The sequence below is a fragment of the Helicobacter sp. 23-1044 genome (assembly GCF_053654695.1).
The window spans coordinates 1-54,236 of the sequence record NZ_JBSIUQ010000004.1 but is presented as its reverse complement, the minus strand read 5'-3'; the positions used below and the strand labels follow the sequence as shown (position 1 = coordinate 54,236).

Here is a 54,236-nt window from a genome sequence, read left to right as displayed (position 1 = left end):
TGCGACTTTGCAAAAATTAAGCGTTGAGACTTCTTTGCAATATAATCTCACCGCAAATCCCGATAGATTCGTGCCAAGCAATACATTTAGCAACGGCACAACTTCAAAAAACGGCGTTAGCAAGGGCGACTCCCGCGCACTCATTGGCAATGATATCATTTTAGACTCCAAAACCCAAATGCTATTTTATTTCAACCCCATCGTAAGTTTGAATCTAACCGCAGGTGCGCGATATTGGTATAATAACTTCAAAGATAATCTCTTTGCCGTAGCGGGTAAAAGTGCCCTCCAAGAGCAACATATCGGCGCGATTTTCAGCGAAGGCGAAGTGATGCTAGTTGATAGTGTGTTTATCACCGCTGGTGTGCGCGGTAACTTCAACTCAAGCTTTGGCGCAAATGCTTCACCCCGCGCATATATCGCCTATAATGCACTAGATAAATGGCTAACGATTAAGGGCGGAATCTCCACAGGATACAAAACTCCAGCACTCTCAAATCTCATAAACGGCGTGGCAAATTTAAGCGGACAGGGCACTACTCACACTTACGGCAATCCTAATTTAAAGCCTGAATCTAGCGTAAATTACGAACTCTCAATCATAAGCGATAATGACTATTTTAACGCCGCAATTACGGGATTTTACACGGATTTTAGCGATAAAATCACAACTATTTCTGGCGCACCCGCTGGATTTTCGTGCTCGGCAACAGGTGGGAGCAGTGGCGGTGGCAGTAACGGGAAAGGTGGCAATGGTGGTTGCTCGCACTACATAAATGCCGACAGAGCGATAACCTACGGCGCAGAAGTCGCACTTGGCATAAAACCCATTTTTGTAGGATATGGCGATGTGAGCTTTGATTCAGCCTATACTTTCACGCACTCCAAAGTCACAAAGGGCAAAAATAAGGGCGAGAGACTTACAAATGTGCCTTTGCATAACTTCAACGCGTCCCTAAACTACGATAGCGAATATTTTGGCGCGTATATGAAAGGCGAAATCAAAGCGGGAATTTATCGTGGCAATCCAAACACACCAAACACCGCAGCCGCCGCACTTGGCGAGTTTTATAAGCCGATTTATTTAATGCACCTTGGATTTTACGGCGTGCCGATGAAAAATCTTCGCATAAACTTTGCCATCTACAACTTGCTAGGGCAGAATTTTATCGATTATGTGGCGTATAATGGCGGTAATGGTAACACGACAACTTATGCGAATAATTATAATTATATACGAGAGGGGAGAAGATACTTCTTATCATTGCAATATGAGTTTTAAGTGTGGCGGGGGCAATTTGTTCTTGGGTGCATTTTTCGTAGATTTGGCAAATTTCGGGCGTTCGCAGACCGCTAGTCTAGTCTCACGCCCAAAATTTGCCAAAAACTACAAAACCTCCACCGCCATTACTTCGATTGTAATTTGCTAACGCAAATTATTTTGTCATTCTGAGCGAACAAAGTGAGCGAAGAATCTCTTTTGTTTTGAGATATTTCGCTACGCTCAATCCGTAGGATTTGCGAGTGAAGCGAAGCAACCATATGACAAAATAACGCAAATTTTGCCCTAGATTTTGCTATTATAAGAATCTACCCCACCCAAACCCCTCCCGCAAGGGGAGGGGCTTATCTATTTCTCCTCCACCCTTGCGGTGTGATTTGCATTTTTTCTCCCCCTCCCTTGCGGAGGGGGATTAAGGGGGTGGGTAAAAATCCCAAAAAACCTGTCATTGCGAGATTCGGCAACGCCAAATCAAAGCAATCCATTTTCACAAAATCCCGTGCAAACTTAAATCATTTTTCATTATAATTTCGCAATTTTAAAAAGGGAGCGATGATGAGTGATTTGACAAATGCGCTAGATTCTACGATACGCCTTGATTTTTTGCAAAATCCGCCACTAAATTCGGCACTTGCCAAGCTTATGACGCCAAATTACGCATTTAGCTCGATTGCCGACAAAGAGGCTACTTCGCGCATAAAATCCGCACGAAACGCCATCTCAAAGCTCTTTGGCAAACAATCTGCCTTGCCTTTTAACTTCACTTCAAGCGGGTTTGTGGAGCTATTTTTGCAGTTTAAAAAAATCTATTTTTTGCCTAGTTTGCATTATGAGATTCGCCACGCGTTAGAGATTGTGCGCCCATTTGTGGCGTTGCAAGAGATAAAAGATTTAGCGCAAAATTTAGATTCTACGCAAAAAGATTCTACGCTTTTTATCGCTCCACTCATAAATGAGGACATTTTTAGCCTTAATCAAATCCCGCAGACTTGTAACGCAACCCTTGCGCTTGACATTAGCTACGCCCTTGCTTTGGGGCTAGAAGTGCCACAAAATGCAGACATTTTACTTGCAAACGCGCTCCCACTTGGGCTGCCACGCGATTTTGGACTAATAATTAGCGATAAGATTTACACTTCTATAATTCACAAAAACGGCGTTAGCGAGGCGTTTTTAGGCGCAATAAATGAGCGCAAGGCAAAGAAATTTAGCGTGGATTTAAGCTACACGCTTTTTGAAAAATTAAAGTCGCTTTTTGGCAAGGATATTGATTTATTTACGCGCGATTTTGCCCCGCACACGCTACCTTTGCGCCTCCGACATATCAATACGCGCTATTTGATTGAACATTTGTATTTGGATAATGTTTTCATTCAGCCTTCACAGGACTGCGCTTTGGGCTTTGTGAAGCCATCGCATACGCTTTTATCGCTTGGGTTTAGCCAAAAACAAGCGCGTGAGCTGTGCGCTGTGAGCTTTGAGAAGCTTACAAATGCGGATTTGGTGGCACAAAAAATCTTTGAATCTTACAAAATGATTCGACTAATGGAGTTTTAAAATGATGGATTTAGATAAATATTTGGAGCTTTTAAGTGGGCTAAAAGTCGCACACAAGGGCGAAAAACGCATTAGCATTTTAAAGGCAAAAGGGCGGATTTTGAGCGAAAATATCACTTGCAAAATCCCCATTCCGCGCTTTGATAACTCTGCGATGGACGGCTATGCAGTGCGTTTTGAGCGAGGCGCGAAACCTTACAAAAGCTATTGTATTAAAGGTAGCATTTTTGCAGGGGATTCGCGTGAATATATTTTGCAAAAAAATGATACTTTTTGCATTATGACGGGCGCAAAAGTGCCAAAAAATTGCGATTGCATAGTGCAAAAAGAAAAGGTTGAGATTCGTGGCAGTGAAGCGATTTTGCAAGTTACGCCACAAAAAAATCAGTGCATAAAATTTTGCGGTGAGGATTTCAAAAAAGGCGAAATTTTGCTAAAAAAAGGCGCGATTTTGGATTCAAATGCAATCGGCATTCTCGCAACACAGGGCATTAGCAAGGTGTGCGTAAAAAAGCGCGTGAAAATTATCATTTTTGGCAGCGGCAATGAAATCGCGCCATTAGATTCGCCACTCAAAAACAATCAAATTTATGATATAAATTCGCATTTTATCCGCGCGAATTTTGGCAATTTGAATTGCAAAATCAAATACGGCGGGATTTTGGGCGATAGCGCGAAAACGCTTAAATCCGCGCTAAAAAAAGCAGCGCAAAAATATGACATTATCATCACAAGCGGGGGCGTTAGCGTGGGCGAAAAAGACTATATTCACGCAGTTTTGGCGAAAATGGGCGCAAAAATTTTGAGCGACGGCATAAACATAAAGCCCGGACGCCCTGTGGTGCTATCAAAATTTAGCATAAATCGCAAAGGGCGCGAATCTAGCGCGAATCTTAATGCAAATCTTGCGAATCTCAATGCAAATCGTGGCGCGAATTTTAAGGCGAATCTTAGCACAAATCGCAAAGATTGCTTTATCCTATCATTGCCCGGAAATCCCATAGGTGCGTTTTTGCAGAGCTATTTTTGTCTGCCGATTTTGGTGGCGAAATTTAGCGGTGTGCCTTTTAAGGGTTTTGATTCGCTTATAGATTCGCGTGAAATGCCAAACGGCGCGGATTTTAGGGCGACAAAAGGCACAGCGCATATTATGCTTGGGAGCGTGAAGGATTGGCAATTTTTTGCCTTCAATGGTGGCAAATATCAAGGCGCACAAGTCGCTCCGTTGCTTCAAAGTAGCGCGTTTGCGATTATTCAAAGCAAAGATTTTGTCAAAAAAGGCGAGATAATTCGCATTTTGCCTTATAAAGTGAAATTTATGCAGAATCTAGCGTAGATTCTGCGATTTTCGTGCTTTTTTGATAAAGCGCAGAAACTAGCGCAAAATTTATGCTATAATTTGCACTATGAGTAAAAAAGATTCGACAAAGTCTAAAATCAACGCACTAATATCTGCGATGGTGGTGTTTCTCACGGCGTTATTAGCTGTGATTGGCTATGCTTTTGTTAATTATGAAACGCTTGGCTTTTTCAAAGGTTGCTGTGTTGTTGTTGCTTTGATTATATTGACGATTTTGTTTTGCTTGTGCGTGTTTTCTATAAAAAAGGACTTAAAGCGATTGGAGAAAATGAAATGACTGGGATTTTTGTTGTAATTTTTGGGCTTTGCTGTCTTATTTTTTGTGCGGTTTTTGCGGGTAAAGTTTTGGTTTTGGATGATTAGTGTATTTTTGCAAAACGCCGATATTTTTAGGTTAATGCGAGGCGAGATAAAAAAAGAGGTGCAAAAATGAAAAAGATTTTGTTTGGCGTGAGCGACACGGAGGAATGCAGAAAGGCAGTGGGTTGCCTTGTGAAGCTATTTAGTGGCGTGGCAGAGTTTGAGATTTCTTTGCTTCGCGTGGTTAGCGAAGTGTTGGTTTATGCCGAATCTGGCGTTTATGATTATGACAATATCCAAGCAGCGCAAAATGTCGATTCTTGCGAACTTTTGAGCGAATTTGAAGCGAAATTTTTAGAGCACAAGATTCGCACTCATAGGATTGTAAAGCGCGGAAATGCGGCGGATATTTTGCTAGAACTAGCCGAAACGCACGATTTGCTAGTCATCGGTGAGAGTGAAAGCTCGATTTTGCACCGCATTTTTAATTCGCATCAAGATTTGTTTATCTCCGCATCGCCTATCCCTGTGCTGATAGCGAAATAGATGAGATTTAGAAAGGGGGACAATATGAAAAAAATAACAACGATTTTAGTAAGCGTTGGGGCGTTTGCGATTAGTGCGAATGCCTTTGAGTTTGGCTATATGGGCAATCGTAGCTTTGGAATGGGCGGAGCTGGTGTAGGCATAGCAAATTCTGCGTGGGGATTATATTACAATCCCGCATTGCAGGGCGTGGATAACAAATATAAAATCGGCTACTCGCTAGGTGCGCGAATCAAAGAGCACGGATTATCAAAACTAAAAGATTTCAATCTATCTAATATTCAAAACGGCTCTACGGCGCAAATAAACTCCATTTTAAAAGATAACGAAGTGGCAATCACTAGCGAAAATGGCGTAGTTGTGCAAATCCCGCTGCATTTAAGCGCGAGAATTAGCCAAAGTATCGGTGCTGGATTTTTCTACACAAAAAGGGGCGCGATAAATTTCACGGGATATTTGAACGGCAATAACACAACTAGCCTAGATAAGGCAAATAACGCCTTTATGGTTACAAACACGCTAGATACACTCGAAGTGCCTGTGAGCTATACGATACAAGTTTATACGGGCGGATTTGGCACATTTCACGCTGGAATCGCGCTAAAATATATCTACGCAGGGCATAGCGCAAGTAAAAGCAAACTTACAAATGATATAAATATCACAAATGCGACTAATGAGATTTTCAAATCGCCATCAGGTGCGCGGACGCACACAGCGGGGATTGACATAGGATTCGCCTACGCTGCGCCAAATGAATGGATGGTCATCGGCGTTGTGGCAAAAAATATCAATTCGCCCGTTTTGAAAGCGCAACGATTGGTGGATACAAACGGCACACCCGCGAATAATGACAAACTAAAAATGGACGCACAATATCGACTAGGCATTTCTACAAGGGCGATTCCTATGACGACTTTGGCGGTGGATTTTGATTTGAAGCCAAATTATGAATTTAGCGGATTTAACACAAAAGTCGATAGCACGGCAAATTCTATCGGTGTGATTCGCAAAGAGGTGCAGTATATCAGCTTTGGCACAATGCTAAATGCAGGGCTTTTGGACTTGCGACTTGGCGCAGCAAAGGACATAAAAGAGAAAAACGCAAAGGACGGGTGGCTAGTTAGCGCAGGAATCGGCTTTGGCTACTTTGACTTTTCGTTTTTTAGTAGCACAAAAATGTCAAAAGTTGTCAAAAATCTCCCCACAGAGTTTGGATTCAAACTTGGCGGAAGTTTTAGCTTTTAGGGTGTAGATTTTATGGTAAGATTCATATTATGAAAGACGCAGTAAAAGCAAACATAAATATGCTAACAGCCCTAATGGTGGTATTTCTCACGGCATTATTTGCTGTGATTGGATATACATTTGATAAACGCAAAGTAATCGACTTTACTGATTGGTGCATTATATTTATAACTATGCTTGCACTAGCAACGGCATTTTATGTGTGTATGATATTGCTTAAAAAAGATATTAAACGATTGGAGAAAAGAAAATGATGGGTTTGTCTCTTGTAATTTTTGGAATGCTGTGTTTTATATTTTGCATATTTTTTGCTCTCAAAACATTGAGTTCAATATGATTTGGAGAAAATGAAATGATTGGATTATTTGTTTTGATATTTGCATTTTTAAGTCTTGTTTTTTGTGTGTTTTTTATGGGTAAGGTTTTGACTACGCACGATTAGCGATTGGAGAAAAGAAAATGATGGGATTGTTTGTTGTGATATTTGGAATGTGTGGCGTTGCGTTTTGTATATTTTTTATGAGTAAGGTTTTGACTACGCACGATTAGCGATTAGAGAAAAGAAAATGATTGGAATTTGCGTGGCATTATTTGCAATAATTGGACTTTTTGGCTCTTTGCTATATATCGCTAGGATTATAAGCGAGTGAATCATAAAAAAGGGGGAAACTATGAAAAAACTAGTATTTATCGCGCTAATAGTTAGCAATATTTTCGCATTAGAGTTTGGGCAGCTTGGCAATACTCCCGCTTCTGTGGGCGGTGCAGGTGTCGCGTATAAGAAAAATGCGTGGGCGGTTTATTACAATCCCGCGATTTTAGGCGCGAATCGCAATGCAAATATCGCATATAGCTTTGGCGTGGGCTATGCCGATAGCAATGTGCTAGAACTCGCCTCCATTGATGTAAATTCGCTTATGAAACTCCCAGATGAAATTGAGAAACTAACCAAAAATACCAAAACACAACAAACACAAACGCAAGGCAAACGCGCGAAGCGAAGCGCAGAATCTCGCAATACACAACAAGCAGATACCACAACGACCACCACAACAAGCACTTGGAATTTTTCGCAATTAGGACTTTTAGGCGATGTGCTGAAAAACTTAACAAGCAACGGCACAACAGGCGGAGGCGGAGGCAATGGAAACACAGAAACAACCAGCGATAAATTAAAAGACTATCTTTGTGGCAAAGTAGGCACGACCACACAAGGCAGAGCAGCTCAAAATGGGACAAATGATTGCAGTTTAGAAAATGTCAAGGATAAGTTAAGTGGCAATCAATCCGCCACAGAGGCGATTAAAAAAGAACTTGGCGAGGCGATTAAAAAGACCGCAGAATCTAATCCCGATAACGAAATGCCCCTTGCCGTTTTGGAAAGTATCGTAACGAATTTAGACCCTAGCAAAATCCCTGAGTTGGTTGATAGCGTGAAAGGTGGCAAAGTCGAGCTAAAAGATATTTTGACAAAAGTAGGCGGTGTGAGTATCGCAAGGGGCGCAAGTCCTGCGCTAGATAGTCTCTTTACGATTTCTAATGTGATAGATAAAAACTCGCTTTATTTCACCTCAAATAATGGATTTGTGTGGCATATTCGCGGGGGTAAAAGTCGCGGGGCGATTGGTATGGGACTTTTGGCAAATGTGTATGCTTTCGCTGGGGTAGAGATGGATTCTGCGCGAAAGAAAATTATTGTCAAAGCAAATAGCGATTACTTTGAAGTTGGCATTAGCGGGGATAAAATCACGCTAAAAACTTCTAGTTCAGATTCTTATACAAGTAGCTCGATAATGTCCCCAAATGCCAATCACAAACTCCACGCAAACGGCATTGTAATCACTGAAATCCCCATAGCCTACGGGCATACAATCTCGCTCCCTGTGGGCGATTTACACTTGGGGGCAACGCTAAAATATATCTTTGCGATTAGCTCTGATAATACGCAAAAATTTAATTTTGAAAAGATGAGCTTTGATACAAATATCAGTAAAAATCTCCGCTATACGCACAACTTCGGCGTAGATTTAGGCGCACTTTACACGATGAAGTGGCTTGGCGCGGGGCTTGTGGTGAAAAATCTAAACGCCCCTACGATAAATACCGCAAATGGCAAATATCGCATTCTCCCGCAGGTGCGCGCGGGATTTAGCGCGGAGGCGTGGAAACTGACATTTTTGCTAGATATGGATTTGACGCCAAATAAGACACTTGAACCAAACAAACTCAATCAAATGGTGGGCGGTGGCGTGATTTTGGATTTGAAATGGGTGGATTTTCGCTTCGGTATGATGGGCGATATGCACAAAAATCCCTATGGACCGATATTTACGGCGGGTATGAATATCGTGCATTTTTTGGATTTTAGCATTCAATCTAGCGCAAAACTCGTAGATTTAGGCGAATATACAAATGGATTAAAAATGCCAAATTATTTCAAAGTCAATTTCGGCGGCAGATTTCAGTGGTAGGGGCAAAAATAAGTCGTGCAAAATTTTGTCAAATTATTTTCGCAAGCGCGACTAGATGACTATGCCAATTTGGCGCAGCACGAAGCAAATCTAGCCCTTATTGGCAGAATCTCGCATAAAATAGGCATTTTAGAAATAATTTTGCGAAATAAAATTGATAATATTATGCGCTCACAAAATCCGCAGTGGCTTGAATCGCTGCCAAATGATTTGGAGTTAAAAAATCCAAAAGAGCTAGATTCTGCGCGTGATAAGGTTGTATCATCGCAAAGTTTGGGCTTTTGGGTGCGTGTGGTGGAGCATTATAAGATTCACAATCGAGTGTTTGATGCTTTATTTTTAGATAATTTGAATTTTAAAAAATACTATATAAAAAACAAAAATCGCTTTAAACCCAATGTATGCTTAAAAAAGTATCATAAAGTAAGTGCGATTCTGCAACTCTTTCGTCTTATTCGCAATAGGGCATTTCACTTTGAAAATCTTTATAAGATGAATAAAAAAGGTCCTAGATTAAGCGTTAAGATTTACAATAAATATAATGAATCGTTAATAGTATCCATTCAACCAAATAAGATTATGGATTTTCTTAATGATTTAATCGCGAGTTTTGATAAGGATTTGATTTACTATGCGGAAAAATAAAGGTGGCGGACAAAGAAGCCGCCTTGAAAACGGGCGAATTATATCGCATAAAACTTAAATAAAAATTAAGGCAAGCAAAATGAGATTCAAAACCAAAAAAATTTTTGTAGGCAATGTCGCTATCGGCGGGGATTCGCCTATCAGCGTCCAAAGTATGGCATTTAGCAAAACAAAGGACATTAAGGCGACAAAGGCGCAGATTGATAGACTACAACTCGCTGGGTGCGACATTGTGCGCGTGGCTGTGAGCGATGAAGAGGACGCAAACGCGCTAAAAACGCTAAAAAGCCAAATTAGCCTCCCGCTTGTGGCTGACATACATTTCCGCTACAAACTTGCGCTGATTGCGCTTGAATCTGTTGATTGCATCCGCATAAATCCGGGCAACATAGGCGACAAAGAGCGCGTGAAAATGATAGCAAATGGTTGCAATGAGCGCGAAATCCCTATACGAATCGGCGTAAATGCGGGGAGTTTGGAGAAGCAGTTTGAGCAAAAATACGGCGCAACTCCGCAAGGTATGGTTGAATCCGCGCTGTATAATATCAAATTGCTAGAAGACTGCGGATTTACAAATATCAAAATCTCACTCAAAGCAAGCGATGTAGAGCGCACGATTGCGGCTTATAGATTGCTTCGCCCAAAAGTCCCATATCCATTTCATATCGGCGTAACGGAGGCTGGGACGCTTTATCATTCTATCATCAAAAGCTCTATGGCACTTGGCAACCTACTAATGGATGGCATAGGCGATACGATGCGTGTCTCAATCACGGGCGAATTAGAGAGAGAAATCGAAGTGGCAAAGTCGATTTTGAAATATTCTGGGCGACAAAAAGAGGGCATTACGCTTATATCCTGCCCTACTTGTGGGCGAATCGAAGTGGATTTAGTCCGCGCAATCAAAGTCATAGAGGACAAATTAAAGCATATTAAAAAGCCCCTACAAGTCTCCGTAATGGGTTGCGCGGTAAATGCACTAGGCGAAGCAAAACACGCTGATATTGCAATCGCCTTTGGCAACAAAAGCGGACTAATCATCAAAAAAGGCGAGATTTTGCGCAAAGTAGGCGAAAATGAAATAGTCGCAGAATTTATCAAAGAAGTAGAAAAAATGGCAGATGAAGCGTGAAACGCAGAATCTAGGGGCGATTTTGGGTGTAGATTCTGCGAAATTGTGCCAAAAACGCAGAATCTAGCGAAAATTAAGCAAAAACGCAGAATCTACAAATTTCACGCCAAAATCGCAGAATCTGGCGAAAATTAGGGAAAAACGCAGAATCTGCCACCATTTTGTCGTTGCAAGATTCTGCGATTCGCGCAAATAGTAGCAATCTAATTTAGTTTAGATTTATAGATTGCCGCGTTCGCTTCGCTCACTCGCAATGACGGATTTATGGGGAGATTCTGCGAAATTGCGTCAAAATCGCAGAATCTGCTTTGATTAAAGATAATTTTAAGTTTAAAAGCGTTAAAATCCACACTTTGAAGCGAAAGTTTCAAAAAATCAAAAACGGGAGAGTGTAATGAAAAAGCTTCTTTTTATCGCGCTTTTTAGCGCAGTTGGTTTGTTTGCGGCGGACGGAGCGACATTGTATAAAACTTGTATCGCTTGCCACGGAGCAGGTGGGGACAAAGTGCCACCGGGTTCAAAGGCGACTTTTACAATCAATTCTTTGGCAAAAAACAAACTTGTCGAGGACATCAAAGGCTACAAAGCTGGGACGCTGAATCAATACGGACTTGGTGCGCAAATGAAGCCTTTTATGGCGAAATTGACAGACGCTGATATTGACGCTTTGGCGACTTATATCACTACGCTTAAAAAATAAGCCGTTAGATTCTGCGCTTTTTTGGCTTTAAAAAGGCTTTGAGTGCGCGGAATCTGCGATTTTTATTTTTAAAAATATTATTTTCATAAAATAGCATTTTTAAGGATAAAATATTTTGAAAAAAATCATAATTTTATGCTTTCTTTTGTGTTTTTCGGCTTTGATAAATGCCCTAAATGCCGAGCTAATCGAGGAATTTATCCTAAAAAAAGATGAAAGCAAAATCATAAATCTTTTTGTAGAAAACACGCACAAAACGCTAACATTTCGCTGGACGCTTTATAAGGACAGAGGGCTTGTGATGCACCTAAACTACGATAGAAACCCGCATCAATTTCAGCTCTACAAAGAGAGCCTTGCGCTAAATTCATTTAAGATTGTGCTAAATCACACAAACTCCACACGGGCGCAAAATCCGCACATTATCATTTATTTTGTGGATTTTGACGATGACAAAAAAGAAGCAAAATTTCGCTATTATTTGAATCGATATAACGCGCAAATTGAAATAATGTAGGGGTTTTTATGCAAGAAAAATTAGCGCAGGTGCGGAATCTAATAGAGCGACATTTTGAAAGCATAGATAGTGAGGCGTTTGCGCGATTTCGTGGGGATTTTAGCTTTGGGAAAATGCTTCGCTCCAAACTTTTGCTAACAATCGCGCCCGATTCGCCTTGTGGCGTGCAAATGTGCGCGATTATTGAGCTAATACATTTTGCGTCTTTGCTCCACGATGATGTGATAGATTCGGCGTCTTTACGGCGTGGCAAACAAAGCATAAACGCCAAATACGGCGATAAAAATGCCATAATGCTTGGCGATATTTTGTATTCAAAGGCGTTTTATGAAGTGGCGACTATGGGCGCAAATTTGGCGCAAGTCATCTCAAATGCCGTGTATGAGTTAAGTTTGGGCGAGTTGGACGATGTAAGTTTGAGTGAATCGATGAATTTGGATTCGCGCAAATATATTGCAATGGTTGGGCGAAAAACGGGAGCGTTGATTGAAGCAAGTGCGGTGTGTGGCGGGATTTTAAAAAGCAATTTGTCTTGTGGCAATTCGTCTTTGGGTAATCATTGCGTAGATTTGCAAAATTTTGGGGCTTCGCAGACCGCTAGTCTAGTCTCAGCCCCAAAATTTTGCAAAAACTCCACAAGCACTACCGCAAATACTAGAATTGATTTAAATGCAAAAAACGCAGAATCTGTTTTAAATTGTCATTTTGAGCGAAGCGAAAAATCTCAAAAAAACAAAAAAGATTCTTCGCTTTGTGCTTCGCACTCCGCTCAGAATGACAAAATAATAGATTGCCACGATTCTGCTACGCAGAATCTCGCAATGACGGAGAATAATACAGATTCTGCAAATCAAACAAAAATCGCAGAATCTAATTTACAAAATACCCACCCCCTAGCCCCCTCCGCAAGGGAGGGGGAACACATTACAGAATCTCACACAGCGCACGATTCACAAGCAAACAATCGAAGTAATGGCGGTGTTGCTTTGCGTTGTTTTGATGCGGAACGAGCGAAAATAGGACAAATCGACCATTCGCGCGAAGTTTCGTATCAAAACAACGCAAATGAATACCCCAGAACAAATTGCCCACAAAATGACGCAAATATTGAAAAATATCGCACTTACGGGCAAAATCTCGGCATCGCCTTTCAAATCATCGATGACTTGCTAGACATTACGCAGGACAATTCTACGCTTGGCAAAGAGGCATTTAGCGACTTCAAAGAGGGCAAAACCACGCTACCTTATATCTATCTTTACAATGCTTTGGGCGAATCTGACAAAGCGATTTTAAAATCCTACTTCAAAAAGCCCCTAGATTCGGCGCAAAAAGGCTGGATTCACACCAAAATGGCGGAGCATAACATTATCGCAACCATTCAGCAAATCGCAAAAGATTACGGCGCAAAGGCACTATCTGTGCTAGATTCAAGCGATAAAAGTTTGCAAAAAATCATAAACGATATGATTGATAGGGAGTTTTGATGAAGTATTTGGTGATTAGCTTTTCGCACAAAAACGCGCCCATTGAGATTCGCGAGAAGGTGTCATTTGAAGATGCCACGCCTTTGCTTGATTATTTGCATAGTTGCGAGTGCATAAAAGAGAGCATTGCGCTATCTACTTGCAATCGCACGGAGATTTTTATGCTATGCAGTGATAATTATTGCGCACTGCAAGAGTGTTTTAAGAAATTATCAGCGATGTCTAGCGTAAATATCGAAGTTTTAAAGGGTTGCGCAAGTTCTTATGAGGGATACAGCGCGATTCATCATATCTTTTTGGTGGCAAGTAGCTTGGATAGCCTTGTGGTGGGGGAGACGCAGATTAGCGGACAGCTAAAAAAGGCATATCGCTACGCGCTTAAAAATGGCTACTGCACGACAAAAGGGCTTGGGCTTGTGATTGACTTTGCCTTTAAATGCGCAGGGAGCGTGAGAAACGAAACGGGTATTTCTAAAAATCCCGTCTCTGTCGCTTCTATCGCGGTTTTGAGTGCGAATGATTTGCCACTAAATCAAAAACGCGCCGTTGTAGTGAGCGCAGGGACAATGGGGAAAATTGCCATAAAGCACCTGCTAGGCGCAAAATATCGCGTGTTGCTTTTGAATCGTAGCTACCAAAAGGCAGTGGATTTTAAAAACGAGCTAAATGATGAAAACCTGCAAATCGCGGAGTTTAGCGAGCTAAATCGCGTTATAAATGACTGCGAGTTGCTTTTCTCTGCATCAAGCGCGCAAAATCCCATAATCACAAAGGCGATGATTAAGCAAACGCCACACAAGCGGTATTTTTATGATTTGGCGATTCCGCGTGATATTGAAGAGGATTTGGGCGAAAATGTGGAGATTTTTAGCATTGATTCGCTTCAAAAAGTCGCAGAGGCAAACAAAGAAAAGCGCAAGGATAGCATAAATATCGCCTATCAAATCGTAGGCGAACAAGTCAATGAATTTTTCAAATATCTAAATATTTTGGGCGTTGAGCCTATCATAAAGCACCTGCGAAATCTAGCCAAAAGCGCGTCAATGCAAGAGATTGACAAGGCGATTGCAAAGGGATTTTTGCCACAATCTCATAGGGCGAATCTGCAAAAGACAATTCATAATGTTTTCAATATCTTTTTGCATACGCCCACAAAAAACCTTAAAAATGTCGCTTCTAGTGCGCAGTTAAAGGAAATAAAGCGAAGTTTAAAAATACTTTTTGAATTAGATGATGAGAATTTAGCAGAAGCGCAAATCGCCCACGACAAAGGGCTTGAAACCAAACCACAAAAATTTTAAAAAAGGACAATGCAATGAAATTTTCTACACTTTTTGCCCCCACCACAAAAGAAGAGCCAAAGGATTGCGTTTTAAAAAGTCATAGCATTTTGATTCGCGGAGGCTTTATAAAGCAAATCGGCAGCGGGATTTATAGCTTTTTGCCACTTGGCAAAATCGTGCTTGACAAAGTGCAAAAAATTGTAAAAGATGAGATGGACAAAGCGGGTGCAAATGAAGTGCGCTTGGGATTTGTAACCCCTGCGGAGCTGTGGGAAAAATCAAAGCGATTTGACAAATACGGCAAGGAATTGCTTGTGTTTAGGGATAGAAAGGACAATAGATTCGTGCTAGGTCCCACGCACGAGGAAGCTGTGGTGGATTGCGCCAAAGGTTTGGTAAAAAGTTACAAGCAATTACCGCTAAATCTCTATCAGATTCACACAAAATTTCGCGATGAGATTCGTCCGCGCTTTGGGCTAATGCGGGCGCGTGAATTTGTGATGAAAGATGGGTATAGTTTTCACGCGGATAGCGCGGATTTGGATAGGGAATTTGCGCTAATGGAGCAAACCTATCGGCGAATCTTTGATAGACTTGGCGTAAAATATCGCGTGGTAGAGGCGGATAGCGGGGCGATTGGCGGGAGTGGAAGCAAGGAATTTATGCTTTTGGCAGATTCGGGTGAAGATGACATTGTGATATGCAAAAAATGCGACTATGCGAGTAATATCGAAGCAGCCACGCGAAAACCGCGCCCTGCACCTAAATCTAGTGCGCCACAAGCGGACTTTGCGAAGTTTCACACGCCAAATGTAACGACTATAAAGGCATTGAGTGAGTTTTTTAAGATTGATGAGTATTGGACGATGAAATGTGTAGCGAAAAAGGCGGTATTTGGGCGCAATTCGGACAATTTGTCTTTGGGTATGCGATTTCGCACTTGTGAAAATTTTGGGGATTTCGCAGACACAAAGTCTAGTCTCAATCCCCAAAATTTTCACAAATACAAAAGCCACACCGCAAATACTTCGATTGTAGATTCTGCAAATGAATCCAAAAACGCAGAATCTAGCACACAAAATAGCGTTCGCGCGGAAGTATCTTTGGATAATTTCGTGGGTTTTCAAGCACGAAACTGCGAGATAGAACTAGAGGTTCATCGAGCAGTTGAGTGCGCAGAATCTAGCGATTATGCCAAAGAGATAAACGCGCAAGAAGCCCCTTGTTTCTTTTTTATTCGCGGTTGCGATGAGCTAAATCTCACAAAAGCCCTAAACGCTATCCCAAACGCCATTGATTTGGTGGATTTACCCAAAGATGAGTTAGAATCACTTGGGCTAAAAAGCGGATTTATCGGGGCTTACGGCTTGCAACATATCACAAAATCGCCCTACATTTATTTTGACAATGAGTTGACGGACGGCGCGAATCTCATCTGTGGCGCGAATGAGGCGGACTATCACTTCGTGGGCGTGGATTTGGCGACATTTAGCGATTTGCAATACGCGGATTTGGTGGAGGTAAAAAAGGGCGATTTTTGCCCTAAATGTGGCGCAAAAGGCATTGATTCAACGCTAGATATTACAAAGGGCATTGAGTTAGGGCATATTTTTAAGCTTGGGACGCGGTATAGCGAACCAATGGATGCGACATTTTTGGATAGCAATGGACGCGCAAAGCCCTTTGTTATGGGCTGTTATGGCATTGGTGTGTCGCGAATCCTCCCTGCGATTTTGGAGCAAAAAGCCGATAGCAAGGGCGCGATTTGGGGTGCGCTTGCGCCATTTAGCCTTACTATCATCATTTCAAACACCAAAAACGCTGGCGAAGTGGATTTTGCGACAAAAATCTATGACGCGCTTTGCGATAGATTTGGCACTGCGGAGATTTTGCTTGATGATAGAGATGAGCGATTTGGCGTGAAAATGGCGGATTTTGAGCTACTTGGTGTGCGATTTGCGCTAATTGTCGGCAAAGAGTTGCAAAATGGCAAGGTTGAGCTAGTAAATCGCGCGGATTTATCGCGCAAAGCGTTAGATTCACGCGATTTTAGCGCACTTGTGGAGCAAATCAACGCGGCTTTAAGTGCAGATTAAATGCAATTTAAAAAGGATAGCAAATGGATTTTTGGGGATTTATTTTAGGTGCGATTTTTGCCACTATCTTGCCTTTGTTGTTCGTCTTTAGCGACAAATTACTAAAAGGCAATTCAGCTCAACGCCTAAAAGGCTGGACAATCATCGTATTTGTGGGTATTGCTATTGCATTGCCCATCGTGTGGGTGATTATTTCTAGTTCAGGCGATGGCAATGTCGCTTCTTTTGGACTAATTTTTAGTTTAATAGCTATGCCGATAATCTCGTGGGTTGGGGTAATCATCGCAAATATTTTATATTTCATCGCAAGGCGGATTTAAGCGCGGATTCAAATGTGAATCTTGCGAATCTTTAGGGCGTGAATCTAGCAAATTTTAAACAAAAAAGGGGGCGCGAAATGCGATTTTTAATCTTTTTGGCATACATCGCAATCGAAATTTATTTAGTGGCAGAAGTCATCGATGAATGGGGCTTTTTGGCGTTTATTTTGGAGATTATTTTAAGTGCGGTGCTTGGCGTTGGCATTTTGGGAGCGCAGTTTGGGAGAGTTGGGGAGAATTTACGAAAGATTGCGGAGTTTAGATTGAGCGTTGGCGGATTTTTAGGGAGAAGCATTTTTTGCGCGCTTGGGGCGATTTTGCTGATTATTCCTGCGATTTTGAGTGATATTTTTGGCGTTTTATTTTTGATAATTTCGATATTTTTTAAAAACGCAGAATCTAGCAACAACTTTAACGCAGAATCTAATAATTTCAGCGATTTTCGCAACTTTAACGCAGAATCTAGGCATTTTAGCGCAGAATCTGCAAATTTTAGGGCAGAGCAGAGCGATGAGATAATCGAAGCAGAGATTATCGAACATAAAGAGAAATTAAAATAGTGAGAAATTAAAATAGCAAAAAAATAAAGTAGCGAGAAAACAAAGCAGATTCTGCGAATCGCCCCGTTTTTGGCGAGAAGTTGCAAGAAAATAAAGCAGATTCTGCGAATCGCCCCGTTTTTTGGCGAGAAGTCGCGAGAAGTCGCGAAAAGTGGCGAGAATTGCGCGTTTAAGTGCGACTTCGTGGCAATCCATACCTTCCGTCATTGCGAGACTTTCCAAAGGCAAGTCGTGGCAATCTCTTAAATTTTGTTTATTTTTGGAATATTTGCGGTGTCAAATCGCAGAATCATAGACTTAGATTCTGCGAATGTTTGCTATAATTTCACACATTTTTTTACAAAGGACACACAATGAAAATCACATACACACTAACTGACGAATCCCCTGCCCTAGCGACTTATTCGTTTCTACCCATCGCAAAAGCATTTTGCAACCACGCGGATATTGAGGTGGCTACGAGCGATATTTCACTCTCTGCGCGCGTTTTGGCGCAATTCCCAGAATTGCTTAAAGATTCCCAAAAAGTGCCAGACACCCTAGATGAGCTAGGCAAACTTGTGCAACAAAGCGATTGCAATCTTATAAAAACCCCAAATATTTCAGCGAGCATTCCACAGCTAAAAGCCACGATTAAAGAGCTTCAAAGCAAAGGCTATGCGCTCCCAGATTTCCCCGATGAGCCCAAAGATGACGCCCAAAAAGCAATCAAAGAAAAATATCAAAAAGTGCTAGGAAGCGCGGTAAATCCCGTGCTTCGTGCGGGTAACTCCGATAGGCGAAGCACAAAGGCAGTCAAAGACTACGCGCGCAAAAACCCTTATCGCGTGATTCCCTTTGATAAAAGCTCCAAAACCATCGTGAGCTATATGAAAGATGGCGATTTTTTCGACAACGAAAAAGCAGCTCTTATCGACAAACCCACAAACGCAAAAATCGTATTTAAAGATTCAAATGGCACAATCACGACTTTAAAAGAAAATCTCAAATTAGAAAAAGATGAGATTTTGGACGCCACATTTATGGATAGCGCGAAGCTCTATGATTTTTACAAAGCACAAATTGAAGTCTGCAAAAAGCAAGATATTTTATTCTCCCTCCACCTCAAAGCCACGATGATGAAAGTAAGCGACCCTGTGCTCTTTGGCTACGCGGTGAAAGCGTATTTTGCCGAGATTTTTGAGCGATTTGGCGATGAGCTAAACGCGCTTGGTGTGAATGCAAATAACGGCGTGGCAGAGATTTTAAGCAAGATAGAATCTAGCCCTAAAAAAGCCCAAATCCTTGCGCTTTATAACGAAATCCTTGCCAAATCCGCCAAAATCTCAATGGTAAATTCTGACAAAGGCATTACGAACTTGCACATTCCAAGCGATGTGATAGTCGATGCCTCAATGCCTGCAATGCTAAAAAATGGCGCGAAGCTATGGGACAAAGATGGCAAAGAATGCGATACCAACGCGGTAATCCCTGATAAAACTTACGCTACGATTTATGAAGCCGTGATAGAGGATTTGCGGCGTAACGGCACACTAGAGCCCGCAACGCTAGGCAGTGTCAGCAATGTCGGGCTAATGGCAAAAAAGGCACAAGAATACGGCAGCCACGACAAAACTTTTATCGCGCAAAGCGATGGCGAGTTTAGCATAGTCGATGAAGTAGGCAGTGCGCTTTTAAGCCACAAAGTGCGCAAGGGCGACATTTATCGCGCAAATCAAGCCAAAATTGACGCGGTGCTAAATTGGATAGATTTGGGAATCGAGCGAGCCGAGCTCACGGGCGATAGGGCGATTTTTTGGCTTGATGAGAAGCGAGCTAGCAACAAAATAATGGCTGATATTGTGCGCAATCGCTTAAAAGAAAAGGGCAAATCTATGGAGATTCTCGCACCAAAAGAGGCGTGCTTAGAATCGCTAAAGCTAATCCGCGCAGGCAAAAACGCCATAAGCATTACGGGCAATGTGTTGCGCGATTATCTTACTGATTTATTCCCGATTCTCGAATTAGGCACGAGTGCCAAAATGCTCTCTGTCGTGCCTATGCTAAATGGCGGGGCGATGTTTGAGACAGGTGCGGGAGGCAGTGCGCCAAAGCAAGTCGAACAGCTAGTGGAGGAAAATCACTTGCGCTGGGATAGTTTGGGCGAGTTTTTGGCATTGCAAGCAAGCCTAGAATTTTACGCACAGCGCAATAATAACGCCAAAGCAAAAGTCCTCTCACGCGCCCTAGATAGCGCGATAGGGCAATGGCTAGATAACAACAAAGCCCCCTCACGCAAAGTAGGCGAGGACGACAACCGCACAAGCCATTTTTATTTAGCGATGTATTTTGCGCGCGCGTTGGCAAATCAAAGCGAAGATTCTGCGATTTCTAGCTTTTTTAGCGCGGTGGCAAACGAACTAGAATCAAACGCAGTGTCTATCCGCGTAGAATTTAACTCCGCGCAAGGAGCGAAAGTGGATTTAGGCGGATATTACAAATTTGATGATGACAAATGCAACGCCATAATGCGACCTAGCAAGGCATTTAATGCGATTATAGAGAAAATTGCAAAAAGATAAATGCGACTTTTTTAATGTGATTTTTGCAAAACGCAGAATCTGCCTTTGGTTTTTGTGTAGATTCTGCGATTTTCGTGTTATTTGTAGGCACAATCGAAATATTTGCGGTGTGGCTTTGCACGAAGTTTGCCCTGTTGCTAGGAAATAGAACTGATGGTTCATTGACGACGCAATGAGGCAAACTTTGTGTGAATTGCATACCCCAAAGATAAATTGCAAAAGATAAATTGCACAGGTAGATTTTAAAAAATATTAGCATATAAAAGGGTTGATGATTGAACATAGCATTTTTTGATTTCGACGGGACGATTAGTCGGGGCGATAGTTTTGCGCTGTTTTTGCGCTTTATTTTGGGGCGAAAGTTTTATGTGAAGTTAGCGCAGAATCTGCCTATTTTGTGCGCGTATAAAATGGGTTTGATTGGCAATGGCGTGGCAAAAGAGCGCATTTTAAAGTCGTGCTTGGGCGGGATGAAGGTTAGCGATTTGCATAAAAAATGCGCGGATTTTCTGCCGATTTTGGAGGGGATTTGCAAAGATTCTGCGATTGCAAAAGTCAAATGGCACAAGGCAAATGGCGATAAAGTGGTGCTTGTGAGCGCGAGTTTCGAGGAATATTTGGCGCATTTGGCGCAGAATCTTGGCATTGAGGTGATTGCTACAAAAATGCAAGTGGTGGGCGATAAAATCACAGGTGCTTTTGCCACGCCAAACTGCTATGGCGCGCAAAAAGTGGCGCGGATTAAAGAGCGATTTGATTTAGGCGAGTTTGAAAAAATCTATGCGTATGGCGACACGCGTGGCGATAATGAAATGCTAGATTTGGCGCACCACGCGTTTTATAGAGTTTTTAAGTGAAATTTAAGGAAGCGAAAATGTGGCAAAATATTTGGAGCAAAAAGGGATTAGATTCTGCGGATTTCGACATTGCGAGTTTAATGAAAGCAGATGGATTTGACACGAGCGGAGCGGCACTAAACGCAGAATCTTGGGTAGAATTTTTCAAATATGTCGCAAAAATGGCGCGATGTGGCAAGGGCAAAAAGCGAGTTTTGGAGGTAGGATGCGGAAGCGGAGCGGCACTAAAATCGCTAGTTTGCATAAATCCGCATTTGGAAATTTATGGCATAGATTACTCGCAAAATTTAGTTAATATCGCCAAATGCGCGATAAAAGAAGGCAGATTTATCTGCGATGAGGCGAAAAATATCGATTTGGCGTTTGGGGCAGTGGCGGATTCTGCGAATTTGAGGGATTTGGCGTGTGAAGATTTTGCGAATGGTGCGGATTCTACGAATATGGCGGATTCTGCGAATAAAGATTCTGCGTTTGCGGATTCTGTGAATATGGCGGATTCTGCGATTTGTAACGGGGGGGGGGATTTGACTTTATCTTTTCAAACTCCGCATTTCAATACTTCCCAAGCAAAAATTACGCATTTAGCGTCATAAGCAAATCCTATAATTTACTCGCGCGGGGCGGAAATCTCGCCTTTTTAGACTTAAATGACGCAATGGCAAAACCCGCCTACACCGCAATCCGCAAGGGCGATTTGAGTGAGGTGGAATACTCCGCAAAATACGCTGGTTTGGAGCATTTATTTTTCGATAGGGGCGAAATCTTTGAGATTATAAACGCACTTGGATTTGAGAAAATTATCATCGAAAATCAGCACATTGCGGGGTATATCAATAATGAATGTCGCTTCAATGCCTTTGCGCTAGGGAAAAAATAGGATTTTTGCGGAAGATTCTGCGGAGTTTGGGGCGGAATTGCGAATTTAAAAAACGCAGAATCTGTAATGAAAAAATAATGTGGATTGCTTCGCCTTGCTATCGTAAGGACTCGCAATGACGAAATAATCTCGTTAGATTCTGCAAAATCGCAGAATCTCGCACGCAAATTTGTCATTTTGAGCGAGTAACGAAGCGAAAAATCTTTTTTGTTTTTTTGGGTTGCCACGATTTGCATTCGCAAATCTCGCAATGACAAAATAAAGGCAGATTTTGCAAAATCGCAGAATCTACCACGAACTTCGTCATTGCGAGAGAATGAGCGAATGCGAATTCTCGTGGCAATCCAATTCGCAAAATCTCGCATAGCAATTTTTCTTTAAGTTTATTTTTTATAAAATTTCGCATTTTTTTTAAAAAGGGCAGAGTTTGAGCGCATTTAGCAAGGCATTTAGCAAAATATTTGATAAACTTCACAAAGCACTTATCGCAAATCGCAAAGCATTTGGCGAAATATTTAGCGAATATCTAGCAAAAGATTCAATCAAAGATTCAGCATATTTTAGGCATTTTAGGCAAATCCCCCCCCCCGTTTTTAACTACACGCTTAATTAGATTCTACGAATCTTCGCGCAATTTTATCTTTTCGCTTCTACGATTTTCACCACCACGATTTTTATTATTGCGATTTTCTCCGCAAATTACGCAATTTCTTTGCATTTTTCTAAAAGGCGTGAAAATAAATATTTAGATTTTCACGCAAAGATTCTGCGCTTTTAAAGGCGCAAAATTTAGGATTTTAGCAAGCAACAAAATTTAACACAAAAGGAGAAAAAATGGATACATACACAATATTAGGCGGGATTCAGGATAGATTACCAAGAGGAGAAATGAGAGACTCTGCTCTTAATGAGATAAAAAGCAGGTTAGATTCGTTAAGCGATAGTCAGCGAAGTGATGTAAATTTTAAGATTCAAGCACTTAATCTTAAAAATCCTGCGCTTGTGTTTTGGGTAGGTAGTTTCTTATTTGGCAATTTTGGCGTAGGGCGGTTTATGATAGGCGACATTGGGCTAGGAATTGCAAGGTTAATTTTGCCAATAATAGGGCTGTTGATGATGGCATCAGGCTTTGATGCTGTAATGGTAATTGGCACTATTTGCTACTCTGGCTCTATTGTTTGGTGGTTTGTGGATTTATTTATTGTAGGTAAAAAGTTGCGTATGCAAAATTTACGCAAAGTCATACTTGCGATAGAGAGTGTGAAAGGGAGGTAAAATGGAACAATCATCAATATTTTTAATGAATCTAATGAGTCAGTGGCGCGATAAAATCCCCGAGCATCAAGCATTCATTATACAACAGCAGTTAGAGGGCATAGATGAGCAGTCATTATATGCGCTCACAACTTTATCGCTCAAAGACCCTATCATTGGCTTGGTGCTAGGTATATTTTTTGGGCTTTTTGGTGTGGATAGATTCTACAAAGGCGATGTAGGGTTAGGTGTGGTAAAGTTGCTATTATGTTGGCTAACGCTTGGAATATGGTGGGCTATTGACTTATACCTAGTGTGGCACGGAATCAAAAATGACAATGTCCAAAAAATCGCACAATCATTGGCATTTGCTAATAGAATAAGTTCAAAATAAAAGGAGAAAAAGATGAATAAAATAAATAAAATCGCAGTGATGTTTATGGTTTTTGTGGCGGTAGGAATAGGATTTGGCGGATGTGGTAAAAAAGGCGAAAGCATTGAATTGCAAATTGCGACAGCTAGAAGCGATTCGGCAGCTACGCTAAAAGCGATTGTATCAAAGGTTTTCGCGGATAATATCGACACTACGAAAGCCACAGCACCAAATGGCGAATCGTGGGGCGAGTGGATTATGACAATAGCGCAGTTGGATAAAGCTAGATGGGCAATATCTAGCAACGGCGTCTATCCCATTGACAGAAAATCAAAAACCCCTTGCCACAATTCAAGCAAAACGCCACTAATATGGATAAATTCACAAACAGGGTCTATGCACTTTAATCCTAGCAAATTGACAGATAGCGAAAATGGCTTTTGTGTAGAATTGAAAAATAGTTATGTTACAGATACAGGCAATGGCGATAGGGTTATACCGCTTAACTAATTAGCAAAAGAAATTAAATATAAGGTGGAGCGAAAAAACTTTTTTGTTTTTTTATATTGCCACGATTTTGCGAATCGCAGAATCTTTTAAAAACAAATGAAAGTCCCCCTCCATTGCGGATGATTCGCGCAAATTGCCCACTCCCTTGCGGAGGGGGGGGGTAGGGGTGGGGTGGGTTGAGATTTTTGCAAAATCGCAGAATCTACGCAAAATTCGTATTTTTAATAAAATACACAATCCCATATTGCGCGAAAAAATTGGCTGAATCTTTTGTGCTGCCATCTAAAAACACAATAATTTCAATGCCTTTTTGCCTTAATCGCTCCAAATTTTGGCAAATCGTAGAATCTGCGCTAGTAGAAATTTTGTTTTTTGTGGATTGCCACGACTTGCTTTGCAAGTCTCGCAATGGCGAGATAGGGGTAGATTCTGCGAATTTTGTGCGAGATTCTGCGTTGTCATTGCGAGATTTTTTAAATTTTGGTGCGATTAAAATTATGCGATTTATGCGAGTTTTGGCATTTAGCGCAAATGCTATCGCTTCCATCGCTCCGCCTCCAAGCGCGCAGATTTCATATTGCGTCATTTTAAAATTAAATGCCCGCAAAATCGGCGCAACTTTTTTTAACACATCTTTTTTAAATGCACCTTTTTTTATCGCACTTTCGCCCAAATCCCCGCCAAAAAATTTCATCACAAAATTTCGCCCAAATCCCCGCCAAAAATTTTCATCACAAAATTTCGCCCATCGCTTACACCACGCCAAGCACCCGCTACTCAAGCGAATCTAGCGATTTTTTAAAAATCGCGCTGATTTCATCTTTTGTGATTTTTTCATTTTCTAATAGTAGTTTTTGCGCTTCAACTAGCGCATTTTTGGAGCTTGTGAAAAATATTTTTAGCTCATCTTGGACGGCGTTTAAAATCTCCAAAATGTCCTCCCCGCTAATTAGCATTCGCTCTCCCATCCCGTAATCCTCGCACATTTCAGTGGCGATGATTTTGGCGATTTGTATGTCATCTTTGCAATTTGTATAAACTTCGCCGACATTCATATTTAGCACGACATTGCCACTTAGAGCGACTTTTATTTGGTTTAGTAAGTCCGTTTTGGAGCGTAGATTTTTATCGGCATTTTTGATACCATCGCCCAAAAGCGACACTTTGTCAAACTCCATTTCGCACCAATACGCACACAACGCCTTTGCAGCTTGATAAAGTGAGAGAATATTTTTTTCCTCCGCGCTTAAAGTGAGCTGTTTTTTAATGCCACCTTCGATTTTGCTCTGCGATGCGAAAAAATCATCATTTGTGATTGTCTCAGCACCGCGCCGAAGCGCATTTAAACTCGCTTCATTTACCAAAGATGCCAACGCCGCACCGCTAAATCCCACGCTCATTTTCGCCACTTCGCTGATATTGACACTATGATTTTTCCCACGCAAATATAGCTCGATGATTTTTACGCGCTCTTCAAAGTCTGGCAAATCAATGTAGATTCGCCTATCAAACCGCCCTGAACGAAGCAACGCGCTATCCAAAATCTCCACGCGATTCGTAGCACCCACGACAATCACGCCACTGCTATCCACAAAGCCGTCCATTTCGGTAAGTAGCTGATTTAGCGTGGTTTCGCGCTCATCATTTCTATGCTCCCCGCGCGCTTTGCCCACAGCGTCAATCTCATCGATAAAAATAATGCTAGGACTTTGTCGTTTTGCTTGGTAAAATAGCTCACGGACGCGCTTTGCGCCCACGCCTACATAGATTTGCGCAAACGAACTGCCACTTTGATAAAAAAACGGCACTTTTGCTTCATTTGCAATAGCCTTTGCAATCATCGTTTTTCCCACGCCGGGCGGTCCTATTAGCAAAATTCCTTTGGGTAAAGCTATGCCTTTGTCTTGGTATTTTTTGGGCGATTTCAAATAATCGATGATTTCTAACAAATCATCTTTGACTTCCTTAATCCCTGCAATATCATCAAATGTGATATTTGGCGAATTATCCGCGATAATTGCGGGGTTTGCAATGGGATTTGCAAATGGATTCGCGCTTACTTCGCGATTCAAATCCTGCGTCAAATTTTGGCGAATCTGCCTTGAATCCGCATTATTTCGCTTTATCGTGCGTGAGAGAGCATTGACTAGCACGGCGATTCCTAGCAGGACAATCACCAAAATGCCTATATCGCTTAAAATGTTGTTAAATCCGCTATTGTTTTTCACGCGGACGATTAGATTGGGATACGCGCTCAAATCTACCAGCGCACGGGCGATTTTATGCTTTTTTGCGCCGTCATTTAGATAAATGTAGCTCTCATCAATCATCACGCTAAAATCCTGCGAATCGCTTACAATGCGCGAAAATTCCTCCATATCAATAATACTTGTATTGTCGCGTAAAACAAGCACCGCGCTTAAAATCGCCACCAAAATAACGCCACAAAAAATAATTATAAGACTTTTAGATTTCTGCATAATTTAGCTCTTCCTTTGTTTGATAATCGCTTATTTTTATCCACGAGTGCGATAGATTCGCGCTTGAATCTGCGGAGGTTTTAATCGCCATTTTGTTGAAAAATTCATCAAAACCATAAAAATAATCGCCTTTTTTGGATTCAACCAAAATATTTAGCGATTCGCGCGTTTTTGCCTTTGCGAATCTAAATGCAAAATTTTTAGCTTGAATCAAATCCACCACGCGCTTTAATCGCTCTTTTGCGACAATTTTTGGCGTATTATTTGGCATTAACGCTGATTTTGTCCCACTTCTAGGCGAAAAGATAAAGCAATGAATATGCGTGAGTGGCATAATTTCTAACTTTTTTAGTGCGCCTTCAAAGACACTATCGCTCTCATTTGGGTGCGCTACGATAAAATCTGTCCCCAAAGCAAAGCCCTTTTTTGCGATAGATTCAAAGAGTTGCAAATCCTTTTCAAAGCGGTTGGCGCGATTCATAAGGCGTAGCATTTCGTTATCTGTGTGTTGGATTGCAATATGCAAATGTCGCTCCAAAATTGGCATTTCCAAAATCTCCAAAAACGCGCTATTTATTTGCGAAGGTTCTAAACTGCCTAGCCGAATGCGCTTAACGCCCTTAATCTCTGCAATATCGCTTATAAGTTTAGGTAGCGAATCACGCGAATCCTTTGGCAAATCCTTGCCATAACTCCCCAAATTTGTCCCGCTTAACACAAACTCACTAACGCCTTGATTTGTAAGAGCGCGAATCTGCTCCAAAATCAAATTGCGATTCAAACTCCGCGCTTTGCCCCGCACCTGCGGGATAATGCAATATGAGCATTTAAAATCGCAACCTTCTTGCACTTTGATAAATGCGCGAGTGCGCCCTGTGAGCGTTTTTAGCGCGACATTATCAACCGCGCTTAAATCATTTGGTGCAAAAAATGGATTTTGCGATTTTAGCAATGCTTCAATTTCTGCTTTTTTACTATGCCCAAACGCCCCAAAAATCGCGCCTTTGTCAAAAAGTGTGCGCCCCACGCTATCCAAAGCGCAACCTGTAAAAAAAATCTTTTTGTTTTGTTTGCGAATTTGTGAAACATACTCTCTTAGGGATTTATCGGCGTTGTTTGTAACGGTGCAAGAGTTTATCACAATAATATCTGCTTCGCTCTCACTCTCGCTAACTTCAAAGGATTTGCTAGATTCTGCGCTTTGATTCGCGCTTAAAAGTTGCGAAATCATCACTTGCGTATCATAAATATTTGTCCTGCAACCAAAGGTTTTAAAAAAGATTTTTTGCATTTTTATAACTCAATTCGCAGAATCTAACGGCACTTTGCCGTCCGCCAAAATATTTTTGATAGATTCTGCGTTTTTCGCAGAATCTGCCCCCAAATCTCTCTCTTTTGGCACAATCGTAGTTGTGGGATAAGAAATCTCAATGTCATTTTCGCGTGTAAATGCTTCGATGAGTTCGCCAGAGATGAGCGAATTTAGCATTAAAGTCGCGTAAGAGTTTGTTTGAAACCACACAGAAATCTTTATGCCATTTGGCACGATAAAGCTAAATACACGCGGTTCTACATTCATATCGCGCAAAGAATATTTGACTTTTAGCAGATTTAAATTTCGGCGCGTGGATTCGGTGTATCCGCTTGAATATTTTTTGGCGATTTGAGACGCCAAACGCAGGGCTTTTTTGTAGTTGCTTTTAAAAGTGATGGTAATATCTACGCCATCCCACGCGGTTTTCATATTTTCGTGTGAATAGTTTGCAAACATTGTGGTAAAGATGAGATTGTTTGGGATAAAGATGATTCGCCCTGCACGGCGATTTTCGCTGTAAGTGGTGTAGGTTACATCTTCATATAGCGTGATTCGTAGCATTGAGATATCAATCACATCGCCTACATAAGTAACGCCGTCCTTTACCACGCGAATCCTATCGCCAGACTTTACCATTCCACCGCCCATAATCACCATATAGCCAAAAAAGCTCATAAACCAATCCTTCATCGCAATGGCAAATCCAGCCGACACAAAACCGATAATTGCGATGATATAGGCGACATTTTCAATGTATGCAAAAAGCGAGATTAAGATAATTAGTGAGATATTTATAACATTTATGATTTTATTTATCGCATAAGAGCTATGTGAATCTTCGTGCGAGCGGGCATAAAGTTTTAGGATAAATTTTATGGCAAATGAGATTGCCGAAATAAGCGCGATTGCAAGGGTGATATAAAGCAACTTTAACGCCTCCGCGCGGATTGCGTCATTTACTTTTGCGATATTTTCAGTGGCATTTTTCTTAAAAATATCCATATAAAGTTCTAGCACTTTTTTAGCAGAATCTAGCTCAGATTTCATAATTTGGGCGTTTTTTAGCTCAGATTCTGCGTTTTGTAGCGTTTGCAAAATGGCGATTTTTTCATCTAATAAATCTAATAAATTTTGCAGATTCGCGTAATTTGCTTCAATATTTTGCAGTTGTGCGTTTAGATTTTTGATATAAGAATATCCGCTTTGAATAAGAAATGGATTTGTGATTTTTGGCGTTTCGCTAATGTCTTTTAAAAGCTCTTTATATGGCTCATCTTTGTAGGTTCGAAGCAATTCTTCTTGCCGTTCTAGCGTGTGAAGTCGTTGCTCCAAATCATCGATTTTTGCGAAGTCTTTGGATTCGGCGGATTTGTTAAGTGAATCTAGCTGATTTTTAAGGCGCGAAATTTCACGCAAAATTTGATTGTATTCATTGTAATTTTTATACTTTGCAATCCACGCATTGCTTTGAATCTGCGCATTTAGATTCGCCAAATCCGCGCCAAAAAGTGTGAGATTCGCTAACGCAAAAGCCAAAAAGGCAACAATTTTTTTCATAATATCTCCAAAATGGTTTCTTTTGGGGGATTTTCAATGATTTGCATTTTCCCAATGCCCTTTGGCAGGACAAATCGCAAAATGCTATTTTGACTTTTTTTATCCAAATAAAATTTTGCAAAAAAGTCATTTTTATCGCTTACAGCGTAGTGAATTGGCAGTCCGTTTTTTGCGATTAGATTTTGGATTTTCTTCGCTTCATCGCTAGTAATTGCGCCAAGTTTCACTGCCAACGCATTTGCTTTGATTATGCCAAGCGCAACCGCTTCGCCGTGCAAAAACTCCGTGTAATTGCCAAGCAATTCGATGATATGCCCAAAAGTATGTCCATAATTTAGCCCAGCGCGAATCCCGCCTTCTCTCTCATCTTGCGCCACGATTCGCGCTTTTATGGCGACAGATTTATAAATCGCTTTTTCTAAATCATCGCGGTTTTCTAATAGATTCGCGCCCTCCATCCACTCAAAAAATTCTTTGTCAAAGCACACAGCGATTTTGATAATCTCTGTAATCCCAGCGCGAATCTCGCGCACTGATAGCGAATCCAAATATTTTGCGTTGATAAAAACTGCCTTTGGCTGATAAAAAAGCCCGATTAGATTTTTGCCAAAGTCGTTATTTACGCCTGTTTTTCCGCCCACACTTGCATCAACTTGCGCTAAAAGCGTGGTTGGGATATTTATAAAATCAATCCCGCGCATAAAAATCCCCGCCGCAAATCCCGCCATATCCGTTATCACGCCCCCGCCAAAGCCGATAATTAGCGATTTTCTATCCATTTTGTGAATAAATGCGTTTTCTAAAATATCATTCACGCTTTGCAGATTTTTATACTTTTCGCCGTCCTTTATTGTCGCCACAAAGACTTCATCTGCGTTTATTTGCCCCAAAAGATTCGCGCCGTGCAAAGCAAAAACCTTTGGATTTGAGACAATTAGCACTTTTTTGTAACCCGCAATCTTAAAATCATCGCTAAAATCTATTGCATAAGAATTTGCGCCTAAATTTATTTCTATTTTTTTCATTATGATTCGCCTTTTTTTGATTCGCCTTTAAAAATTTCATAATTGTATAATTTTTTTGCTTATATCGGCAGTAAAATCTGTGGATTTTTGTGAATTAGAAGCGAGAGATAATTCGCATTTTTCTCTAAAATCCACGAAAAGCGGGATTTCAATATATCAATTTCAAGCGGGATAAATTGCAAAATCTGCGTTTTATAAATCCAAAATAGCGGATTTGTCGCATTTGTCCGCTCAAAGCAAATCTCTTTGTGTAGCACCTTGCAGAGATTGCGGTAATATTGCGCCAAATTTTCGTTAAACTCGCCATCGATTTGAAACTCATAAAGCATAATGTTTAAGTTGAGCTGCGCGCTAAAATCCACAATATTATAAGCGATATTTTGCGCTGAATCTGCGGTGATTGTGAGCGACTTTGCGATATTTTCTAATCGCACTTTGCCGACTTTTAGAATGGGGCGATTTGCTTTGAATAAAATTTTGCGATTGCCCTTGCTTTTAAAAATCGCGCTTGGAGCGATGATTAAGCCCATTTTTTTCGCAGAATCTAGGGCGATTTTTTGTGCGATATTTATTTTTGCATATTCGATTTTTACAAAAATATTATCGCTTTGAAGGCGCAGAATCTCGCGTAACTCCGCGATATCGCTTGGATTTAGAATGTTTATTATTAGATTGTCATTTTTGATTTTTTTATGCAAAAATAGCGCGTCTGCGATTATGCCTTTAATCTCATCTTTATCGCAGATTCGAAAGTCGATATAGGCGAAAATATCCCGCCCAAAGGGCGCTGGGAAGCTATGCTTGTTGTTATTTATGCGTTTATAGATTTTATTTAAGATTCGCGGTTCGCCCACCGCCAAAATACTGTCATTTGGGAGAATTATGGTGCTATCTTTTGGCAATAAAAAATTAAATCCCCGATAAATCCCCGCAATGCTCCACCCCTTTTGCAAAATCGAACCAATGCTAGTGTGCGAATATGGACTGCCAAAGGGGACGCCAATTTGCATAATTTCGCCTTTATTTAACCCAAATCCCCGCGCAATTACGGGGATATTTGGCATTTGCTGGATTAGCGACTTTGCACTTAAAAAGTCGCTTGAAACAATGCTGATATTTGCGTCATTATGCAGATTCTGCGATAGATTTGCCTTTTGCTTTAAAAAGACTACGATAGGGATTTCAGGCGCATTTTGGCGGATAATGTGGCAGACTTCGTTGCTCTTTGCGGGATTTTGCGTGATGACAAAAATGCTGTGAATCTTATGCGAGATTAAGGGCGTTAAAAAAAATGATGAGGTAATCTCCGCTCGTAAAATGTGAAATCTATCGCCAAACGCCAAAATCTCGCTGTCATTTGAGATAATCGTGTAATTATTATTGCTTTGATATTTTTCTGCCAAAAATTCTAAAAAAATCTTTGCCACACCGCCCTCAGCGATGATTAGAACGCTTTTCATTTTACCTTTGCCACCTTTTGAATTGCCTTATTTATTTGCCTTTGCCATCTTTATGATTTGCCTTTGTCATCTTTAAAGCGAAATTATATAAAAATATTTACAAAAATATCGCTTTTTGTGTAGAATCTAAAATTTTTAGGGCAGATTCTGCGAAAATGGCGATATTTTAGGGCGTAGATTCTGCGATTTATGCAAGATTCTGCGAAAAAAGGCGCAGATTCTGCGAAATTAGCAAAAGGGTAGGGCGATGCGATATAATTTGGACGAAGAGAGCAGTTTTGAGGCGAATTTGCTATTTTGGATTGAGCGATTTTTGCATTTTAAAATCACCTCTTTAAGTTCGCGAAATGTGAAAGATAGGGCGGTTTTAAATGATATTTTAAAGCAACTTCGCTTTGGGATAAAAAATATCGCGGATTTAAAAGAGCTATCCAAAAAAGTCCGCAACATAGGACTTATCGGCATAAACACTTATGCAAATCCGCTAATAAAACTCTTTATCTACCTGCAAGATTTTGGATTTGCGAGTATGAAAGAGATTGATGAGGAAAAACTGCGCGATTTTATCGCTGTGGAGTGCGCCGCGCTAAGCAATGCTAGTAAAAAAAACTATCGCATTGCAATCATTGGATTTTTTGCATTTATCGATAAAAATAACGAGGATAGCGAGGGAAAAAGCTATATTTTCAATATCGAGCTAAAAAATATCGGCGATATTCGTGGCAAAAGCATTGAAAAACTGCCATCTTTTATGAGCGAGGGCGAGGTGGAGAAGTTTATTGGCGCGATTGATGAGTTCCCATTTAGCGCGAAAATCACAAATCGCAATCGCCTGATTTTGAAACTCATTTTATACACCGGCATTCGCGTAAGCGAGGCACTAAACCTAAAAATAAAAGACATTGCGCCAAAGGATGAATATTATATCTTGCAAGTGCGTGGCAAGGGGAATAAACCGCGCGTTGTGATGATTTTTAGGCGACATATTGAGGAATTATTAAATGCGTGGTTAGAGCAGAAAAATGCGATGCTGTTGAAAAATGACTTAATTTTTTGCAATTTTAAGGACAAAATGCTGACACAAGCATACATTAGTCGCGTGGTGGAGAAGGTGCTAAGTTTTGCAGGGATTAGAAAGGAAAAAAATGGCGCGCATATGCTTCGCCATAGTTTTGCGACTTTGCTGTATCAAAAAAGTTTGGATTTGATTTTGGTGCAAGAGGCGTTAGGACACGCAAGTATCGCCACCTCGCGGATTTATACGCATTTTGATATCTCACGACTGCAAAAGACAACGAGCATTATGCCGGATTAGATTCTGCGAAATATGCGATATTGTGTTAGATTCTGCGATTCTGCGTTTAGATTCTGCAAATCGCAGAATCTAGCGATTTTATCCCCCAAATCGCGCAATAAAAGCCACTATAAATTAGCAAATATCCATCAAATAGCGCAAAAATTTCGCCACCAAAGAGAAACGCGACAAGGGCGAGTGTGGCTGTGAATTTATTTGCAAAATAAAGTGCGATGATAAATGCGCCGATAAAAACCGCGCAAGGTGCTAGATTGCGCGAAAAATCAAATGCGATTACATCCAACTGCCCCAAAAATAGTGTGAGTGAAAAAATGAAAATGATTAGATTTTGCGATATTTTGGCGTTATTTAAATCGCAAAATCCACAATCGCAAAATCCACAATTACAGAATTTCGCGCAAATCTCGCAAAATCCGCTGATATTTTTTGCTAGATTTTGCAAAATAAATGTAGCACATAAAAGGGTGCAAAATAAGCTCGCTTCCCCAAAGAGCGAGAAAAAGAGCATTGTAAGTGAGTAAAAATCCCACAGCACGAAAAATATGGGTAGATTTATAAAAATCATTAGCGATGCGATGGTGGCGTATTTTGCGGTGTTGTGTCGCCTAAAAATGGCGTTTCCTAAAAATACAAACGCACTTAAAAATAATAAATTTATACTAATCATTTTTCACCCCTAATGCCCTTGAAATGGGATAAATTGCCTTATTCTCCGTCATTGCGAGATTCTGCGAAGCAGAATCGTGGCAATCCAAATAATCTAAATTAAAATTGTCATTTTGAGCCGTAGGCGAAAAATCTCTATTTTGAGATATTTCGCTTCGCTCAATATGACAATTTAAACTAGATTCTGCGTTTTTTGTTTCATTCGCAGAATCTGCGATATTTTCGCTGTTTTTTGGATTAGATTCGCTTGTTTTTTCTCGCAAAAAGGGCTGCACCCCCCGCCCCGCTCCCCCTACGCGCCAAAAAGCAGCCGCTTTTTCGCTTTTAGGGGGAGTGCCTCGCTTTTCCGCTTCTAGCAAAAAATCGGCGGTTGCACTACTGCAACCTTGCTCCCGATTTTTTGCACCACGAAGCGGGCGAGTTTTGGTTGCACTTCGTGCAACTAAATTTATTGTGGATTGCTTTGTTGCACTCGCTTCGCTTCGTGCGCCTCGCAATGACGAAATTGGGGCAGATTCTGCGTTTAGATTCTGCGAAATGGTGGCAGATTCTGCGTTTTTTACTTGATTCGCAGAATCTAAAATCATAAAATCTGATATTTTTCTCTCCAAATCTGCCAAATTGATTCGCTTGATTTTTATATTTTTGCGATTGTGCGTGTAGGCGATAAAAAGGTGATTTTTGTCGATGAGTGCGGATGGATAGCTCACTTCGTGGGGATAAGATTGCTTCGTTTTATCGATATTTTGCAAATGCGAAAATTTCGCAAAATCACTCAAAAGATACAGCCCCAAACTCGCACGAGAATTGCCCTGCCACTCGCCATTTTCAAGTATTTTGCCATCGTTGTAAAGAAGCAAGATTCTGCGAATATTTTGCGGATTTTTATAGCTCACAAGCACGGGCGAATCATCCCACCCCATTAAGTTTGTTGCACTTGGCGCACTCCATTTTGCACCAAAATCATCGCACTCTTGCAAAAAACTTGCATTTTTATGTGCCTTGTGATTGCGAAAAAATGCTAGACATTTGCGTGAATCTAGCGCGATAATCGTTGGTTGCAGTTGATTTTTTAGCGCGTTTATGCGCTTTGCGTGTGTGAAATTCGCATTCTCATCAAAAAACGCCACTAGCGCATATTTCGCCCCAAGCTCATAATAAAGTGGCAACATAAATCCGCCATTTTTAAGCAACACGGGCGGTGTCCGCACTAAATGCGAGAAATTTGCCAAAAGTCCTAATTTTAGCTCACTTCTAAATTCTAGCGTCTCCAAATCAGCACCAAATTGCAAATGATAAATCTTTGAAGTCGCCCACCCACCGAGACTAACGCCCACCACAAAAAGATGAATGCGCCCATTTTTATCCCTAAAAATCACGGGATTGCCTAGCTTTTTGATGAATTTTTGCGCCATTATTGAGAGCATTTTAGCGTCCAAAATCGCGCGCTGTGGGGAGGATTGCAAGGTTTGCTTATCGATGAAATGCGCCATAATCTTCACATCACTCGCCCCCTCTTTGCTCCCGGCAAAATACACCGCCATTATTTTCTCGCCTAAGTCTAAAAGCGAACTGCTATGCGCACTATTTGTGGCATTTGGCAAGATGAGATGAGATTCTGCGAGATTTTTGTCATTTTGAGGCGAAAAATTTCTTTTATTTTTTTTGAGATTCTTCGCTACGCTATCGCTTCGATGAGAATGCCAAAGTGAAGTGCGTTTCGCAAAATCTAATTTGGATTTTATTTTATATTCTGCCCCCCCCCGTGCGAGATTCTGCGATTCTGCGTTTAATTCTGCTAGATTCTGCGATTTTTCGTTTGATTCAAATAAATTCACGCTAGATTCTGCGAGATTTTGAGATTTTTCACTTTGCTTAAAATGACAAGATTCTGCGCTAGATTCTGCGATAAAAGGCACATATTTTGGCGTATTTTGCTTTACAAAAACTACAATCGCCACGCATAAAATCGCTATAAAAATCACAAATCCACTTAAACCACGCATTATTTTTCGCATTAAAACTCGCATTAAATTTCGCAATTTTTTCAATCCCTTCGCATTTTTTAAAACCGCAATTTTAGCAAATTTGTCGCAAAACTTTTAAATATTTATTATAAAAGGTATAAATTTATAGGCAGTGCATTATCCCGATGCAGTCAAGCATTTTGTTTGATTGACATTATTTTTATGGAGGTCATTATGACAAAAAGTAGCGTAGTTAGTATAAATGAATCGTTAGAGCAAATCGAAGAATTAACAGCAGACATTCGCCTATCGCTTATGCAAAGGGATATTGAAATGGTTTGCGATGATTATTTGTGCGAAGTCCAAAGAGTTGATGATTGCATAGCAATCCATTTTGAAGCGCATTCAAAGTATCATTTTGGGATACTTGTGGGATACTTTGATGAGTGCTGGTGGAGCGGAATCGTGCTATTTAAAGCAGATGATTCAAGCGCAAACACGAGCGATAAGCTACAATCAGCAAGTAACGATTTGCACCAAAAAGGATTTAAGATTTCGCTATCAAGCGAACACTATGTCTATATGGATTCTGTTGGGATTGTCGAGTGCGAAGAGTTTAGCGAATTTATGCCAAAAGTGTTTGAATCTATCAACGCAAACAAAGATTTGCTATACAAGATAAATGTATCGCTAGAAAATTTCATATAAAGCATAATCGCCACTCCCCCGAATGGGGGAGGGCTTGAATGTGCTATTTAGCTACTTATCAAATCGGTGCAAGATTTAATTGCCTTTGCTTGTGTGAGAGGTGGTAAATCTTGCAAAAGATTCGCATTTTTTGCCAAAGATTCGCGCATTTTTGCTGTCGAATCTAAAAAGCGATTGAGAGTTGAATCTAAAAAATGATTGAGAGTCGAATCTAAAAAGCGATTCGGCAGGACAACTTTTTGTCCATTTTTTATGGAGTAATTTCATTTGTAATTTTAACTTTGAAAGGGGATTGAAAATGAGAACAAATCAAGTTCAAAAAATCATCAGCGATGAGCAGCTTTACCTAAAAAGCAAAGCAAAAATTTATATGCTTAAATTTTTGGTAGAGTTAGATGGATTTACGCGTTTTATGTCTTATATGGCTAGACAGCCCTATGATTATGATGAAATCTCTGATTTTATGGGATTTCGCAAAATTTGCCCCTTGCACGAGACTTATGCAAAGAGCAAAAACAAAGAAAAATACAAAAATGAAATCCTTGCATTTTGCAAAGTCGAGTTGGATTCGCTATTAAAAAAAGAAAAGCAAGGAAAAATCGGTTTTCACAAAACGCTAAATGACAATTTGCACATTTTAGCGGATACTTTGCATTTAAATGATGCGGAGTTTGCTTTGGTGAATATCACTGCGATTGCGACAGAAGTTAGAGAATTTAGGGATTTTTTGGAAGCGTTTGGTAATGTAGGACGCCGTGAATCCGCGCTTATTATCAGTCAGTTGCTAGGATTTTCTTATGATAAGATTATAAATGCCCTTAGCGATGAGGGTATTTTGCGACAACTTGAAATTATCCGCTCTTATCGCAAATCCATAAGCCTTGCGTTGGAATTTGAAAGCGGGGATTTTATCAATATTTTGCTAAGTGAGCATAGAAGCAAAAATGAGCTAACGCGCAATTTTGTTATCCCTTGCGGTGAATCTACGCTTGATTCAAGCGATTACACGCATATCAAAGAGTTGGATTCGCTACTTTGCTATTTGCGATTTGCCAAAGATTCGCGCAAAAAAGGTGTGAATATTTTGCTTTATGGGACACCGGGGACGGGCAAAAGCGAATTTGCCAAAATCATCGCCAAAAATATCAGCGCAAATCTATTCAAAGTCCGCGTAAATGATAGCGACGGAGACGCCCAAGATGGCGAAGCGCGAATCGGTTCATATCTTTTAGCGCAACGCTTTTTGGACGCAAACAAAGACATTTTGCTTTATGATGAAGTGGAGGACATTTTAAACTGCGATAAAGGTAGATTTAAAAACAAAGCGTTTTTTAATGAAATGCTCGAATCAAATCCCGTGCCGACTATTTGGATTACAAATAAGATTTATAATGTGGATAGTGCGCTAATTCGCCGATTTGACTTTGTCGTAGCGATGAATGCGCCCAAAAAGAGCGTCCACAAAGCAATGCTAAATAAAATCTGCGGTGAAAAGTTAGACAAAAAGACTTTGAAATTAGCGCAAAAATCGCCAAATCTCGCACCCGCGCTCATAAATCGCGCAAATGAAGTGAGCTCTGTGTTGCAAGGGGATTTTTCAAAAAATTTCTTAATGTTAGTCAATAACACGCTAAAAGCGCAAGGACACGAGCCTATAAAAAAATCCAAAAAAAGCAAGGATTCTAAAATCGATTTGCCAAAAAGTTATTCGGTGGATTTTATCAATGCGGATTGCGATATTTCGCACATAGCAGATGGTTTGAGTGCGAATCCAAATGCGCGAATCTGCCTTTATGGATTAAGCGGGACGGGCAAAAGTGCCTACGCGCAATTTATCGCAAAAACGCTCAAACGCCCTTGCATTATCAAAGCTGTGAGCGATTTGGAGTCAATGTGGGTGGGTGAAACCGAAAAAAATATCGCTCGCGCATTCAAAGAAGCACAAGCCAAAAAAGCCGTGCTTGTCTTTGATGAGGTGGATAGCTTTTTGCGTGATAGAAAACTTGCGCGTCAAAGCTGGGAGCAAACAAAAGTAAATGAAATGCTCTTGCAAATGGAAAAATTTAATGGGATTTTCATCGCTACTACGAATCTAATGGATAATATCGACAAAGCCGCATTGCGTAGGTTTGACTTAAAAGTCGAATTTAGGGCGTTAGATTGTGCGCAACGCGTGAATCTATTTAAAAAAGAATGCGCGATTTTGGGATTGAAGTGCGAATCTAGCGTGAGAGATTTGGTAGCAAGGTTGGAATGTCTAGCACCGGGCGACTTTGCTGCGGTAAAACGACAGCATAAATTTAGCCCGATAAAAAATGCGCGTGATTTTTATGCGCGACTTTGCGATGAAGTCAAAGTCAAAGATTTGCGCGAAGGTAGTGCTTTTGGTGCAAATGGTGGAGTGGGATTTTTGAGATAAAATTGTATTTAGATTCACACTTTTGTGGCGTGAATTTATGATTTGGATTTGCACTTTTGGGGCGTGAATTTGGTGCGTGGATTTTTGGGTTTAGATTCGCGTGGAGATTATTGTCATTGCGAGGCAGTTTGAGCGATAGCGAAAACAACGAAGCAATAAAACATACCTCTGCCCGTCATTGCGAGGGCTTTAGCCCGAAGCAATCCACTAATGAGACTTTTGAAACACTTGCGAATCGCTTACTTTTGGCGAATCTAAATGCAAATAATTTATCGATTCAATTTTAAGTCATTGATTTTATGTATCTTTTAGATTCGCACGAAAATTTTACCTTATCACAATCTCCGCTCTGCCACTCTCACTCCCCACAATGTAAGTTTCCTCATACAATAAATGCGCATTTATGGTTAGCGTTTGTGGCGAATCTTTTGGCAAATCCGCGCTAGATTCGCACGAATCAATCTCAACTTTAAAATCAAAATCACTATGCCAATGCCCAAAAAACCACTCGATTTTTCCGCTTTGATTTAGCGCGATTTTTTGCGCCAAAATCTCCAACCACACGCAATTTTCATCATCGATTTTAAAGTCCAATCCCAAATGCTTGTCAATGTGTGGCAAAAAGCACTTTGGGCAAGTGTGAGTGATGACAATGTCGATTTGCCCTTTGAATCGCGCCAAATTTTGCAGGGCATATTTCATTTGCGATTGCGTGATATTTTCGCCATCCCACCACGAAATATCGCGCACTCGTTCGGCGATGTCAATGCTTTTTGCCCCGCCCATTGTGAAAATATTGCGCCCTGCGATTTGATAAATCTCCCCACGCCTTAAATGATAACATTTATCTTTGATATATTCGCCCACGATTCCGCCAAATTTCTTGCGTTTGGGGAGTTTATTTAGGCGGTTAAAATTCTCGTGGTTGCCGTCAATAAAGAGCAGAGTGCAAGGCAACTTTGCAAATTCTCTCATCAAAATAGATTCGTTGCTATCGATTTCATCGCTCCACAGCACACCAAAATCCCCGCATACTATGATAAAATCACCTTTTTTGTAAGATTCGTCAATAAAAAAGACTTTTTCAATATCCACTATGCCGTGCGTATCGCCAAAGAGATAGATTGTAGGATTGTGCATTTAACTACGCCTTTTTAAACCATTTTGGTAGATTGTTTTCCATCGCCGAATCTTTAAACATATCAGTAAATGGGGATTTTAGGCGATATAATTCGCGCTTCTTGTATGAACTTCGCCTAAAACTCTTTGCGCTACTAATATCCCACGAATCCAAATTTTGATTAAAAGACTTTGCGTCTAAAAACATTCTATTAAATCTTATAACTTTGCTAAAATATTATCATTTTCTGCTAAATCCTGCAATTCTGCTATATCAGCTGGTTTGTATTTCGCCATTTTGTCCTTTTTTTTAATAAAATCATCGATGAAGTTTTAACATAATTCAGATTTTGTCTGTTTTGTATGGTGAAATTGTATTTTTAATTAACCTCAAACAATCTAAAATGTAGTATAGAATATTATACGCACAACAAAAACAAGTATTTACAGTATATAAAACCTCTGCAAGAATGTCAGAAGAATTAAAAATTACGCAAAAAATCTTTTTTGCGATAGGGTGAAATCCGTTTGATTTTGTCCTAAATCTAAATTTAAAAAAATACATTACACAAATAGTTTTAAAATCACTGTTTTGATTATATGCTGGAATATTTTTTGCTAACAAGATTATGATTACTAAATATGCAAAATGGAGTATATCTTGAATTACTTTATTCAAAAAAATTATGATAAATTAAAAAATTTTTATCACAAGAAAGCATTGTATTATTTATATTTTATTGGGCTTATTATTGCATTTATTGCGTTAAATATTGATGATGGATGGCAAAAAGATACGCTGTTATCATTGGGATTTTTAGTTATTTTAATACCATCAATAGCTGATTTTATATAGAGTTGCTAAAAATATTATTGCAAACAATATTATAAGGTCCATTATGACTATTTTGCCATTCTCTTATATTCTTTATGGAATAGCGGAAATTTTATCAAAAGAGCATATTAGAACTATTGTAAATTTTATGCCAGATAGCTATACAACGGCAATATATTTTTTTGCAATATTTTATGTGACTTGTATTTCAATCATTTTGTTTATGGCTATTTCGGCATTTATTTTGATGATATATTGTGTATTTTCTACGCTCAAAGATATTGAATTTATAAAAAGTCTATTTAGCGGCTTAGCGGCATAGAGAATTATATTATAAAAAAATTTGATTTTCAAAATAAGATTCATTTTGGAGCTTTTATGCTTTGTGGTTTATTTGCCATATTATATGTTATTGGCATTCTCGCACAAAAACCCGCTTTTTATTTTTCCAAATATGCTCCCGCAATCATTCATTATACTTCATACTATGAAAATGGCAAAATATGTTCTAAAATCAATGAAAAATACTATATAAAAATTTTTGGCGACAATCTAGCCTCTATTTCGCCATTCATCGGCAAAATAAATAATGGTATATGGCAATACGACAAAGAAAAACAATTCATAATCAAACAATGCAATTAGCGCAAAGTCCAAATTATGCTATTTCTATAATTTAATAGCTCTACTTAACTTAAATGTATTTTGTCCTGTTAAATTTTATCGCTTCAATATCAAAACTTCGTAGAGAAATATTTTTAAAATCACGCATAAACTGCAATCACACTTTTGCTTATCAAAAGTTGTGATTTGCGTTTCGACTTTTTTGCGCGAGAAAATGGGGTGGAGTTTGCGAGGCAGATTCGCAGAATCTAGCAACACTTTTAATTTCTACAAATTCGCTTTTTTATCCCACGCAAAATATTCCAAAGGATTTTTGGCATAAATGCCTTGCTGTAAGCATAAAGATTTGTTTTAAGTGATAATTTTTGATAACTTCGTAGAATCTCAAAGTAAAATGGCGTTTTTCTCGCCTTGTGCCACCACAGCGCATCAAAAGGATTTTTTACAAAAAGCGGTTTTTTAAAATGCCCCATATTCCAATTTACCTTTTCCCAAGGTTTATAAGACGCCGCGAAGTGGATAAATAGCGGATTTTGCATTGCATCTTTTATCTCATTCTTGCAATACGCACTAGGGCGGACAAAAAATCCATTGCGATATTCTTGCTGTGATATTTGTGTGGTTTGCCCTTCAAAATCAAGTCTGCGCCAATCAATCCACACAAAGTTAAAGCGAAATGGTAAAATTTTAATTTGCCTCTTAAATTTATAATTCAAAAAATCTTGGTCATAAAGTTTTAGTGCAAAAATCTCATCCATATTTTTTGCCCGATATTTTGTCATATCAATTAGCATCACGCCAGAATTGCAATAGTTTTTCGTGTCAAACAAATCCGCGCGATTTGCAAGTCCATTAGAAATAATCGCATCTTTTGCCATCGCAAGGGCATTTCCACCTAAATCTATGTGAAAAATCTCGCGCACATCGCTAGCACACATCACATCGCTATCTAAATACAGCGCAAAATAAATATTTTGCGGTAATAAATCTCCCATTTTTAGGCGAAAATACGCGCAATAATTCTCCCCACTCACGCCCCACGCGCCAAGTTCCTTAAAATAATCCTGCGAGAGATGATAGGTGCTAATAAAAAGCGGGTAGATTTTGGAGAGTTTTGCCTCCAATGCTTTTAATTTTGCTTTTGTTTGGGGCAAAATCGTGTCGGTGATGAGATGAAATTGAAGCGGGAGATTTGGGTAAGATTTTGCGTGTGGATTCTGCGATTTTGGGGTAGATTCTACGATTTTTGTGGTTTTTTCGTTAGATTCTGCGTTTTTTACAGAATCTATCACATTCGCAGAATCTAACTTATTCTGCCCCCCCCCTATTTGATTTTTCGCCAAATTTTTCGCTAGATTCTGCGATAGATTCTACAATGCTTTGCATACAAACTGCGCAATATTTTACATAATTATCATCGCAACAAAACACGATGTGATAGGCATTATCTTTCATTTGCAATCCTTAAATTCAAAAAATAAAACGCATATTGTAGCATTTTAAACAAAATCAAAGTAAAATCCGTCCAATTTTTTTAGCAAAGGCACTTAAATGCAAGATTTACAAAAGCAGATTCTGCGATTAAAAGATGAGCTAGACGCGCTAATTGTGGCGCATTTTTATCAGCGCGATGAGATTGTGGCAATCGCTGATTTTTGTGGCGATAGCTTGGAGCTTGCAAAAAAGGCAAGTAGCGCAAAGCAAAATCTAATCGTATTTTGTGGCGTTAGCTTTATGGGGCAAAGCGTGAAGGTGCTTGCTCCGCAAAAGCGCGTGATTATGCCACGCCTTGCGTGCTGCTCGATGGCGCGAATGATAGATTCAAGCTACTTTGATAAAAGTGTGGCAAAGCTCGAATCTTTTGGGATTACGGATATTTTCCCTATGACTTATATCAACTCAAACGCCGATGTTAAGGCAAAAGTCGGCAAAATGGGTGGCGTAGTTTGCACAAGCGCAAATGCCGCAAAAATCTTTGATTACGCAACTTCCACAAATAAAAAAATTTTTTTTATGCCAGATAGGTGCTTGGGACTAAATTTGGCGCACAAAAACGGCAAAAAAGCCTGTGTGTTAGGCAAATGCACGGACGCAGAGATAATCGAATCTCACATAATCTGCTATGATGGATTTTGCTCGGTTCATCAACTTTTCACACCTGATGACATTGACTTCTACCGCGAAAAATTTAGCGATATTTTGATTGCTACGCACCCAGAATGCGACCCTGCGGTGGTAGCAAAGAGTGATTTTGTCGGTTCTACTAGCCAAATCATAAAGTTTGTAGCGGATTTAGAGCAGAGCGCAAAAGTCGCCGTTGGCACGGAGTTTAATTTGGTTCATCGCCTAACTAAACGAAACGGCAACAAAGAAAATATTTTTGTGCTATCCTCCACCAAACCGCTTTGTCCTACGATGAATGAGACAACTTTGGAGGATTTATATGCCGTGATGAGCGCATTTAGGGACGATATGCCCTATAATGAGATTTGCGAAAATGATGAGACGATTAAATACGCAAAAATGTCGCTAGAAAAAATGTTAGAGTTGTCATAAATGAATGTCAAAGATTTTGTGAAATCCGCCATCGCAGAGGATTTGGGGCGTGGAGATTTGTTTGAGCGGTGCATTTCGCACGAATTGGCACATAAAAAGGTAGAGGCACAAATCATCGCAAAAGAGGGCGGGATTTTTAGTGGCGAAATCTATTTAGACGCGATGTATGAGATTTTTAAAATCAATGCGGAGTTTTTAAAGGCGGATGGGCAACATTTTAAGCGTGGCGAAGTGCTTGTGAAGTTGCGCGGGAATTATATCAACATTTTGCAAAGTGAGCGCGTGGGGCTAAATATTTTGGCGCATAGCAGTGGAATCGCTACAAATACTGGTAGATTCGTAGCAATTTTGCGCGAAAATTGTGCGAATCTAAAAATTTTAGATACGCGAAAAACACGCCCATTGTTGCGTGAGATGGAAAAATACTCCGTGCGAAACGGCGGGGGGACAAATCACAGGTTCGGGCTTGATGACTGCCTAATGTTAAAGGATACGAATCTCGCGCATATTGCGGATTTGGGTGCGTTTATCGCAAATGCAAGGGCGCAAATCTCGTGGGTTGCAAAAATCGAAGTTGAATGCGAAAGCATAGAGAGTGCCGAATCTGCGATGAATGCGGGTGCGGATATAATAATGTGTGATAATATGAGCGCAGAATCTGTGTCAAAAGTCGCCAAAATCCGCAATGAGAAATATCCGCACATTTTGTTAGAAGCAAGTGGAAATATTACAGAGCAAAATATCGCACAATACGCAAAACTTGGCGTTGATGCGGTGAGTGTGGGCGCACTAATTCATCAAGCAAAATGGATAGATTTGAGTTTGAAAATGAAATAATAAAGGTAAAATAAATGCTAAATTATCTAACGCACGCCCCGATAAATTTTCACTTCGCAAAGTCGCCAAAGACCTTTATTGTGGAGGAAATCCCGCTTTATGAGTTTTGCGGAAGTGGAGAGCATTTAATCCTAAAAGTGCGCAAAAAAAATCTCTCCACCCCCGAAATGCTAAATATTTTTAGCCAACATTTAGGCATCAAACGCGCTGAAATCGGTTACGCTGGGTTAAAAGATAAAAACGCGCTATCCATTCAATACATTTCACTTCCTAAAAAGTTCGAGGCAAAAGCGCAGAATCTATCAAATGAAAATATAAAGATTTTAGATTCTGCGATTCACAAAAATAAACTTAAATTAGGGCATTTGGCGGGGAATAAATTTCACATTCACATCAAAAAAGTAGATAAAATTAACGCACTAAAAATTAGCGAAGTTTGCAAAATCATCGCTCAAAATGGAATGCCAAATTACTTTGGAGAACAGCGATTTGGCAAAAATGGCGATAATTTTTTGGAGGGAAAAGCGTTGATGGAGGGCAAAATAAAACTGCGAGATAAAAAAACCGCAAAGTTCCTAATTAGCGCGTATCAAAGTCATTTGTTTAATTTGTGGTTGGAAAATCGCATTGAATTTTGCCAGATTCTGCGTTTTGCGCCAAATGAAGCAAAAAATCGCTACAAAATCCCGCAAAGCGAGTTAAATGAAGCACAAAAGCAAACGCATTTTTTTAAGATTTTAAAAGGCGATGTGATGCGCGGATTTTCACAAGGGAAATTATTTTATGCAAACGCAGAATCTGCCTCTTTGTTTGCCTCGCAGAATCTCGCTCCAACGGGCATTTTATACGGAGGCAAGATTTTAAAAGCGATAGATTCTGCGCTAGAATTTGAAATGCCATTTTATGATGAGATTCTGCGAAATGAGATTGGCGATAGGCGAGTGGCGTGGGTTTTCCCGCAGAATCTAAATTTTATCTACAAAAAAGAAGTCGCGCAAGGGGAATTCAACTTTTCGCTACCAAAGGGAAGTTATGGGACGATATTTTTGGAAATCCTGCAAAACACAAAGGATTTTGCGAGTAAAAACGCAGAATCTAGCGCAGATTCTGCGATAAAAAGGGGGTAAAATGCGAGTAAAGGGACGATTTGAGAAAATCATAAAACAAAATCAAAAAAAGACAAATTTGGTTTTGGTGACTTATATTGCGATATTTGCGGTGATTGGGCTACTTGTGGATATTGTGCGGATTGATGCAGATTCGCTTGGCGGAGGATTTAGCGATTTGCTATCTTTTAGAGAGATGCCCATTGTTACGCTATTTATGGGCGCAATCGCGCTTGTTATTATCGCAGTTATGATTAAAAATTTTAAAAAAATTATGCTTAGCGGAAATCAACATAAACTAATAAATCCAAATCGCGTCTTATCCCGCAAAGAGCAGGAATTATGCGATATTTTGGATGAACTTTTAAAAGCGTCAAAAACGCCCTTTCGCCCTGAATTGTATTTGATGGAAGCGCAATATATGAATGCCTTTGCAAGTGGGTGGGATAAAAATAACTCGATAATCGCGCTTACAACGGCACTTGTGGATAATCTCACGCACGATGAGATAAAGGCGGTGATGGCACACGAGCTAAGTCACATTCGGCACGGCGATATTCGCTTAACTTTAAGCGTGGGTATTTTAAGTAATGTAATGCTTCTTGTGGCAAATTATGGGGTGTTTCTCTTTGCTAGTAGCAATCGCAATTCGGGTGCAAATGCCGCGCGGATGATTTTGCTAGTGCTACAATTTATTTTGCCTATTTTTACGATTTTGCTTCAAATGTATTTAAGTCGCTCGCGTGAATATATGGCAGATAGCGGGGCGGCGTATATGATGGAGGATAGCGCGCCGATGATTTCTGCGCTGCAAAAAATTAGCAAAAGTTATGCTACAAGCGATTTTGGCGATATCAATCCCACTCGCAGGGCGGCGTATATTTTTGATTTTAAAGAGAGTTTTAGCACGCACCCAAGCATTCAAAATCGCATAAAGGCGTTAAGCAAATGAAGCGATTTTTTGATGAGTTTTTTGCGGAAATTGGCGAAGATTCTGCGAGGGAGGGACTTTTAAAGACGGCTGAACGGGCAATAAAATCGTGGGAATATTTATACAGCGGATATAAAAAAAACCCGCTAGATTTATTAAACGCCACGCAATATGCCGAAAACTACGATGAAATGGTGATTTTAAAAGATATTGAGTTTTATTCGATGTGCGAGCATCATATCTTGCCATTTTTTGGAAAGGTGAATATTGGGTATTTGCCTGATTCAAAGCTCGTGGGAATCTCGCACCTTGTGGAAGTTGTGGAAATTTTTGCAAGGCGATTGCAAATTCAAGAGCGACTAAATGAGCAAATCACAGAGTGCATTTGGAGTGCGCTAAACCCCAAAGGCGTGATGGTTGCCATCGAAGCGACACATCTTTGTATGGCAATGCAGGGCAAAAAAAATGCGAAAATTGTGACAAGCTCAGTGCGCGGGACTTTTAAGAAAGACGCGAGAAGTAGGGCGGAGTTTATGTCGCATATAAGTTGAGATTCTGCGTTTTTTGGTTTGGCAATTCGTCTTCGGGTGCATCTTTCGCACTTTTAAAATTTTTTGGGCGTTCGCAGACCGCTAGTCTAGTCTCACACCCAAAAAATTTTAAAAATACAAAACTTCCACCGCAAAAATACTAGAATTGTTTTTAAATGCAGAATCTCAAAATTCCCCCCCCCTCTCAAATGCGCGCGTGGGATTAAGGGGTGGGTAGATTCTGCGAATCGCAGAATCTAAATAGAGATTCTTCGCTTCGCTCAAAATGACAAAATGAAGTGCGAATCGCAGAATCTTGGATTGCTTCGCCCTTGCCAAAGGCAAGGACTCGCAATGACGGAAAAATCTCGCAGATTCTGCGTTTTTCGTGCGAGATTCTGCGAAATCTGCATTAGATTCTGCGTTTTTGTTGCCTTTCGCAGAATCTAAATTGCCATAAAGTCGCCCAAAGCGCCGCAATTTCAAAATAATGCCACTATTGACACGCCCTACACACTCCGCTAAAAATCACCGCCGTATCATCAATCTTACTATATCCGCTTTTTTCTTCGCAATACGCGCGAAAATCGCTCATATCTAAATCGAAATCTTCTAATTTATCGCAGATTCTGCAATGCAGGTGAATGTGCGGATTTTTATTCAACTCGTATTTTTGCTTTTGTGTGGGCGTTTTTATGCTTTTTAAAACTTCGGCATTTTGCATTAAAAGGATATTTTTATAGATTGTCGCAAGAGAAACGCGCGGTATGCGCTCTTTTATCAGCATATAAATATCATCTACGCTTGAATGCCCGTTTTTATAAATCTCATCTAAAATCGCCACGCGCTGGGCGGTTACTTTGAGATGTTTGTCTTTTAATATTTTTGTAAAATCTACGCTACTCATTATGTTACCTTAAAAATTTGTGATTTAAAAAATGCGGATTATATAATAATTTTTATCGTATTTCAAAGGGGCGATTTGTTTATTTTTGAAAAAAATTGTAGAATCTGCACTTTTTTAAACGCAAATTTAAGGGGAGAAAATGTTTGATACGCTTACAAATTCGTTTAAAGGTATTGTTAGCAAGATTCGCTTCCAAGATGATGAAAAGGCATTGGCGCGGAGTTTGGATGAACTAAAAAAGATTTTGCTTCGCAATGATGTCTATCACAAAGTCGCAAAAGAAATCATCGCGCAGGTTGAGGGCAAGTGCAAGGGCGCAATCGGGCGTGATAATTTTAAAAGCGCATTAGAATCCGCGCTTCATAGCGTATTTAGCGGGACTTATGGATTCACTTACGCGCCAAAACCGCCTACAATCGTGCTTATGGTAGGGCTTCAAGGCAGTGGCAAAACGACAAGTAGCGCGAAACTTGCAAACTATCTCAAACTGCGTGGTAAAAAAGTGCTTTTGGTATCTTGCGACTTGCAAAGATTAGCGGCGGTTGAGCAACTGCGACAATTAGCAAAAGAAATCGAAGTGGATTTTTTTAACGCAGAATCCACGCAAAACGCAGAATCTAGCGCAGATTCTGCGAGTGTGCTTCAAATCGCAATAGATTCTGCGAAAATGGGCGAATCCAAACTCTATGATGTTGTCATCATCGACACGGCGGGGCGTTTGGCGATTGACAAGGATTTGATGAGCGAATTACAAGCGATTAAAAGCAAAGTTAATGCAAATGAATCATTTTATGTGTTAGATAGTTTGAGCGGACAGGACGCCGTGCGGAGTGCGGATACATTCAACAAAGAGATAGGTTTAAGCGGTGTGATTTTAAGCAAATTTGACAGCGACACAAAAGGCGGGATTGCGCTTTCAGTCGCAAAGCAAATCGGCGTCCCCATTCGCTTTATCGGCAGCGGCGAGAAAATGGCGGATTTGGATATTTTCCTACCAGAGCGAATCGTAGGGCGACTTATGGGCGCGGGAGATGTGGCAGGATTTATTGAAAAAACCACCGCCGTAGTCGATGAAAAAGAAGCAAAGGCAATCACCAAAAAAATCAAAAAAGGCACTTTCACATTTACCGATTTTTTGGCGCAACTTGAAAATATCAAAAAAATGGGTTCGATGAAGTCGCTCATTTCGATGATGCCCGGACTTGGCGCGATGGGCGATGCGCTAAAAAATGTCGATATTGACAATTCACGCGAAATAAAAGTCATAAAGGCGATGGTAGCTTCGATGACGCCAAAAGAGCGCGAAAATCCAGACATTTTAAATGGCTCTCGCAGAAAGCGAATAGCACTTGGCGCGGGGCTAGAAGTCAGCGACATAAACCGCGCTTTAAAGCAGTTTGATATGGCTGCAAAAATGGCAAAGCAGATGACTTCCCCAAATGGCGTAAAAAACATTATGAATATGATTCAAGGTGCGAATCTTAATAAAATGCGATAAAATTTTGCTATAATTCGCGTTTTTTAAAAAATATTAAGGAGAAAAAATGGCAACAGTGATTAGACTAACTCGTGCGGGGCGCAAAAAAAAGCCCTTTTATAAAATCGTAGTTACAGATAGCAGAAAAAGGCGCGATGGCGGGTGGATTGAATCTATCGGCTACTACAATCCGCTAAACCCAGACTTCAAAAAAGTCGATAAAGAGAGACTTTCTTATTGGGTAAAAGTGGGCGCGAAAATGAGCGATAGAGTGAAAGAAATCACAAAATAAGGTTTGTGGCGAAAAATGATTAAAGATTTTATTCAATCCTACGCGCAAAAAATCGCCCTAAATCCAAAGCAGATTATGGTAGAAGAGAGTATCGATTCGCAACATAAGATTCGCAATATCACAATCTATGCAAGTAGCGCAGATGTCGGGCGACTGATAGGCAAACAAGGCAAAATGATAAGCTCCATAAAAACGCTTGTATCGGCGTGTAAGGCAAAGGACGGAATGAGTTGCAAAATCGTTGTCGAGGCGATTTAGGCGAATCTAATGCAAATTTGACTTTGGATTCGCACGAATCTAGTGGCGATTTGTGTGATTCGCACAATCTAAACGCCGATGATTTTGGCATTTTGGTGGCAAAATGTGGCAAAACCATTGGGCTAAAAGGCGAGATTCGGCTCATCATTTATAGCGATTTTGATGAAATTTTCACAAAGGGCAATGTGTTTTTGGCAAGGGATACGGCGCACGATTCACGGCACACAAAGCAAACCACCACTCGTCATTGCGGGGCGTTTGAGCGAAGCGAAAACAACGAAGCAATCCACGAATCGAAAAATGGATGGTTACTTCGCTTCGCTCGTAAATCCTGTGGATTGCCACGACTTGACTGCGTCAAGTCTCGCAATGACGGCTTTTTTCTTACGCTAAAATCTTTCAATCCACATAAAAAAAGTGCGACATTTGATGAAATTCAAAGCATTGATGATGCAAAAAATCTCACTTCGCTTTTGCTTTATTCTAGTGAATCGTTGAGCCAAAAATATTGTGCGCTTGGCGAAAATGAGCATTTTTGGTTTGAAATCATCGGTATGTGCGTGGTTGAAAATGATGAGACTATCGGCATTGTGAGCGACATTGAGCGAATCGGTAGCGTGGATTATTTGATTGTGGCAGTGAGTGCCGAGATTTGCGCGAAATATCCGCACATAAAGGCAAAAAAATTTTATATCCCATATATTTCGCGCTACATTTTGCAAACTGACAAGTCAAAAAATACGATTTTCACGCAAGATTCGCTAGGCATTTTGGAGAATTCGTAAATGCGATTCACATTTCTAACGCTTTTTTCTAACCTAATCAGCGGATATTTTAGCGATTCGATTTTAAAACGCGCCATTGATTCGCAACTCATCGAAATTGAAATCATCGATTTTCGCGCATTTAGCACGGACAAGCACAAAAAAGTCGATAATTATCAAGCAAGTGGCGGTGCGGGGCTTGTGATTTGCGCTGATATTTTGGAGAGTGCGTTGCGTGAAATCGCCACGCCACAAAGCCATATCATCTATCTTACGCCTGTGGCAAAGCCTTTTTGTAGTTTTGATGCGAAGCGTTTGGCGCAAAATCAAAGCCATATAATTTTCATTTGTGGGCGTTATGAGGGCGTTGATGAGCGCGTGATTGAGGCGTTTGTCGATGAAGTTTTTTGCATTGGCGATTATATTTTGACTGGGGGTGAGATTGCAAGTTTGGTGCTTTGTGATTGCATTTCGCGCCATATTCCACAAGTTTTAGGCAATGCCGAATCTTTGCAGGGTGAGAGCTTTGAATCGAACCTTTTAGAAGCCCCCATTTTCACAAAAAATATAAATAATGAAAAAAATATTGCAAATTTAAGCATTCCTTTAGAATATATAAAGGGAAATCATAGTAAAATTCGCACTTTTAAACAAAAATTAGCAGTTGCAAAGACGAAATATTTTCGTCCAGACCTGCATAAAAGGACATAACAATGCAAAATAAATATATCGAAGCGTTTGAAAAAGCGCAGATTAAGGATAAAAAAGTCCCTAATTTTAGGGCGGGAGATACGCTAAAAGTCGGCATTATCATCAAAGAGGGCGATAAAAGCAGGATTCAGTATTTTGAGGGAATCTGCATTGCCGTGCGTGGCGGTGGCGTGAATAAGAGCTTTCGAGTGCGCAAAATCGGCGCGAATAATGTCGGCGTGGAAAAAACCTTTCCGCTTTATAGCGAAGGGTTAGATTCAATCGAAGTCGTCCGCAAAGGTAGTGTGCGCCGTGCAAAACTCTACTATTTAAGAGATAGAAAAGGCAAAGCCGCACGAATCAAAGAGCTTCGCAAACAAGATACAAACAAAGATAGCGCGAAAAAGTCTGCCGAATCTGCTGAAACCACACAGGGGGGGGGGGGAATAGCCTAACCCAAACCATAACCTACACAAAAATCCCTAGCCAAAAAGAAAATTTTAGAGATTTTCTGCGTAGTGGCGAGGGGACGGATTTTAGGACAAACTCCAAAGCCATATTAGCACAAGGCGGAACGCCGAGTAGCGTGAGTGGTTATATTTCTATGCTTGGTAGATTAAGCAGAATAATCAGCGATAACTCTAACACAAACTTTGATATATTTTGCTTTAAGGGCGATAGCACAGATATTGATAGGCTTTTTAGTTTTGCCAAAAAGTTTGAAAAACAAAGTTTTATCGAAGATGTCAATAGCCCCGTTGAAAAATATAAAGTTTTCAATGATAAACATTTGCAAAATATTAGTGGCACTGAATCCACAATAACAATCAGCGAGTAACACAATGAAAAAGTTAGTTTGTGCTATGTTGCTGATTTTGAGGGGGTAAAATTATGATATTTTTCATAATAGGAATTATAGTGCTTATATTTGGTGGTCCAATTGCATTTTTAGTATATTTAGGAATATTATTCTTATTAGATATGGTGCTATGATAAGTTGAAATAACTAGAGCAAGTTATATAAAAATTGCAAATATGACAAATTTAGTGCTTATATAATTTTTCACAATCCAAATTTTTCGCTATAATCCTTAATTTTTAAATTTCATAAAATTAAGGATTCGCACTATGAACTCTCCCCGCACTACGCGCATAAATCAACTCTACGAACGCCTTAAAAATTCAAGCGGCATTAGCCCTAGCGACTTGGCGCGTGAGTTTGGCGTTAGCACCAAAACCATTCAGCGCGATTTTGCAGAGCTACGCAATTTGGGCGCGTATAAAGTCGGGCATTTGCTTTACCTTGATAAGAAACGCGCTACTGACGCCCTAAAAAGCGATGAGCGAATCATACTTGGCATTTTAAGCAAACTCGCCAAAAATAACGGCACGGATTTTTATCTAAAAGCCCGTCCCTTGCTTACAAAGCTAACACAGCAACTTGACCAGCCCATTCACATAAGTGCGCAAAGTGAGAGTTTGGAGGACGATGATTTGGTGCATTTTGACTTTATCGAAAAGCTGATTTTAGAGCGCGTGGAGCTTGGATTCGCCTACCACGACAAAAGCTATCAAATCAAACCCATAAAACTCGCGCATTTCGATGGATTTTGGTATGTGCTGGGGCTTGATAGCGCAGATAGCGATATTTTTAAGAAGTTTTATTTTAAGGATATGCGCGATTTGGTGGCTTTGGAGCGCAAATTTGCGATTAGCGATGAAGTGGAGCAACGGCTTAAAAATGCGCATAGCGCGTGGTTCAACCTAAATCCGCCATTTTTGGTGCGACTGCTGATTGACGCGGAAATCGCCAAATATTTCAAACGCAAGTGCATAAATGGTGCGATTTTGACAGCGCAAAAGGACGGTAGCGCGATTTTGGAGCTAGAAATCTCGCACATTATGGAAATAAAGCCACTAATCTATCAATATATCCCGCACATTAGGGCAATAGAGCCAGAGTGGCTAAATGAGGAGCTAAAAGCCGAAATCGCGGGATATGTAAATTCTATCTAATATCGCAGAATCTAGTTTGAATCAAGCGTTATTTTAGATTTGCGTGAAACTAAATAGTAGATTCTGCGAATCGCCCCAAAATCGCAGAATCTACCGCAGATTCTGCGAAAAACTACCACTTCATTTTCACGCCCTTCATAAATCACAACTCTTTCGCACAAGCAGGAAACTACGCATTAAGCGGATTTGACTATGGTTTCATCACCGCTTTTAGCGTGACACTCGCAGAATCTCACACATTTGGCGCACACTTCGCCCTAACTTATGGCACATTACGCGACAAGCACGATAAAGACTTGGCAGTCAAAAATCTAAATTTATTCGGCGGACTGCATTATAAAATCGACTTGCCTTTCGCGCTATTTTTAAAGGCACACGGGGACTTCTACCACTTCTCAAACGACTTAAAAACGCAATTTTTGGCGGATTTAAAACCGCAAAATTTA

Annotated in this window: 73 protein-coding genes (1 of these 73 running past the window's edge); 48 read left to right on the top strand and 25 right to left on the bottom strand. The window is 40.3% G+C overall.

Translation table 11 applies throughout. The annotated features are described in order from the left end of the window. On the top strand, positions 1-1,282 hold the 3' portion of the coding sequence (locus ACWIUD_RS04970; RefSeq protein ID WP_454147290.1) for a TonB-dependent receptor domain-containing protein. 1,001 nt of this gene lie to the left of the window's left edge; the window shows 1,282 of its 2,283 coding nt (coding positions 1,002-2,283); the start codon falls outside the window, past its left edge; its stop codon occupies positions 1,280-1,282. 16 nt (positions 1,283-1,298) lie between these two features. Next, entirely contained in the window at positions 1,299-1,430 is a 132-nt protein-coding gene (locus ACWIUD_RS04965) for a hypothetical protein (protein ID WP_454147288.1), read from the top strand. A 6-nt stretch (positions 1,431-1,436) separates the two neighbouring features. Here the strand turns inward: ACWIUD_RS04965 and ACWIUD_RS04960 are convergent, their stop codons facing one another. Together ACWIUD_RS04960 and ACWIUD_RS04955 are read right to left on the bottom strand one after the other, a co-directional pair. Beyond that, the gene (locus ACWIUD_RS04960) at positions 1,437-1,559 is read right to left on the bottom strand and encodes a hypothetical protein (protein ID WP_454147286.1); all 123 of its coding nucleotides are present in this window, start codon (positions 1,557-1,559) and stop codon (positions 1,437-1,439) included. A gap of 67 nt (positions 1,560-1,626) precedes the next feature. Further along, positions 1,627-1,767, bottom strand: coding sequence for a hypothetical protein (locus ACWIUD_RS04955; RefSeq protein WP_454147284.1), 141 nt, complete (start codon positions 1,765-1,767; stop codon positions 1,627-1,629). Between the two features lie 70 nt (positions 1,768-1,837). On the opposite strand from ACWIUD_RS04955, the gene ACWIUD_RS04950 reads away from it, so the two are divergent. The 9 genes from ACWIUD_RS04950 (at position 1,838) to ispG (ending at position 10,541) form a co-directional block, all read left to right on the top strand. Then, the gene (locus tag ACWIUD_RS04950) at positions 1,838-2,839 is read left to right on the top strand and encodes a hypothetical protein (protein ID WP_454147282.1); all 1,002 of its coding nucleotides are present in this window, start codon (positions 1,838-1,840) and stop codon (positions 2,837-2,839) included. 1 nt (position 2,840) lies between these two features. Continuing rightward, positions 2,841-4,175: a molybdopterin molybdotransferase MoeA gene (locus ACWIUD_RS04945; protein ID WP_454147280.1), complete on the top strand. Its 1,335-nt coding sequence runs from the start codon at positions 2,841-2,843 to the stop codon at positions 4,173-4,175. A 70-nt stretch (positions 4,176-4,245) separates the two neighbouring features. Further along, positions 4,246-4,476: a hypothetical protein gene (locus ACWIUD_RS04940; protein WP_454147278.1), complete on the top strand. Its 231-nt coding sequence runs from the start codon at positions 4,246-4,248 to the stop codon at positions 4,474-4,476. 152 nt (positions 4,477-4,628) lie between these two features. Beyond that, positions 4,629-5,045, top strand: coding sequence for a universal stress protein (locus ACWIUD_RS04935; protein ID WP_454147276.1), 417 nt, complete (start codon positions 4,629-4,631; stop codon positions 5,043-5,045). A gap of 24 nt (positions 5,046-5,069) precedes the next feature. Continuing rightward, entirely contained in the window at positions 5,070-6,293 is a 1,224-nt protein-coding gene (gene traF / locus ACWIUD_RS04930) for a conjugal transfer protein TraF (protein ID WP_454147274.1), read from the top strand. A 29-nt stretch (positions 6,294-6,322) separates the two neighbouring features. Continuing rightward, positions 6,323-6,547 carry a hypothetical protein gene (locus ACWIUD_RS04925; RefSeq protein ID WP_454147272.1) on the top strand — a complete coding sequence of 75 codons (225 nt, stop codon included), beginning with the start codon at positions 6,323-6,325 and terminating at the stop codon, positions 6,545-6,547. 417 nt (positions 6,548-6,964) lie between these two features. Next, positions 6,965-8,764 carry a conjugal transfer protein TraF gene (gene traF, locus ACWIUD_RS04920; protein ID WP_454147270.1) on the top strand — a complete coding sequence of 600 codons (1,800 nt, stop codon included), beginning with the start codon at positions 6,965-6,967 and terminating at the stop codon, positions 8,762-8,764. A 15-nt stretch (positions 8,765-8,779) separates the two neighbouring features. Further along, on the top strand, positions 8,780-9,409 hold the full coding sequence (locus ACWIUD_RS04915; RefSeq protein ID WP_454147268.1) for a hypothetical protein: 630 nt from the start codon (positions 8,780-8,782) through the stop codon (positions 9,407-9,409). Positions 9,410-9,488: 79 nt separating this feature from the next. After that, entirely contained in the window at positions 9,489-10,541 is a 1,053-nt protein-coding gene (gene ispG, locus ACWIUD_RS04910) for a flavodoxin-dependent (E)-4-hydroxy-3-methylbut-2-enyl-diphosphate synthase (RefSeq protein WP_454147266.1), read from the top strand. 73 nt (positions 10,542-10,614) lie between these two features. On the opposite strand, the gene ACWIUD_RS04905 is transcribed toward ispG, so the two are convergent. Both ACWIUD_RS04905 and ACWIUD_RS04900 read right to left on the bottom strand, forming a co-directional pair. After that, positions 10,615-10,743, bottom strand: coding sequence for a DUF321 domain-containing protein (locus ACWIUD_RS04905; protein ID WP_454147264.1), 129 nt, complete (start codon positions 10,741-10,743; stop codon positions 10,615-10,617). Between the two features lies 1 nt (position 10,744). After that, the gene (locus tag ACWIUD_RS04900; RefSeq protein ID WP_454147262.1) at positions 10,745-10,912 is read right to left on the bottom strand and encodes a hypothetical protein; all 168 of its coding nucleotides are present in this window, start codon (positions 10,910-10,912) and stop codon (positions 10,745-10,747) included. A gap of 23 nt (positions 10,913-10,935) precedes the next feature. Here ACWIUD_RS04900 and ACWIUD_RS04895 point away from each other — a divergent pair, with 23 nt between their 5' ends. From ACWIUD_RS04895 to ACWIUD_RS04865, 7 genes are all read left to right on the top strand, one after another. Continuing rightward, on the top strand, positions 10,936-11,241 hold the full coding sequence (locus tag ACWIUD_RS04895; protein WP_454147260.1) for a c-type cytochrome: 306 nt from the start codon (positions 10,936-10,938) through the stop codon (positions 11,239-11,241). A gap of 115 nt (positions 11,242-11,356) precedes the next feature. Next, on the top strand, positions 11,357-11,758 hold the full coding sequence (locus ACWIUD_RS04890; protein ID WP_454147258.1) for a hypothetical protein: 402 nt from the start codon (positions 11,357-11,359) through the stop codon (positions 11,756-11,758). 8 nt (positions 11,759-11,766) lie between these two features. Beyond that, positions 11,767-13,245, top strand: a complete 1,479-nt coding sequence (locus ACWIUD_RS04885; RefSeq protein ID WP_454147256.1) for a polyprenyl synthetase family protein — start codon at positions 11,767-11,769, stop codon at positions 13,243-13,245. Further along, positions 13,245-14,546: a glutamyl-tRNA reductase gene (gene hemA, locus ACWIUD_RS04880; RefSeq protein ID WP_454147254.1), complete on the top strand. Its 1,302-nt coding sequence runs from the start codon at positions 13,245-13,247 to the stop codon at positions 14,544-14,546. Before ACWIUD_RS04885 ends, hemA begins: the two co-directional genes overlap by 1 nt. 14 nt (positions 14,547-14,560) lie before the next feature. Beyond that, positions 14,561-16,624 (top strand): proline--tRNA ligase, encoded by a 2,064-nt coding sequence (proS, locus tag ACWIUD_RS04875; RefSeq protein WP_454147252.1) that lies wholly within the window; start codon positions 14,561-14,563, stop codon positions 16,622-16,624. Positions 16,625-16,647: 23 nt separating this feature from the next. After that, the gene (locus tag ACWIUD_RS04870) at positions 16,648-16,944 is read left to right on the top strand and encodes a hypothetical protein (protein ID WP_454147250.1); all 297 of its coding nucleotides are present in this window, start codon (positions 16,648-16,650) and stop codon (positions 16,942-16,944) included. A gap of 77 nt (positions 16,945-17,021) precedes the next feature. After that, a complete protein-coding gene (locus ACWIUD_RS04865; RefSeq protein ID WP_454147248.1) occupies positions 17,022-17,504 on the top strand; it encodes an FxsA family protein in 483 nt (160 codons plus the stop codon). Here the strand turns inward: ACWIUD_RS04865 and ACWIUD_RS04860 are convergent. Continuing rightward, on the bottom strand, positions 17,496-17,726 hold the full coding sequence (locus ACWIUD_RS04860) for a hypothetical protein (RefSeq protein WP_454147246.1): 231 nt from the start codon (positions 17,724-17,726) through the stop codon (positions 17,496-17,498). The two genes, ACWIUD_RS04865 and ACWIUD_RS04860, sit on opposite strands and share 9 nt — an antisense overlap. 131 nt (positions 17,727-17,857) lie before the next feature. Between ACWIUD_RS04860 and ACWIUD_RS04855 the strand changes: the two genes are divergently transcribed. Further along, on the top strand, positions 17,858-20,065 hold the full coding sequence (locus ACWIUD_RS04855; RefSeq protein WP_454147244.1) for an NADP-dependent isocitrate dehydrogenase: 2,208 nt from the start codon (positions 17,858-17,860) through the stop codon (positions 20,063-20,065). Here ACWIUD_RS04855 and ACWIUD_RS04850 read toward each other — a convergent pair. Continuing rightward, a complete protein-coding gene (locus tag ACWIUD_RS04850; protein WP_454147242.1) occupies positions 20,040-20,264 on the bottom strand; it encodes a hypothetical protein in 225 nt (74 codons plus the stop codon). The genes ACWIUD_RS04855 and ACWIUD_RS04850 overlap by 26 nt on opposite strands. Positions 20,265-20,340: 76 nt before the next feature. Here ACWIUD_RS04850 and ACWIUD_RS04845 point away from each other — a divergent pair, with 76 nt between their 5' ends. The 3 genes from ACWIUD_RS04845 (at position 20,341) to ACWIUD_RS04835 (ending at position 21,799) form a co-directional block, all read left to right on the top strand. Next, on the top strand, positions 20,341-20,922 hold the full coding sequence (locus tag ACWIUD_RS04845) for an HAD family hydrolase (RefSeq protein WP_454147240.1): 582 nt from the start codon (positions 20,341-20,343) through the stop codon (positions 20,920-20,922). 17 nt (positions 20,923-20,939) lie between these two features. Beyond that, the gene (locus ACWIUD_RS04840; RefSeq protein ID WP_454147238.1) at positions 20,940-21,515 is read left to right on the top strand and encodes a methyltransferase domain-containing protein; all 576 of its coding nucleotides are present in this window, start codon (positions 20,940-20,942) and stop codon (positions 21,513-21,515) included. 62 nt (positions 21,516-21,577) lie between these two features. Then, a complete protein-coding gene (locus ACWIUD_RS04835) occupies positions 21,578-21,799 on the top strand; it encodes a hypothetical protein (RefSeq protein WP_454133924.1) in 222 nt (73 codons plus the stop codon). On the opposite strand, the gene ACWIUD_RS04830 is transcribed toward ACWIUD_RS04835, so the two are convergent. Then, positions 21,733-22,164 carry a hypothetical protein gene (locus ACWIUD_RS04830; protein ID WP_454147236.1) on the bottom strand — a complete coding sequence of 144 codons (432 nt, stop codon included), beginning with the start codon at positions 22,162-22,164 and terminating at the stop codon, positions 21,733-21,735. The genes ACWIUD_RS04835 and ACWIUD_RS04830 overlap by 67 nt on opposite strands. Positions 22,165-22,226: 62 nt before the next feature. Here ACWIUD_RS04830 and ACWIUD_RS04825 point away from each other — a divergent pair, with 62 nt between their 5' ends. The 4 genes from ACWIUD_RS04825 (at position 22,227) to ACWIUD_RS04810 (ending at position 23,936) form a co-directional block, all read left to right on the top strand. Continuing rightward, positions 22,227-22,412, top strand: coding sequence for a hypothetical protein (locus ACWIUD_RS04825; protein WP_454147234.1), 186 nt, complete (start codon positions 22,227-22,229; stop codon positions 22,410-22,412). A gap of 221 nt (positions 22,413-22,633) precedes the next feature. Further along, complete coding sequence (locus ACWIUD_RS04820; protein ID WP_454147232.1) at positions 22,634-23,074, top strand: hypothetical protein; 441 nt, start codon at positions 22,634-22,636, stop codon at positions 23,072-23,074. 1 nt (position 23,075) lies between these two features. Next, entirely contained in the window at positions 23,076-23,447 is a 372-nt protein-coding gene (locus ACWIUD_RS04815) for a TM2 domain-containing protein (RefSeq protein ID WP_454147230.1), read from the top strand. Between the two features lie 12 nt (positions 23,448-23,459). After that, entirely contained in the window at positions 23,460-23,936 is a 477-nt protein-coding gene (locus ACWIUD_RS04810; RefSeq protein ID WP_454147228.1) for a hypothetical protein, read from the top strand. A 51-nt stretch (positions 23,937-23,987) separates the two neighbouring features. Here ACWIUD_RS04810 and ACWIUD_RS04805 read toward each other — a convergent pair whose 3' ends face one another. From ACWIUD_RS04805 to ACWIUD_RS04775, 7 genes are read right to left on the bottom strand one after another with little or no spacing between them, the layout of a single operon-like run. Beyond that, complete coding sequence (locus tag ACWIUD_RS04805) at positions 23,988-24,146, bottom strand: hypothetical protein (RefSeq protein ID WP_454147226.1); 159 nt, start codon at positions 24,144-24,146, stop codon at positions 23,988-23,990. Next, positions 24,139-24,717 carry a hypothetical protein gene (locus ACWIUD_RS04800; RefSeq protein ID WP_454147224.1) on the bottom strand — a complete coding sequence of 193 codons (579 nt, stop codon included), beginning with the start codon at positions 24,715-24,717 and terminating at the stop codon, positions 24,139-24,141. Before ACWIUD_RS04800 ends, ACWIUD_RS04805 begins: the two co-directional genes overlap by 8 nt. Further along, positions 24,710-26,416: an AAA family ATPase gene (locus ACWIUD_RS04795; protein ID WP_454147222.1), complete on the bottom strand. Its 1,707-nt coding sequence runs from the start codon at positions 26,414-26,416 to the stop codon at positions 24,710-24,712. The genes ACWIUD_RS04800 and ACWIUD_RS04795 overlap by 8 nt, the downstream gene beginning before the upstream one ends. Continuing rightward, on the bottom strand, positions 26,403-27,707 hold the full coding sequence (gene mtaB / locus ACWIUD_RS04790; protein WP_454147220.1) for a tRNA (N(6)-L-threonylcarbamoyladenosine(37)-C(2))-methylthiotransferase MtaB: 1,305 nt from the start codon (positions 27,705-27,707) through the stop codon (positions 26,403-26,405). The genes ACWIUD_RS04795 and mtaB overlap by 14 nt, the downstream gene beginning before the upstream one ends. Positions 27,708-27,716: 9 nt before the next feature. Next, on the bottom strand, positions 27,717-29,288 hold the full coding sequence (locus ACWIUD_RS04785; protein ID WP_454147218.1) for a mechanosensitive ion channel domain-containing protein: 1,572 nt from the start codon (positions 29,286-29,288) through the stop codon (positions 27,717-27,719). After that, positions 29,285-30,313, bottom strand: a complete 1,029-nt coding sequence (gene aroB / locus ACWIUD_RS04780; RefSeq protein WP_454147216.1) for a 3-dehydroquinate synthase — start codon at positions 30,311-30,313, stop codon at positions 29,285-29,287. The genes ACWIUD_RS04785 and aroB overlap by 4 nt, the downstream gene beginning before the upstream one ends. 59 nt (positions 30,314-30,372) lie before the next feature. After that, on the bottom strand, positions 30,373-31,773 hold the full coding sequence (locus ACWIUD_RS04775) for a TrkA C-terminal domain-containing protein (protein WP_454147214.1): 1,401 nt from the start codon (positions 31,771-31,773) through the stop codon (positions 30,373-30,375). 247 nt (positions 31,774-32,020) lie between these two features. Here ACWIUD_RS04775 and ACWIUD_RS04770 point away from each other — a divergent pair, with 247 nt between their 5' ends. After that, positions 32,021-33,088, top strand: coding sequence for a tyrosine-type recombinase/integrase (locus tag ACWIUD_RS04770; RefSeq protein WP_454147212.1), 1,068 nt, complete (start codon positions 32,021-32,023; stop codon positions 33,086-33,088). Positions 33,089-33,134: 46 nt separating this feature from the next. On the opposite strand, the gene ACWIUD_RS04765 is transcribed toward ACWIUD_RS04770, so the two are convergent. Both ACWIUD_RS04765 and ACWIUD_RS04760 read right to left on the bottom strand, forming a co-directional pair. Beyond that, positions 33,135-33,755: a hypothetical protein gene (locus ACWIUD_RS04765; protein ID WP_454147210.1), complete on the bottom strand. Its 621-nt coding sequence runs from the start codon at positions 33,753-33,755 to the stop codon at positions 33,135-33,137. Continuing rightward, on the bottom strand, positions 33,748-35,760 hold the full coding sequence (locus ACWIUD_RS04760; RefSeq protein ID WP_454147208.1) for an exo-alpha-sialidase: 2,013 nt from the start codon (positions 35,758-35,760) through the stop codon (positions 33,748-33,750). Before ACWIUD_RS04760 ends, ACWIUD_RS04765 begins: the two co-directional genes overlap by 8 nt. Positions 35,761-35,925: 165 nt before the next feature. On the opposite strand from ACWIUD_RS04760, the gene ACWIUD_RS04755 reads away from it, so the two are divergent. Continuing rightward, complete coding sequence (locus ACWIUD_RS04755) at positions 35,926-36,429, top strand: hypothetical protein (protein WP_454147206.1); 504 nt, start codon at positions 35,926-35,928, stop codon at positions 36,427-36,429. 75 nt (positions 36,430-36,504) lie between these two features. Here the strand turns inward: ACWIUD_RS04755 and ACWIUD_RS04750 are convergent, their stop codons facing one another. Beyond that, the gene (locus ACWIUD_RS04750) at positions 36,505-36,696 is read right to left on the bottom strand and encodes a hypothetical protein (RefSeq protein ID WP_454147204.1); all 192 of its coding nucleotides are present in this window, start codon (positions 36,694-36,696) and stop codon (positions 36,505-36,507) included. Between the two features lie 31 nt (positions 36,697-36,727). Between ACWIUD_RS04750 and ACWIUD_RS04745 the strand changes: the two genes are divergently transcribed. Next, the gene (locus ACWIUD_RS04745; protein ID WP_454147202.1) at positions 36,728-38,848 is read left to right on the top strand and encodes an AAA family ATPase; all 2,121 of its coding nucleotides are present in this window, start codon (positions 36,728-36,730) and stop codon (positions 38,846-38,848) included. Positions 38,849-38,904: 56 nt separating this feature from the next. Further along, positions 38,905-39,135 carry a hypothetical protein gene (locus ACWIUD_RS04740; protein WP_454147200.1) on the top strand — a complete coding sequence of 77 codons (231 nt, stop codon included), beginning with the start codon at positions 38,905-38,907 and terminating at the stop codon, positions 39,133-39,135. 40 nt (positions 39,136-39,175) lie between these two features. On the opposite strand, the gene ACWIUD_RS04735 is transcribed toward ACWIUD_RS04740, so the two are convergent. Beyond that, positions 39,176-39,988, bottom strand: a complete 813-nt coding sequence (locus ACWIUD_RS04735) for a metallophosphoesterase family protein (protein ID WP_454147198.1) — start codon at positions 39,986-39,988, stop codon at positions 39,176-39,178. Positions 39,989-39,992: 4 nt separating this feature from the next. Then, a complete protein-coding gene (locus ACWIUD_RS04730) occupies positions 39,993-40,190 on the bottom strand; it encodes a BspA family leucine-rich repeat surface protein (RefSeq protein ID WP_454147440.1) in 198 nt (65 codons plus the stop codon). Between the two features lie 438 nt (positions 40,191-40,628). Between ACWIUD_RS04730 and ACWIUD_RS04725 the strand changes: the two genes are divergently transcribed. Genes ACWIUD_RS04725 through ACWIUD_RS04715 form a run of 3 tightly spaced genes read left to right on the top strand, consistent with a single transcriptional unit; the run spans position 40,629 to position 41,447 of the window. Next, the gene (locus ACWIUD_RS04725; protein WP_454147196.1) at positions 40,629-40,823 is read left to right on the top strand and encodes a hypothetical protein; all 195 of its coding nucleotides are present in this window, start codon (positions 40,629-40,631) and stop codon (positions 40,821-40,823) included. A 43-nt stretch (positions 40,824-40,866) separates the two neighbouring features. Next, complete coding sequence (locus ACWIUD_RS04720) at positions 40,867-41,124, top strand: hypothetical protein (protein WP_454147194.1); 258 nt, start codon at positions 40,867-40,869, stop codon at positions 41,122-41,124. 56 nt (positions 41,125-41,180) lie between these two features. Then, positions 41,181-41,447: a hypothetical protein gene (locus ACWIUD_RS04715; RefSeq protein WP_454147192.1), complete on the top strand. Its 267-nt coding sequence runs from the start codon at positions 41,181-41,183 to the stop codon at positions 41,445-41,447. Positions 41,448-41,522: 75 nt separating this feature from the next. On the opposite strand, the gene ACWIUD_RS04710 is transcribed toward ACWIUD_RS04715, so the two are convergent. From ACWIUD_RS04710 to ACWIUD_RS04700, 3 genes are read right to left on the bottom strand one after another with little or no spacing between them, the layout of a single operon-like run. Then, the gene (locus tag ACWIUD_RS04710) at positions 41,523-41,684 is read right to left on the bottom strand and encodes a hypothetical protein (protein WP_454147190.1); all 162 of its coding nucleotides are present in this window, start codon (positions 41,682-41,684) and stop codon (positions 41,523-41,525) included. Positions 41,685-41,686: 2 nt separating this feature from the next. Continuing rightward, positions 41,687-42,769 (bottom strand): glycosyltransferase family 8 protein, encoded by a 1,083-nt coding sequence (locus ACWIUD_RS04705; protein WP_454147188.1) that lies wholly within the window; start codon positions 42,767-42,769, stop codon positions 41,687-41,689. Next, entirely contained in the window at positions 42,735-42,881 is a 147-nt protein-coding gene (locus ACWIUD_RS04700) for a hypothetical protein (protein WP_454133977.1), read from the bottom strand. Before ACWIUD_RS04700 ends, ACWIUD_RS04705 begins: the two co-directional genes overlap by 35 nt. A 96-nt stretch (positions 42,882-42,977) precedes the next feature. Here ACWIUD_RS04700 and nadA point away from each other — a divergent pair, with 96 nt between their 5' ends. From nadA to ACWIUD_RS04670, 6 genes are read left to right on the top strand one after another with little or no spacing between them, the layout of a single operon-like run. Then, complete coding sequence (nadA, locus tag ACWIUD_RS04695; RefSeq protein WP_454147186.1) at positions 42,978-43,982, top strand: quinolinate synthase NadA; 1,005 nt, start codon at positions 42,978-42,980, stop codon at positions 43,980-43,982. Next, positions 43,983-44,819 carry a carboxylating nicotinate-nucleotide diphosphorylase gene (gene nadC / locus ACWIUD_RS04690; RefSeq protein WP_454147184.1) on the top strand — a complete coding sequence of 279 codons (837 nt, stop codon included), beginning with the start codon at positions 43,983-43,985 and terminating at the stop codon, positions 44,817-44,819. Positions 44,820-44,833: 14 nt separating this feature from the next. After that, positions 44,834-45,946: a tRNA pseudouridine(13) synthase TruD gene (truD, locus tag ACWIUD_RS04685; RefSeq protein ID WP_454147182.1), complete on the top strand. Its 1,113-nt coding sequence runs from the start codon at positions 44,834-44,836 to the stop codon at positions 45,944-45,946. A 1-nt stretch (position 45,947) separates the two neighbouring features. Then, entirely contained in the window at positions 45,948-46,877 is a 930-nt protein-coding gene (gene htpX, locus ACWIUD_RS04680; RefSeq protein WP_454147180.1) for a zinc metalloprotease HtpX, read from the top strand. Continuing rightward, complete coding sequence (gene folE, locus ACWIUD_RS04675) at positions 46,874-47,407, top strand: GTP cyclohydrolase I FolE (RefSeq protein WP_454147178.1); 534 nt, start codon at positions 46,874-46,876, stop codon at positions 47,405-47,407. Before htpX ends, folE begins: the two co-directional genes overlap by 4 nt. Continuing rightward, positions 47,404-47,550 carry a hypothetical protein gene (locus tag ACWIUD_RS04670; protein WP_454147176.1) on the top strand — a complete coding sequence of 49 codons (147 nt, stop codon included), beginning with the start codon at positions 47,404-47,406 and terminating at the stop codon, positions 47,548-47,550. The genes folE and ACWIUD_RS04670 overlap by 4 nt, the downstream gene beginning before the upstream one ends. Positions 47,551-47,572: 22 nt before the next feature. Here ACWIUD_RS04670 and ACWIUD_RS04665 read toward each other — a convergent pair whose 3' ends face one another. Together ACWIUD_RS04665 and ACWIUD_RS04660 are read right to left on the bottom strand one after the other, a co-directional pair. Then, positions 47,573-47,872, bottom strand: coding sequence for a hypothetical protein (locus tag ACWIUD_RS04665; protein ID WP_454147174.1), 300 nt, complete (start codon positions 47,870-47,872; stop codon positions 47,573-47,575). 10 nt (positions 47,873-47,882) lie between these two features. Then, positions 47,883-48,293 (bottom strand): Fur family transcriptional regulator, encoded by a 411-nt coding sequence (locus ACWIUD_RS04660; RefSeq protein WP_454147172.1) that lies wholly within the window; start codon positions 48,291-48,293, stop codon positions 47,883-47,885. A 139-nt stretch (positions 48,294-48,432) separates the two neighbouring features. On the opposite strand from ACWIUD_RS04660, the gene ACWIUD_RS04655 reads away from it, so the two are divergent. From ACWIUD_RS04655 to ACWIUD_RS04620, 8 genes are all read left to right on the top strand, one after another. After that, positions 48,433-49,791 carry a signal recognition particle protein gene (locus tag ACWIUD_RS04655; protein WP_454147170.1) on the top strand — a complete coding sequence of 453 codons (1,359 nt, stop codon included), beginning with the start codon at positions 48,433-48,435 and terminating at the stop codon, positions 49,789-49,791. 46 nt (positions 49,792-49,837) lie between these two features. Beyond that, the gene (gene rpsP / locus ACWIUD_RS04650; protein WP_454147168.1) at positions 49,838-50,062 is read left to right on the top strand and encodes a 30S ribosomal protein S16; all 225 of its coding nucleotides are present in this window, start codon (positions 49,838-49,840) and stop codon (positions 50,060-50,062) included. Positions 50,063-50,077: 15 nt separating this feature from the next. Next, entirely contained in the window at positions 50,078-50,320 is a 243-nt protein-coding gene (locus tag ACWIUD_RS04645) for a KH domain-containing protein (RefSeq protein WP_454133993.1), read from the top strand. Then, a complete protein-coding gene (locus ACWIUD_RS04640; RefSeq protein ID WP_454147166.1) occupies positions 50,293-51,105 on the top strand; it encodes a ribosome maturation factor RimM in 813 nt (270 codons plus the stop codon). Before ACWIUD_RS04645 ends, ACWIUD_RS04640 begins: the two co-directional genes overlap by 28 nt. Then, positions 51,106-51,795 carry a tRNA (guanosine(37)-N1)-methyltransferase TrmD gene (trmD, locus tag ACWIUD_RS04635; RefSeq protein WP_454147164.1) on the top strand — a complete coding sequence of 230 codons (690 nt, stop codon included), beginning with the start codon at positions 51,106-51,108 and terminating at the stop codon, positions 51,793-51,795. It begins immediately after the preceding gene. Between the two features lie 2 nt (positions 51,796-51,797). Then, positions 51,798-52,229 (top strand): 50S ribosomal protein L19, encoded by a 432-nt coding sequence (gene rplS / locus ACWIUD_RS04630; protein WP_454147162.1) that lies wholly within the window; start codon positions 51,798-51,800, stop codon positions 52,227-52,229. 131 nt (positions 52,230-52,360) lie between these two features. Further along, positions 52,361-52,612 carry a hypothetical protein gene (locus ACWIUD_RS04625; RefSeq protein WP_454147160.1) on the top strand — a complete coding sequence of 84 codons (252 nt, stop codon included), beginning with the start codon at positions 52,361-52,363 and terminating at the stop codon, positions 52,610-52,612. Between the two features lie 290 nt (positions 52,613-52,902). Continuing rightward, positions 52,903-53,790 carry a helix-turn-helix transcriptional regulator gene (locus ACWIUD_RS04620; RefSeq protein ID WP_454147158.1) on the top strand — a complete coding sequence of 296 codons (888 nt, stop codon included), beginning with the start codon at positions 52,903-52,905 and terminating at the stop codon, positions 53,788-53,790. A gap of 11 nt (positions 53,791-53,801) precedes the next feature. Here ACWIUD_RS04620 and ACWIUD_RS04615 read toward each other — a convergent pair whose 3' ends face one another. Then, positions 53,802-53,951: a hypothetical protein gene (locus ACWIUD_RS04615; protein ID WP_454147156.1), complete on the bottom strand. Its 150-nt coding sequence runs from the start codon at positions 53,949-53,951 to the stop codon at positions 53,802-53,804. 54 nt (positions 53,952-54,005) lie between these two features. Here ACWIUD_RS04615 and ACWIUD_RS04610 point away from each other — a divergent pair. Then, the coding region (locus ACWIUD_RS04610; RefSeq protein ID WP_454147154.1) for a hypothetical protein at positions 54,006-54,236 on the top strand (231 nt) is incomplete at its 3' end.

Coding starts and splice junctions, on each gene's coding strand:
- ACWIUD_RS04955 (WP_454147284.1), bottom strand. CDS start 1,767: ATGGATTGCTTTGATTTGGCGTTGCCGAATCTCGCAATGACAGGTTTT.
- ACWIUD_RS04950 (WP_454147282.1), top strand. CDS start 1,838: ATGAGTGATTTGACAAATGCGCTAGATTCTACGATACGCCTTGATTTT.
- ACWIUD_RS04945 (WP_454147280.1), top strand. CDS start 2,841: ATGATGGATTTAGATAAATATTTGGAGCTTTTAAGTGGGCTAAAAGTC.
- ACWIUD_RS04940 (WP_454147278.1), top strand. CDS start 4,246: ATGAGTAAAAAAGATTCGACAAAGTCTAAAATCAACGCACTAATATCT.
- ACWIUD_RS04935 (WP_454147276.1), top strand. CDS start 4,629: ATGAAAAAGATTTTGTTTGGCGTGAGCGACACGGAGGAATGCAGAAAG.
- traF (WP_454147274.1), top strand. CDS start 5,070: ATGAAAAAAATAACAACGATTTTAGTAAGCGTTGGGGCGTTTGCGATT.
- ACWIUD_RS04925 (WP_454147272.1), top strand. CDS start 6,323: ATGAAAGACGCAGTAAAAGCAAACATAAATATGCTAACAGCCCTAATG.
- traF (WP_454147270.1), top strand. CDS start 6,965: ATGAAAAAACTAGTATTTATCGCGCTAATAGTTAGCAATATTTTCGCA.
- ispG (WP_454147266.1), top strand. CDS start 9,489: ATGAGATTCAAAACCAAAAAAATTTTTGTAGGCAATGTCGCTATCGGC.
- ACWIUD_RS04895 (WP_454147260.1), top strand. CDS start 10,936: ATGAAAAAGCTTCTTTTTATCGCGCTTTTTAGCGCAGTTGGTTTGTTT.
- ACWIUD_RS04885 (WP_454147256.1), top strand. CDS start 11,767: ATGCAAGAAAAATTAGCGCAGGTGCGGAATCTAATAGAGCGACATTTT.
- hemA (WP_454147254.1), top strand. CDS start 13,245: ATGAAGTATTTGGTGATTAGCTTTTCGCACAAAAACGCGCCCATTGAG.
- proS (WP_454147252.1), top strand. CDS start 14,561: ATGAAATTTTCTACACTTTTTGCCCCCACCACAAAAGAAGAGCCAAAG.
- ACWIUD_RS04870 (WP_454147250.1), top strand. CDS start 16,648: ATGGATTTTTGGGGATTTATTTTAGGTGCGATTTTTGCCACTATCTTG.
- ACWIUD_RS04865 (WP_454147248.1), top strand. CDS start 17,022: ATGCGATTTTTAATCTTTTTGGCATACATCGCAATCGAAATTTATTTA.
- ACWIUD_RS04855 (WP_454147244.1), top strand. CDS start 17,858: ATGAAAATCACATACACACTAACTGACGAATCCCCTGCCCTAGCGACT.
- ACWIUD_RS04850 (WP_454147242.1), bottom strand. CDS start 20,264: ATGCAATTCACACAAAGTTTGCCTCATTGCGTCGTCAATGAACCATCA.
- ACWIUD_RS04840 (WP_454147238.1), top strand. CDS start 20,940: ATGTGGCAAAATATTTGGAGCAAAAAGGGATTAGATTCTGCGGATTTC.
- ACWIUD_RS04835 (WP_454133924.1), top strand. CDS start 21,578: ATGGCAAAACCCGCCTACACCGCAATCCGCAAGGGCGATTTGAGTGAG.
- ACWIUD_RS04830 (WP_454147236.1), bottom strand. CDS start 22,164: ATGCGAGATTTTGCGAATTGGATTGCCACGAGAATTCGCATTCGCTCA.
- ACWIUD_RS04820 (WP_454147232.1), top strand. CDS start 22,634: ATGGATACATACACAATATTAGGCGGGATTCAGGATAGATTACCAAGA.
- ACWIUD_RS04815 (WP_454147230.1), top strand. CDS start 23,076: ATGGAACAATCATCAATATTTTTAATGAATCTAATGAGTCAGTGGCGC.
- ACWIUD_RS04810 (WP_454147228.1), top strand. CDS start 23,460: ATGAATAAAATAAATAAAATCGCAGTGATGTTTATGGTTTTTGTGGCG.
- ACWIUD_RS04795 (WP_454147222.1), bottom strand. CDS start 26,416: ATGCAGAAATCTAAAAGTCTTATAATTATTTTTTGTGGCGTTATTTTG.
- mtaB (WP_454147220.1), bottom strand. CDS start 27,707: ATGCAAAAAATCTTTTTTAAAACCTTTGGTTGCAGGACAAATATTTAT.
- ACWIUD_RS04785 (WP_454147218.1), bottom strand. CDS start 29,288: ATGAAAAAAATTGTTGCCTTTTTGGCTTTTGCGTTAGCGAATCTCACA.
- aroB (WP_454147216.1), bottom strand. CDS start 30,313: ATGAAAAAAATAGAAATAAATTTAGGCGCAAATTCTTATGCAATAGAT.
- ACWIUD_RS04775 (WP_454147214.1), bottom strand. CDS start 31,773: ATGAAAAGCGTTCTAATCATCGCTGAGGGCGGTGTGGCAAAGATTTTT.
- ACWIUD_RS04770 (WP_454147212.1), top strand. CDS start 32,021: ATGCGATATAATTTGGACGAAGAGAGCAGTTTTGAGGCGAATTTGCTA.
- ACWIUD_RS04765 (WP_454147210.1), bottom strand. CDS start 33,755: ATGATTAGTATAAATTTATTATTTTTAAGTGCGTTTGTATTTTTAGGA.
- ACWIUD_RS04760 (WP_454147208.1), bottom strand. CDS start 35,760: ATGCGTGGTTTAAGTGGATTTGTGATTTTTATAGCGATTTTATGCGTG.
- ACWIUD_RS04750 (WP_454147204.1), bottom strand. CDS start 36,696: ATGAAATTACTCCATAAAAAATGGACAAAAAGTTGTCCTGCCGAATCG.
- ACWIUD_RS04745 (WP_454147202.1), top strand. CDS start 36,728: ATGAGAACAAATCAAGTTCAAAAAATCATCAGCGATGAGCAGCTTTAC.
- ACWIUD_RS04735 (WP_454147198.1), bottom strand. CDS start 39,988: ATGCACAATCCTACAATCTATCTCTTTGGCGATACGCACGGCATAGTG.
- ACWIUD_RS04720 (WP_454147194.1), top strand. CDS start 40,867: ATGACTATTTTGCCATTCTCTTATATTCTTTATGGAATAGCGGAAATT.
- ACWIUD_RS04715 (WP_454147192.1), top strand. CDS start 41,181: ATGCTTTGTGGTTTATTTGCCATATTATATGTTATTGGCATTCTCGCA.
- ACWIUD_RS04700 (WP_454133977.1), bottom strand. CDS start 42,881: ATGAAAGATAATGCCTATCACATCGTGTTTTGTTGCGATGATAATTAT.
- nadA (WP_454147186.1), top strand. CDS start 42,978: ATGCAAGATTTACAAAAGCAGATTCTGCGATTAAAAGATGAGCTAGAC.
- nadC (WP_454147184.1), top strand. CDS start 43,983: ATGAATGTCAAAGATTTTGTGAAATCCGCCATCGCAGAGGATTTGGGG.
- truD (WP_454147182.1), top strand. CDS start 44,834: ATGCTAAATTATCTAACGCACGCCCCGATAAATTTTCACTTCGCAAAG.
- htpX (WP_454147180.1), top strand. CDS start 45,948: ATGCGAGTAAAGGGACGATTTGAGAAAATCATAAAACAAAATCAAAAA.
- folE (WP_454147178.1), top strand. CDS start 46,874: ATGAAGCGATTTTTTGATGAGTTTTTTGCGGAAATTGGCGAAGATTCT.
- ACWIUD_RS04660 (WP_454147172.1), bottom strand. CDS start 48,293: ATGAGTAGCGTAGATTTTACAAAAATATTAAAAGACAAACATCTCAAA.
- ACWIUD_RS04655 (WP_454147170.1), top strand. CDS start 48,433: ATGTTTGATACGCTTACAAATTCGTTTAAAGGTATTGTTAGCAAGATT.
- rpsP (WP_454147168.1), top strand. CDS start 49,838: ATGGCAACAGTGATTAGACTAACTCGTGCGGGGCGCAAAAAAAAGCCC.
- ACWIUD_RS04645 (WP_454133993.1), top strand. CDS start 50,078: ATGATTAAAGATTTTATTCAATCCTACGCGCAAAAAATCGCCCTAAAT.
- trmD (WP_454147164.1), top strand. CDS start 51,106: ATGCGATTCACATTTCTAACGCTTTTTTCTAACCTAATCAGCGGATAT.
- rplS (WP_454147162.1), top strand. CDS start 51,798: ATGCAAAATAAATATATCGAAGCGTTTGAAAAAGCGCAGATTAAGGAT.
- ACWIUD_RS04620 (WP_454147158.1), top strand. CDS start 52,903: ATGAACTCTCCCCGCACTACGCGCATAAATCAACTCTACGAACGCCTT.